Annotated in this window: 58 protein-coding genes (1 of these 58 only partly in view); 27 read left to right on the forward strand and 31 right to left on the reverse strand. The window is 48.0% G+C overall.

Translation table 11 applies throughout. The annotated features are described in order from the left end of the window. The 3 genes in view from Q5L94_RS09295 to gpmI are tightly spaced (at most 3 nt apart) and all read right to left on the reverse strand, a layout consistent with a single transcriptional unit that may run on beyond the window. Positions 1-21 carry the 5' portion of a divergent polysaccharide deacetylase family protein gene (locus Q5L94_RS09295; RefSeq protein ID WP_317498163.1) on the reverse strand. 735 nt of this gene lie to the left of the window's left edge, so only the first 21 of its 756 coding nucleotides appear in the window; it begins with the start codon at positions 19-21; the stop codon falls past the left edge of the window. Continuing rightward, positions 21-1166, reverse strand: a complete 1146-nt coding sequence (locus tag Q5L94_RS09300; protein WP_317498164.1) for a murein hydrolase activator EnvC family protein — start codon at positions 1164-1166, stop codon at positions 21-23. Before Q5L94_RS09300 ends, Q5L94_RS09295 begins: the two co-directional genes overlap by 1 nt. A 3-nt stretch (positions 1167-1169) precedes the next feature. Then, the gene (gene gpmI, locus Q5L94_RS09305) at positions 1170-2705 is read right to left on the reverse strand and encodes a 2,3-bisphosphoglycerate-independent phosphoglycerate mutase (RefSeq protein WP_317498165.1); all 1536 of its coding nucleotides are present in this window, start codon (positions 2703-2705) and stop codon (positions 1170-1172) included. Between the two features lie 165 nt (positions 2706-2870). On the opposite strand from gpmI, the gene Q5L94_RS09310 reads away from it, so the two are divergent. From Q5L94_RS09310 to gpsA, 3 genes are read left to right on the forward strand one after another with little or no spacing between them, the layout of a single operon-like run. Then, the gene (locus Q5L94_RS09310; RefSeq protein ID WP_110013027.1) at positions 2871-3302 is read left to right on the forward strand and encodes a rhodanese-like domain-containing protein; all 432 of its coding nucleotides are present in this window, start codon (positions 2871-2873) and stop codon (positions 3300-3302) included. A 42-nt stretch (positions 3303-3344) separates the two neighbouring features. Further along, positions 3345-3848: a protein-export chaperone SecB gene (secB, locus tag Q5L94_RS09315; RefSeq protein WP_317498166.1), complete on the forward strand. Its 504-nt coding sequence runs from the start codon at positions 3345-3347 to the stop codon at positions 3846-3848. A gap of 12 nt (positions 3849-3860) precedes the next feature. Next, complete coding sequence (gene gpsA, locus Q5L94_RS09320; RefSeq protein ID WP_317498167.1) at positions 3861-4862, forward strand: NAD(P)H-dependent glycerol-3-phosphate dehydrogenase; 1002 nt, start codon at positions 3861-3863, stop codon at positions 4860-4862. Positions 4863-4906: 44 nt separating this feature from the next. Here gpsA and slmA read toward each other — a convergent pair whose 3' ends face one another. From slmA to coaBC, 3 genes are read right to left on the reverse strand one after another with little or no spacing between them, the layout of a single operon-like run. After that, on the reverse strand, positions 4907-5497 hold the full coding sequence (gene slmA / locus Q5L94_RS09325) for a nucleoid occlusion factor SlmA (RefSeq protein ID WP_317498168.1): 591 nt from the start codon (positions 5495-5497) through the stop codon (positions 4907-4909). A 48-nt stretch (positions 5498-5545) separates the two neighbouring features. Next, entirely contained in the window at positions 5546-6001 is a 456-nt protein-coding gene (gene dut / locus Q5L94_RS09330) for a dUTP diphosphatase (protein WP_317498169.1), read from the reverse strand. A gap of 33 nt (positions 6002-6034) precedes the next feature. Further along, positions 6035-7255: a bifunctional phosphopantothenoylcysteine decarboxylase/phosphopantothenate--cysteine ligase CoaBC gene (gene coaBC, locus Q5L94_RS09335; protein WP_317498170.1), complete on the reverse strand. Its 1221-nt coding sequence runs from the start codon at positions 7253-7255 to the stop codon at positions 6035-6037. A gap of 110 nt (positions 7256-7365) precedes the next feature. On the opposite strand from coaBC, the gene radC reads away from it, so the two are divergent. From radC to rpmG, 3 genes are all read left to right on the forward strand, one after another. Further along, positions 7366-8040: a RadC family protein gene (gene radC, locus Q5L94_RS09340; RefSeq protein WP_317498171.1), complete on the forward strand. Its 675-nt coding sequence runs from the start codon at positions 7366-7368 to the stop codon at positions 8038-8040. Between the two features lie 182 nt (positions 8041-8222). Further along, positions 8223-8459 (forward strand): 50S ribosomal protein L28, encoded by a 237-nt coding sequence (gene rpmB, locus Q5L94_RS09345; RefSeq protein ID WP_126781196.1) that lies wholly within the window; start codon positions 8223-8225, stop codon positions 8457-8459. An 11-nt stretch (positions 8460-8470) separates the two neighbouring features. Then, positions 8471-8626: a 50S ribosomal protein L33 gene (rpmG, locus tag Q5L94_RS09350; RefSeq protein ID WP_006953863.1), complete on the forward strand. Its 156-nt coding sequence runs from the start codon at positions 8471-8473 to the stop codon at positions 8624-8626. Positions 8627-8688: 62 nt separating this feature from the next. Here the strand turns inward: rpmG and Q5L94_RS09355 are convergent, their stop codons facing one another. After that, positions 8689-9306 (reverse strand): 2OG-Fe(II) oxygenase, encoded by a 618-nt coding sequence (locus Q5L94_RS09355; protein ID WP_317498172.1) that lies wholly within the window; start codon positions 9304-9306, stop codon positions 8689-8691. Between the two features lie 118 nt (positions 9307-9424). On the opposite strand from Q5L94_RS09355, the gene Q5L94_RS09360 reads away from it, so the two are divergent. Both Q5L94_RS09360 and mutM read left to right on the forward strand, forming a co-directional pair. After that, complete coding sequence (locus Q5L94_RS09360) at positions 9425-9931, forward strand: hypothetical protein (protein ID WP_317498173.1); 507 nt, start codon at positions 9425-9427, stop codon at positions 9929-9931. A gap of 15 nt (positions 9932-9946) precedes the next feature. After that, complete coding sequence (gene mutM / locus Q5L94_RS09365) at positions 9947-10759, forward strand: bifunctional DNA-formamidopyrimidine glycosylase/DNA-(apurinic or apyrimidinic site) lyase (protein WP_317498174.1); 813 nt, start codon at positions 9947-9949, stop codon at positions 10757-10759. Positions 10760-10774: 15 nt separating this feature from the next. Here the strand turns inward: mutM and bioH are convergent, their stop codons facing one another. Then, complete coding sequence (gene bioH / locus Q5L94_RS09370) at positions 10775-11542, reverse strand: pimeloyl-ACP methyl ester esterase BioH (protein WP_317498175.1); 768 nt, start codon at positions 11540-11542, stop codon at positions 10775-10777. 36 nt (positions 11543-11578) lie between these two features. Between bioH and Q5L94_RS09375 the strand changes: the two genes are divergently transcribed. Both Q5L94_RS09375 and nfuA read left to right on the forward strand, forming a co-directional pair. Continuing rightward, positions 11579-12268 carry a ComF family protein gene (locus Q5L94_RS09375; protein WP_317498176.1) on the forward strand — a complete coding sequence of 230 codons (690 nt, stop codon included), beginning with the start codon at positions 11579-11581 and terminating at the stop codon, positions 12266-12268. 71 nt (positions 12269-12339) lie between these two features. After that, complete coding sequence (nfuA, locus tag Q5L94_RS09380; protein WP_317498177.1) at positions 12340-12918, forward strand: Fe-S biogenesis protein NfuA; 579 nt, start codon at positions 12340-12342, stop codon at positions 12916-12918. Positions 12919-12931: 13 nt separating this feature from the next. Here the strand turns inward: nfuA and Q5L94_RS09385 are convergent, their stop codons facing one another. Next, positions 12932-14242 carry an MATE family efflux transporter gene (locus tag Q5L94_RS09385; RefSeq protein WP_317498178.1) on the reverse strand — a complete coding sequence of 437 codons (1311 nt, stop codon included), beginning with the start codon at positions 14240-14242 and terminating at the stop codon, positions 12932-12934. A 57-nt stretch (positions 14243-14299) separates the two neighbouring features. Here Q5L94_RS09385 and Q5L94_RS09390 point away from each other — a divergent pair, with 57 nt between their 5' ends. After that, a complete protein-coding gene (locus tag Q5L94_RS09390) occupies positions 14300-15385 on the forward strand; it encodes a polysaccharide deacetylase family protein (RefSeq protein WP_317498179.1) in 1086 nt (361 codons plus the stop codon). Here the strand turns inward: Q5L94_RS09390 and Q5L94_RS09395 are convergent. From Q5L94_RS09395 to Q5L94_RS09415, 5 genes are read right to left on the reverse strand one after another with little or no spacing between them, the layout of a single operon-like run. Next, the gene (locus Q5L94_RS09395) at positions 15382-15996 is read right to left on the reverse strand and encodes an SCO family protein (protein ID WP_317498180.1); all 615 of its coding nucleotides are present in this window, start codon (positions 15994-15996) and stop codon (positions 15382-15384) included. The two genes, Q5L94_RS09390 and Q5L94_RS09395, sit on opposite strands and share 4 nt — an antisense overlap. 12 nt (positions 15997-16008) lie before the next feature. Further along, a complete protein-coding gene (gene cyoE, locus Q5L94_RS09400; RefSeq protein WP_317498181.1) occupies positions 16009-16905 on the reverse strand; it encodes a heme o synthase in 897 nt (298 codons plus the stop codon). Between the two features lie 13 nt (positions 16906-16918). Then, positions 16919-17908: a COX15/CtaA family protein gene (locus tag Q5L94_RS09405; RefSeq protein ID WP_317498182.1), complete on the reverse strand. Its 990-nt coding sequence runs from the start codon at positions 17906-17908 to the stop codon at positions 16919-16921. A gap of 9 nt (positions 17909-17917) precedes the next feature. Continuing rightward, positions 17918-18463, reverse strand: coding sequence for a hypothetical protein (locus Q5L94_RS09410; protein WP_317498183.1), 546 nt, complete (start codon positions 18461-18463; stop codon positions 17918-17920). Further along, positions 18460-19215, reverse strand: coding sequence for an SURF1 family protein (locus Q5L94_RS09415; RefSeq protein WP_317498184.1), 756 nt, complete (start codon positions 19213-19215; stop codon positions 18460-18462). Before Q5L94_RS09415 ends, Q5L94_RS09410 begins: the two co-directional genes overlap by 4 nt. Between Q5L94_RS09415 and Q5L94_RS09420 the strand changes: the two genes are divergently transcribed. Further along, positions 19193-19408 carry a DUF2909 domain-containing protein gene (locus Q5L94_RS09420; protein ID WP_253616902.1) on the forward strand — a complete coding sequence of 72 codons (216 nt, stop codon included), beginning with the start codon at positions 19193-19195 and terminating at the stop codon, positions 19406-19408. The genes Q5L94_RS09415 and Q5L94_RS09420 overlap by 23 nt on opposite strands. Positions 19409-19423: 15 nt before the next feature. On the opposite strand, the gene Q5L94_RS09425 is transcribed toward Q5L94_RS09420, so the two are convergent. The 6 genes from Q5L94_RS09425 to lexA all read right to left on the reverse strand — a co-directional run bounded on the left by Q5L94_RS09425 (position 19424) and on the right by lexA (position 24963). Then, complete coding sequence (locus tag Q5L94_RS09425; RefSeq protein WP_317498185.1) at positions 19424-20299, reverse strand: cytochrome c oxidase subunit 3; 876 nt, start codon at positions 20297-20299, stop codon at positions 19424-19426. A 12-nt stretch (positions 20300-20311) separates the two neighbouring features. After that, positions 20312-20881, reverse strand: coding sequence for a cytochrome c oxidase assembly protein (locus Q5L94_RS09430; protein ID WP_317498186.1), 570 nt, complete (start codon positions 20879-20881; stop codon positions 20312-20314). 6 nt (positions 20882-20887) lie between these two features. After that, complete coding sequence (gene ctaD / locus Q5L94_RS09435) at positions 20888-22474, reverse strand: cytochrome c oxidase subunit I (protein WP_317498187.1); 1587 nt, start codon at positions 22472-22474, stop codon at positions 20888-20890. Positions 22475-22484: 10 nt separating this feature from the next. Continuing rightward, entirely contained in the window at positions 22485-23606 is a 1122-nt protein-coding gene (coxB, locus tag Q5L94_RS09440; RefSeq protein WP_317498215.1) for a cytochrome c oxidase subunit II, read from the reverse strand. Positions 23607-23911: 305 nt separating this feature from the next. After that, entirely contained in the window at positions 23912-24349 is a 438-nt protein-coding gene (locus Q5L94_RS09445; RefSeq protein WP_317498188.1) for an SOS-response cell division inhibitor, read from the reverse strand. Next, positions 24346-24963 (reverse strand): transcriptional repressor LexA, encoded by a 618-nt coding sequence (gene lexA / locus Q5L94_RS09450; protein WP_317498189.1) that lies wholly within the window; start codon positions 24961-24963, stop codon positions 24346-24348. The genes Q5L94_RS09445 and lexA overlap by 4 nt, the downstream gene beginning before the upstream one ends. A 131-nt stretch (positions 24964-25094) precedes the next feature. On the opposite strand from lexA, the gene plsB reads away from it, so the two are divergent. Next, on the forward strand, positions 25095-27617 hold the full coding sequence (gene plsB, locus Q5L94_RS09455; RefSeq protein ID WP_317498190.1) for a glycerol-3-phosphate 1-O-acyltransferase PlsB: 2523 nt from the start codon (positions 25095-25097) through the stop codon (positions 27615-27617). On the opposite strand, the gene ubiA is transcribed toward plsB, so the two are convergent. Next, complete coding sequence (gene ubiA / locus Q5L94_RS09460) at positions 27605-28456, reverse strand: 4-hydroxybenzoate octaprenyltransferase (RefSeq protein ID WP_317498191.1); 852 nt, start codon at positions 28454-28456, stop codon at positions 27605-27607. The genes plsB and ubiA overlap by 13 nt on opposite strands. Before the next feature lies 1 nt (position 28457). Next, positions 28458-29039, reverse strand: coding sequence for a chorismate--pyruvate lyase family protein (locus Q5L94_RS09465; protein WP_317498192.1), 582 nt, complete (start codon positions 29037-29039; stop codon positions 28458-28460). A 78-nt stretch (positions 29040-29117) separates the two neighbouring features. On the opposite strand from Q5L94_RS09465, the gene Q5L94_RS09470 reads away from it, so the two are divergent. Further along, complete coding sequence (locus Q5L94_RS09470; protein WP_317498193.1) at positions 29118-29516, forward strand: flagellar basal body-associated protein FliL; 399 nt, start codon at positions 29118-29120, stop codon at positions 29514-29516. On the opposite strand, the gene Q5L94_RS09475 is transcribed toward Q5L94_RS09470, so the two are convergent. The 4 genes from Q5L94_RS09475 to Q5L94_RS09490 are packed head-to-tail and all read right to left on the reverse strand — an operon-like array spanning position 29510 to position 32910. After that, positions 29510-30334 (reverse strand): rhomboid family intramembrane serine protease, encoded by an 825-nt coding sequence (locus Q5L94_RS09475; RefSeq protein ID WP_317498194.1) that lies wholly within the window; start codon positions 30332-30334, stop codon positions 29510-29512. The two genes, Q5L94_RS09470 and Q5L94_RS09475, sit on opposite strands and share 7 nt — an antisense overlap. Positions 30335-30337: 3 nt before the next feature. After that, positions 30338-30676: a thiosulfate sulfurtransferase GlpE gene (glpE, locus tag Q5L94_RS09480; protein ID WP_317498195.1), complete on the reverse strand. Its 339-nt coding sequence runs from the start codon at positions 30674-30676 to the stop codon at positions 30338-30340. Positions 30677-30683: 7 nt separating this feature from the next. Then, positions 30684-31709 carry an L-threonine 3-dehydrogenase gene (tdh, locus tag Q5L94_RS09485; protein ID WP_317498196.1) on the reverse strand — a complete coding sequence of 342 codons (1026 nt, stop codon included), beginning with the start codon at positions 31707-31709 and terminating at the stop codon, positions 30684-30686. A 10-nt stretch (positions 31710-31719) separates the two neighbouring features. Next, complete coding sequence (locus tag Q5L94_RS09490) at positions 31720-32910, reverse strand: glycine C-acetyltransferase (RefSeq protein ID WP_317498197.1); 1191 nt, start codon at positions 32908-32910, stop codon at positions 31720-31722. Between the two features lie 177 nt (positions 32911-33087). Between Q5L94_RS09490 and coaD the strand changes: the two genes are divergently transcribed. Next, complete coding sequence (coaD, locus tag Q5L94_RS09495) at positions 33088-33588, forward strand: pantetheine-phosphate adenylyltransferase (protein ID WP_317498198.1); 501 nt, start codon at positions 33088-33090, stop codon at positions 33586-33588. 6 nt (positions 33589-33594) lie between these two features. Here the strand turns inward: coaD and Q5L94_RS09500 are convergent, their stop codons facing one another. Beyond that, on the reverse strand, positions 33595-34914 hold the full coding sequence (locus Q5L94_RS09500) for a sodium-dependent transporter (protein WP_317498199.1): 1320 nt from the start codon (positions 34912-34914) through the stop codon (positions 33595-33597). Positions 34915-35123: 209 nt separating this feature from the next. Between Q5L94_RS09500 and pckA the strand changes: the two genes are divergently transcribed. From pckA to Q5L94_RS09515, 3 genes are all read left to right on the forward strand, one after another. After that, positions 35124-36725, forward strand: a complete 1602-nt coding sequence (pckA, locus tag Q5L94_RS09505) for a phosphoenolpyruvate carboxykinase (ATP) (protein ID WP_317498200.1) — start codon at positions 35124-35126, stop codon at positions 36723-36725. A 99-nt stretch (positions 36726-36824) separates the two neighbouring features. Continuing rightward, entirely contained in the window at positions 36825-37757 is a 933-nt protein-coding gene (locus Q5L94_RS09510) for an ABC transporter ATP-binding protein (protein WP_317498201.1), read from the forward strand. Beyond that, complete coding sequence (locus Q5L94_RS09515; protein WP_317498202.1) at positions 37754-38959, forward strand: ABC transporter permease; 1206 nt, start codon at positions 37754-37756, stop codon at positions 38957-38959. The genes Q5L94_RS09510 and Q5L94_RS09515 overlap by 4 nt, the downstream gene beginning before the upstream one ends. Positions 38960-39028: 69 nt before the next feature. On the opposite strand, the gene Q5L94_RS09520 is transcribed toward Q5L94_RS09515, so the two are convergent. Continuing rightward, complete coding sequence (locus Q5L94_RS09520) at positions 39029-41047, reverse strand: S9 family peptidase (protein WP_317498203.1); 2019 nt, start codon at positions 41045-41047, stop codon at positions 39029-39031. 39 nt (positions 41048-41086) lie between these two features. Continuing rightward, entirely contained in the window at positions 41087-41707 is a 621-nt protein-coding gene (gene fabR / locus Q5L94_RS09525; RefSeq protein WP_317498204.1) for an HTH-type transcriptional repressor FabR, read from the reverse strand. A gap of 153 nt (positions 41708-41860) precedes the next feature. Between fabR and Q5L94_RS09530 the strand changes: the two genes are divergently transcribed. From Q5L94_RS09530 to Q5L94_RS09540, 3 genes are all read left to right on the forward strand, one after another. Beyond that, entirely contained in the window at positions 41861-43000 is a 1140-nt protein-coding gene (locus Q5L94_RS09530; RefSeq protein ID WP_317498205.1) for a fatty acid desaturase, read from the forward strand. Between the two features lie 114 nt (positions 43001-43114). Continuing rightward, positions 43115-43432 (forward strand): flagellar basal body rod C-terminal domain-containing protein, encoded by a 318-nt coding sequence (locus Q5L94_RS09535; RefSeq protein WP_011233541.1) that lies wholly within the window; start codon positions 43115-43117, stop codon positions 43430-43432. A gap of 69 nt (positions 43433-43501) precedes the next feature. Continuing rightward, positions 43502-44275 carry a putative metalloprotease CJM1_0395 family protein gene (locus Q5L94_RS09540; RefSeq protein ID WP_317498216.1) on the forward strand — a complete coding sequence of 258 codons (774 nt, stop codon included), beginning with the start codon at positions 43502-43504 and terminating at the stop codon, positions 44273-44275. Between the two features lie 11 nt (positions 44276-44286). Here Q5L94_RS09540 and Q5L94_RS09545 read toward each other — a convergent pair whose 3' ends face one another. After that, positions 44287-46617 (reverse strand): Tex family protein, encoded by a 2331-nt coding sequence (locus tag Q5L94_RS09545; protein WP_317498206.1) that lies wholly within the window; start codon positions 46615-46617, stop codon positions 44287-44289. A gap of 63 nt (positions 46618-46680) precedes the next feature. Beyond that, the gene (gene greB / locus Q5L94_RS09550) at positions 46681-47160 is read right to left on the reverse strand and encodes a transcription elongation factor GreB (protein WP_222236339.1); all 480 of its coding nucleotides are present in this window, start codon (positions 47158-47160) and stop codon (positions 46681-46683) included. A gap of 280 nt (positions 47161-47440) precedes the next feature. Between greB and Q5L94_RS09555 the strand changes: the two genes are divergently transcribed. From Q5L94_RS09555 to Q5L94_RS09580, 6 genes are all read left to right on the forward strand, one after another. Beyond that, entirely contained in the window at positions 47441-47968 is a 528-nt protein-coding gene (locus tag Q5L94_RS09555; RefSeq protein WP_317498207.1) for a hypothetical protein, read from the forward strand. Positions 47969-48051: 83 nt separating this feature from the next. Further along, complete coding sequence (locus Q5L94_RS09560) at positions 48052-48519, forward strand: DUF4234 domain-containing protein (RefSeq protein WP_317498208.1); 468 nt, start codon at positions 48052-48054, stop codon at positions 48517-48519. 82 nt (positions 48520-48601) lie between these two features. Next, complete coding sequence (locus Q5L94_RS09565) at positions 48602-48961, forward strand: hypothetical protein (protein WP_317498209.1); 360 nt, start codon at positions 48602-48604, stop codon at positions 48959-48961. Between the two features lie 645 nt (positions 48962-49606). Beyond that, positions 49607-50026, forward strand: a complete 420-nt coding sequence (locus tag Q5L94_RS09570; protein ID WP_317498210.1) for a diacylglycerol kinase family protein — start codon at positions 49607-49609, stop codon at positions 50024-50026. Then, positions 50007-50372, forward strand: coding sequence for a hypothetical protein (locus Q5L94_RS09575; RefSeq protein ID WP_317498211.1), 366 nt, complete (start codon positions 50007-50009; stop codon positions 50370-50372). The genes Q5L94_RS09570 and Q5L94_RS09575 overlap by 20 nt, the downstream gene beginning before the upstream one ends. Positions 50373-50434: 62 nt before the next feature. Then, positions 50435-50963, forward strand: a 529-nt coding sequence (locus Q5L94_RS09580) for a hypothetical protein (RefSeq protein ID WP_317498212.1), incomplete at its 3' end; no start/stop codon positions are given.

Raw genomic sequence — 50963 nt, forward strand, 5'->3', positions numbered from 1 at the left:
AGCTAGCACACATCTTAACATTAGCGTATCCAGTTACTTGGATTTTGTGGACGCCCCTGATGGCGAATTTCAAAGTAAAGTGCCGCGTTATTGCGTGAGCCAGACTGGCCCATCAGTGCAATTTCTTCGTCTTTACGCACTTTATCACCAACCGCTTTTGTTAATGTCTGGTTGTGACCATACAAGCTCATATAACTTTCACCGTGGTCAATAACGATGACTAAACCAAAGCCTCGCAGCCAGTCTGCATATACCACACGCCCGTTGGCAATAGAACGAACGGATTGCCCGTTTTGTCCTTCAATGAGTACACCTTTCCAGTTAACCGGGCCTTCGCGGCGTTGTCCGAATACACGCTTCACGTCTCCGTCACTTGGCCAGCGAAGTTGATTCTTGACTGCTTGCAGACCAACCAGGCGAACGTCCTTTTGCTGGGCCAGGGCGGTTTCAATGGCACTTAATACCTGCTCTAATTGCTCCCGGCTTTGCTCCAGCTGATTCACCCGGGACCGGTCTTTACGTTGCTGTTGTTGCAGCTCTGCTAACTTCTCTTCTTGTCGGTGTTGCTGCTGTTCCAGCTGTGCTCGTTGCTTTTCCTGTTCTTCCTGTAAGCTGGCTAGCTGGTTTTGTTGTTGTTTAAGCTGCTCTGTCAGTGTGGCAATTTCTTCCTGAGTGCGCCGAATAACCTCAATTTCTTCGACTCGGGCGGCATTCATGTATTGGTAGTAGCTCAGCATTCTTTCAAATTCGCCAGGGTCTTGTTGATTTAACAGCATTTTCAGAAAGTCGTGATTACCGTTCATATAAGCGGAAACCAGTTGATCTTCCAGTTGTGTCATCTGCTGTTTTTGTTTTTGCTTAAGCTCTTCGCGGCGTTGTTCTGAGTCAGCTATTTCTGTGTTAATTTCTTTAAGTTGGGTTTCGGTCTGACGTAAAGAACCGGCTATCTCAGAGGTTTCTATTTCCAGATCACGCAGTTGCCGTTCAGTTGAATTTAGTGCGCTGCTTCGCTCTTCTATAGCCTGCAAACGCTTAGCGAGTTCCTTTTTAACAGCTGCAATTTCGGCTTGAGTTGAGGCTTTATCGTCTTCGCTATAGTCCTGCGCTAAACCGGGGCTGATAACAACCAGCCCCAGCGCCATTGCCCAAAACAGCCTTATTGGCATAAGTTAATCCTGCTCTAAAGTCATTAACGAAGTACCGGTCATTTCGTCTGGTTGCTCCATGCCAATTAAGTGCAGTATGGTTGGGGCAACGTCAGATAAACGTCCATTTTGCGCTTTAGCCGGCCGGCCCACATAAATGAAAGGTACAAGTTCGTTAGTATGAGCGGTATGCGCCTGCCCGGTAGTGGCATCACTCATTTGCTCTGCGTTGCCATGGTCCGCCGTTATCAGACATTCACCACCAACGGCTTCTAATGCCGAAACCACTCGTCCGACACTGTGGTCAACGGCTTCACAAGCTTTAACGGCAGCATCAAAATTACCAGTATGACCAACCATGTCACCGTTCGGGTAGTTGCAAATCACTACGTCAAAGGCCTGAGACTCAATGGCTGCAACCAATTCATCGGTCAGTTGTTCTGAGCTCATTTCTGGTTGTAAATCGTAGGTTTTAACTTTAGGTGAAGGAATAAGAACACGCTTTTCGCCTTCAAATTCCTGCTCGCGTCCGCCGCTGAAAAAGAAAGTAACGTGTGCGTATTTTTCTGTCTCGGAAATGCGCAGCTGAGTTTTATCATGCTTAGCCAGCCATTCACCCAAAACATTATTCAAAGGCTCGGGTGGGAAGGCGCTGGGGGCTTCCAGGGTATCGGCATATTGGGTCAGCATAACGAATTCGCTGATGTCAGCGCGTGGCCCGCGGTCAAAACCACCAAAGTCATTATCGATGAAGGCTTGAGTCATTTCACGGGCGCGGTCAGCACGGAAATTCATAAAGAACACTGAATCGCCATTAGCAATTGGAGCAGGCTGGCCAATAACGACCGGTGTGACAAATTCATCGGTTTCACCGCGCTCATAGGCGTTATTTAATGCATCGGTAGCATTAGCCGACGTAACGCCGGAATGGCCGTGATAAACGGCTTTGTATGACTGCTCAATACGCTCCCAGCGCTTGTCTCTGTCCATGGCATAGAAGCGGCCACTTAAGGTAGCAAAACGACCTTTGCCCAAGCGTGCAAATAAAGCTTCAAAACGTTCAATGGAAGTCAGTGCCGATTTTGGTGGTGTGTCACGGCCATCCAGGAAAGCATGAAGGTAAACGTCTTCTGCGCCTTCTTCCACCGCCATTTCAATCATAGCAATAAGGTGGTCTTCATGGCTGTGAACACCACCGGCAGAGAGTAAGCCCATAATATGGACTGCGCCTTTAGCAGCTTTAGCTTTTTTCAGGGCGTCGCAAAGTACAGAGTTATTGTAAAAACTGCGATCAGAAATGGCCTTGCTAATGCGGGTAAAGTCCTGATAAACGATGCGGCCGGCGCCTAAATTAACGTGACCCACCTCGGAGTTGCCCATCTGGCCATCCGGTAAACCCACCGCATCGCCGGAGCCGTCTACCAGACAATGCGGGTACTTTTCCCATAAACGGTCCATAACCGGAGTATTCGCTTTGGCTATTGCATTATCGGGGGCATCTTCACGATAACCCCAGCCGTCCAGAATCAACAATACCAAAGGTTTAATCGTAGGAGTCATAATGGGCCTCATTGCTCGGTGTTTTCACTGATGAAATTAGTCAACATTCTACTCGATTTCCAGAGCTTACGCATCCACCCAAGATTTTTCTGGAAACTGCGATTTGTACAGGTATACTCTTGACCCGCAACTCTTTTCTGTTACCGACGAATACTGGTAGGTCTTATGCAAGAAATAATGGAATTTGTCAAAAGCAACCCGATGATGAGTGGTATCTGGGTTGTGCTGCTAGTCGCACTGATTGTGACCTCGATTCGCTCGGCTATGTCACCGACAAAAAACTTAGAACCGCAAGAGGCCACGGTATGGGTAAACCGCGGCGATGGCGTTTTTGTTGATATTCGTAGTCCGGATGAATTTAAGAAAGGGCACATTCACGGATCGGTGTCATTACCGATGGAAAAAATTAAACAAAAAGAACTTTCCTCTATTGAAAAGTTTAAAGAAGCCCCCATTGTGATAGTCTGTGCAACAGGAATGACGGCAAAATCGGCAGTTAGCCAGCTAACGGCTGAAGGGTTTACTCAAGTTGCTGTGCTGCAAGGTGGTATGAACACATGGCGCAGTGCCAAATTGCCGGTTTCGCAGAAAAAATAATAAAATTCGTCTAATACTTAAAAAAGAATAGGAAGTAAAATCATGGCTGAAGAACAGCAAGCAAACGGCGCCGCAGCTGAAAACCAACAGCAGCAAGTACAATTCGCTATCCAGCGTATCTACGCTAAAGACATTTCTTTTGAAACTCCAAGCTCTCCGGCTATTTTCCGTAAAGAATGGAAGCCTGACCTTAAATTAGACCTGAACGTTAAACACGAAAAAATTGAAGACGGTGTTTACGAAGTGGTACTGACTCTGACGGCAACCAACAAAGTTGAAGACGACGTTGCTTTCCTTTGTGAAGTACATCAGGCGGGTATTTTCACTATTGGTGAAGAAGTTCAGGAAGGCCAACTGGCGCATATGCTGGGTTCTTTCTGCCCGAACATTTTGTTCCCTTACGCTCGTGAGTGCGTTTCAAACCTTGTTAACCGTGCGACTTTCCCACAGTTGAACCTGGCTCCTGTTAACTTTGATGCGATTTTCCAGCGTCACATGCAACAGCAAGCTGAACAGGCTCAGGGTCAGCAAACTGCAGACGCGTAAGCAGATACAATAATGCAGACACCTCAGGTGACAGTATTAGGGGCGGGCTCTTACGGGACCGCCCTTGCTATTTGTTTTGCCCGTAAAGGCATTTCTACTACCTTGTGGGGGCGGGATGCCGATAAAGTTGCCGTTATGCAAACGGCTCATGAAAACGAAGAGTACCTGCCGGCGTGCCCGTTTCCCGAATCATTAAAGGTTACTGCCGACTTAGGCGAGGCCCTTAAAGACGTGAAAAACGTGGTGGTGGTGGTTCCCAGCCATTCGTTCTCATCTATGCTGAAGCAGGCAAAACCTTTGTTAGCGGAGCATGCCCGCGTTGCCTGGGCAACCAAAGGGTTAGAGCCGGACAGTGGGCGCCTTTTGTACGAAGTCGCAGAAGAAACTCTGGGCGACGAGCATCCGCTAGCGGTGTTATCTGGTCCTACTTTCGCTATTGAAATGGCCAAAGGGTTACCTACTGCCATTTCTATGTCGTCAACTGATCAGGCCTTTGTCGAAGAGCTTTCCGGGCTTCTGCATTGTGACCGCTCTTTCCGGGTTTATACCAACAACGACTTTATAGGTGTGCAGTTGGGTGGCGTGGTTAAAAATGTCATAGCTATTGGTGCTGGTATGGCCGACGGTATTGGCTTTGGTGCTAACGCCCGCACGGCACTTATTACCCGTGGGTTGGCTGAACTTACCCGGCTAGGTCTGAAGTTAGGCGCAAAAAGCGAAACCTTTACCGGTATGGCAGGTTTGGGCGATTTAATTCTGACCTGCACCGACAATCAGTCGCGTAATCGGCGTTTTGGCATGGCTTTAGGTCAGGGTAAAGGGGTAGATGAAGCACTGAAGAGTATCGGGCAGTCGGTCGAAGGCTACCGTAATACCCGTGAAGTGGTTGCTTTAGCCGCACGCAACGAAGTGGAAATGCCCATCTGTGAGCAGATATATGCGGTCCTCTATGAAGACAAAGAACCGCAACAGGCCGCCATCGACTTATTAAGCCGTGAGCGTAAAACAGAGTGATCTGTTTACAGTGATCTGTTTTACGCCTTTATTTACGCACGTACCTAGGAACTAACCAGCTGTTGCTCCATTACCTGCCATTGAGCCGAAAAATGCTCGGTCGGTAAACGCTTAAAGTTAGAGCGTACAAACTGACTGATTTTGCCATCGGCATAGCTTAGCAATAAGTTCGCCAATACCGCTTCGTCCACAATAAAGCGCTGCTGTTCGCGCATCGCTTTCTCGCGCAGTATCTGCTTAATTGAACTTTCTATACGGTTGAACAAATCTTCCATACGACCACGCAGACGGTCATGCTCACCCATTAATGCATCACCTGTCATAATACGGGTAATACCGGGGTTACGCTCGGCAAACGTTAGCAACAGCTGCAATATCGCGTGGCAACGGGAGAGAGTGTTTTTCTCCTCGTCCATAATCATATTAATACGGGTTAGCAGGGTGTCTTCAACAAACTCGATAAGCCCTTCAAACATCCGCGCTTTCGACGGAAAGTGACGATATAAAGCCGCCTCTGAAACGCCTAAATTAGCCGCCAGTTTTGCTGTAGTAATGCGCTGACCCGGGCTGGTTTCCAGCATTGCCGCTAAAGCCTGTAAAATTTCTTCACGACGGTTACGCTTTTGTTCTGCCATGACAGTAACTTTCCTTATTTGAGAGGCCAGAATGATTAGTTGCTGTAACTACGAACGACCAGAATGACCAAAACCACCTTCACCACGATCCGTCTCGTGGAACTCTTCAACAATCGACATTTGTGCCTGCACAACCGGCAAAATGACTAGTTGCGCAATACGGTCGCCGGGTTCAATGGTGTAAGCCTGACTGCTGCGGTTCCAGCATGACACTTTGAGCTCGCCCTGGTAGTCCGAGTCGATAAGACCGACCAGGTTACCCAGCACCAGACCGTGTTTATGGCCCAGTCCTGAGCGCGGTAAAATAGTGGCCGCATAATTTGAGTCGCCAATGTACATAGCAATACCGGTGCCTATTAATTGAGTTTGACCTGGTTCAATAGTTAATGGGTGATCCAGGCAGGCGCGCAGATCCATTCCGGCAGAGCCTTGGGTGGCGTATTCAGGAAGCGGAATAGACTGGCCAATACGGTCATCTAAAATCTTTACTTCGACTTGCGTCATGGAATTCTCACTTTCTTATTAATTAGCCCTGAATTAACGAGCTATAGTATTAAAATAACGTTTGGCTATCGCGTCGATAATTGCAATAGCCATATCATGCTTGCTCATTGTTGGAAGCGACTGCTCACTGTCCTTACTCAAAATAATGGCGTTATTGCTGTCGCTGTTAAAACCCAGCCCAACCTGGCTGACGTCGTTAGCGATTATCATTTGTAGTTGCTTTCGTTCCAGCTTGCGCAATGCGTTGGCTTTTAGGTTTTCAGTTTCGGCCGCAAACCCAACGGTAAAAGGCGGTTTTTCAGAGCTGGCTACCTGCTGCAGAATGTCCGGGTTTTGCACCAGTTTGAGTTGCGGTGGCTGGTTGTTTTGTTCTTTTTTGATTTTCTGCGAGGCAACCTCAGCAACGCGATAGTCCGACACGGCAGCACAGCCAATAAACACATCGCAGTTTGGCAGTTGCTGTTGTACCGCGTTGAGCATTTGTTCGGTAGTCTCTACGTCAACGCGTTGAACACCGGCGGGCGTTGGCAGTTGGGTTGGCCCCGATACTAAAATGACCTTAGCCCCTGCACGTGCAGCAGCTTCAGACAGGGCATAGCCCATTTTGCCGGAACTGTGGTTACTGATGTAACGCACGGGATCGATGGCTTCACGAGTCGGGCCTGCGGTAATTACAAAGGTTTTACCCTGCCAATCTTGTTTGGCTTCGGGGGCTTTTTTTATTAGCGCCTGCACAATTTCTGTAGGGTCACTCATGCGGCCGTAGCCGACATCACCACAGGCCTGTTCGCCACTTTCCGGGCCTATCATTTGCACACCACGGCTGAGTAGCGTTTCAATGTTTTCCAGCACCGCAGTAGCCGCCCACATTTGTTGGTTCATGGCCGGAGCAATGGCGAGCGGCGCTTTACTGGCTAAAACCAGGGTACTCAACAGGTCATCGGCAAAGCCGTGAGCAATACGGGCAATGGTGTTAGCCGAGGCCGGAGCAATAAGAACAAGATCCGCCCAGCGAGCCAGTTCAATATGGCCCATAGCGGCTTCTGCTGTGGGATCCAACAAGTCGTCGCTGACCGTAAAACCGGACACAGCTTGTAAGCTAAGTGGGGTTACAAAAGCTTTTGCACCGGCAGTCAGCACCACACGCACTTCTGCGCCCTGCTCACGCAAACGGCGCACCAGGTCAGGTGCTTTATAGGCGGCAATGCCACCGGTAATACCTAAAAGTATGTGTTTGTTCTGCAATGGTGCCATGCGAACCCCTCAGTGTTAAGTCGTGTAAAGATAACATGAGACCCCGTAACTGGGTAGATGGTCGTTATACTTCTCTCTTAAGAATTAAGGTAAGAATTAAGGAGAAAAGAATGAGCGTCAAGGAATGGCCCGTTTCGGAACGACCGAGAGAAAAACTGCAGACCCAGGGGGCAGAATACCTGAGCGACGCAGAGTTATTAGCCATTTTACTTGGTAGCGGCAGCGGAGGGCAGGACGTTGTCAGCTTCGCGCGTCGTCTGTTAAGTGACTTCGGCGGTGTAGGCGCCTTGCTAACAGCTACACCTGAGCAGCTATTGGCTTGCAACGGCATAGGCCCGGCTCGTGTGAATCAGCTGCGGGTTGTGTTGGAATTGTCACGACGCTATCTGAAATGGCAGCTGGAGCGTTCGGACGGCTTTACTGAACCCACTATGGTTAAAGACTATTTAACCTCACAACTGCGTCATCAGGGCCGCGAAATCTTTGCTATTTTACTGCTGGACAGCCAGCACCGGCTGTTACGTTACGAAGAACTGTTTCAGGGCACCATTAATGCCGCACCGGTGTATCCGCGTGAGGTAATAAAGCTGGTTATGCAGTATAATGCGGCGGCAGTTATCCTTGCACACAATCATCCATCGGGCGTTGCAGAACCCAGCCAGGCGGATCAGCGAGTTACCGAACGGGTCAAAAAAGCCTTGACTTTAATTGATGTGGCGCTATTGGATCATTTCGTGGTGGGCGCCGGCGATCCAATTTCTTTCGCAGAGCGTGGATTGTTGTAGTTTTGTACTGGCGGTTTGATTAAAAATCACGTAAAATCCGCACCGAACGATCGATAAGGATCAAATTTCCGTCGTATAAGCTTGATTAGAAGGGCAGTTTGCTGTATAAAATGCGCCCTCGGATTTATAGGCAAGGTCACGTTGGGCGACAGGCGAGCTTGCAGCAATTTTGGAGTAAAGACATGTCACAAGTATGCCAAATTACAGGTAAGCGTCCGGTAGTCGGTAACAACCGCTCGCACGCACGCAATGCGACTAAACGTCGCTTCCTGCCGAACCTACAATCGCACCGCTTTTGGGTAGAAAGCGAGAAGCGTTGGGTTAAGTTACGCATTTCTACTAAAGGTATGCGTATCATTGATAAAAACGGTATCGATACGGTATTAGCGGATCTCCGCGGCCGTGGTGTTAAGGTTTAAGGAACTAAATTATGCGCGATAAGATTCGTTTAGTATCATCTGCTGGTACAGGTTATTTTTATACCACAGACAAAAACAAACGCACCATGCCAGAAAAAATGGAGATCAAAAAATTCGATCCAGTGGTTCGTAAGCACGTGATCTTCAAAGAAGCTAAAATCAAGTAATTGGTTTAAAGCTTACAAAAAACCCAGCTTCGGCTGGGTTTTTTATTGGGTGACGTTTGAGCTTAGCGTGGAGGGTCCACAATGCCGGAAATGCTGGCATTAATACGGAACCAGCCGGTAATACTGAAGCGGTCACGCTCGGAACGTTGTACTTCATGCACAAAGCGGTCGCTTAAAAACACCACTAAACGCCCTTGTTTAGGCAGTACCGTTTCCAGCACCTGCCCTTTGTCGCCATAAATAACCAATTGCCCGCCGTCGGTTTCCTGCCATTCAGGGTTCAGGTAAAACACCGTTGTGAGCACTCGGTTGCTTCTGCCTTTAAACGCATCCAGGTGCTTCTTATAAAACGCGCCTTTAGGGTAATGCGCCAGGTGGCATTCGTAATCGAACAGGCCAAGAAAGAGCTCGCGGTTAAATTCGTGGCGTAACTCATCCATAATGCTTAGGTAGTCTTTATGATGCGGTTCTTCTGGAGTTAACCAATAAATGCGGTCGTTGCGAACCGAGGTATTGATGGTCTGGTTTTGCTGGCGGCCAATACCGGCCAGGTTCCAGTATTGCGCGGGTAATTGCCGTGCGTATTGATACAGAGCCTGCGAAGGCAGCGGCTGCAGGAAATCATCGATAATGCAGTAGCCGTGGTCAGCAACTTTGTCGATAATATCAGATAGAACCATAACGCAATAAAGCTCCGTATTTTGTTGTCGCGCGAGAATATAGGGTATTCTGTCTCCAGTAACAAGAAATACAGCACCAAGAGAATTATTTGAACCTTAGCACAAAGAGCGTAAGCCGATGAAAGTGAATGAGAAGCGAAAAATATTTGGACTGACCATGACCCGAAGAGCATGGAACAACGTTCTGGTTTACGTGATATTAATCATTATGGTGGTGTTTTGGTATGTCGCTCCGCCGGTTAAAGAAGAAGCGGATAACAGTATTGCGCAAGAGGCTGAATCGGGCGAGGTCATTGGCCTGATACCGAAAGACGGATATTTGAGAACAATACAAATTGACCAGCTGAAGTTAGCGTTAAATGATGGACAATGGCAATGCCAGGCCCCATGTCGTTTATCGGAAAAAGCGGCCGCCAGCGTTGCTGAAAACTGGTTGGCATTAACCATGGCGCCAACCGAACAGCCAGCTGAAAATTTAATAACGGACGTTTATTTTGGTTTTGTCGGGGGCGAAGAAGCGCGTATTGAGCTTTATGCAGAGCCCGAGCTGATGATCCGTATGCCAGCTCAGCAACAGAATTACCGTGTAATAGAATTTACTGCTAGTCAATTACTGGGCCATTAAGGAAGTTATCGATTTATGCCAGAGTTACCCGAAGTTGAAGTCAGCCGTTTAGGCATTTCTCCACACATTGAAGGCCGCACAATTAAGTCGGTTAAGGTTCACGATAAGCGCCTGCGCTGGCCGGTACCTGAAACTGTGCATCAGGTTGAGGGGCACGTGCTGCGTTCGGTCAGCCGCCGCTCAAAATATTTGCTCTTACAAACGGATAACGGCTGCCTGATATTGCACCTGGGTATGTCGGGTAAGCTGCGCGTGGTTCCAGCCGAAACAATGCACTACAAACATGACCATATTGATATAGAGTTCGATAACGGCCAAACCCTTCGCTTAAATGATCCGCGGCGTTTTGGTGCTTTGCTCTACAGTGACGGTGATGTGAGCGGGCATGAGCTGCTAAGCCAGCTTGGCCCAGAACCGTTAACCGACGCGTTTAATATCGACTATTTATTTGAACGCTCACGCGGGCGTTCGCAGTCGGTGAAAACCTTTCTTATGGATAATAAAGTGGTCGTGGGTGTTGGCAATATTTACGCGAACGAAGCTTTGTTTAAGGCGGGTATCAACCCGAAAAGAGCGGCCGGAAAAATCAGTAAAGTGCGCTACCAGAAACTGGTGCCGATAATAAAAGAAACACTGGCAAGCGCGATAGAACTGGGCGGCACTACCTTAAAAGATTTCACCCAGGTGGACGGTAACCCGGGCTATTTCGCGCAAAAACTTCAGGTTTACGGGCGTGGCGGTAAGCTTTGCATGGTGTGCAGTAACCGGTTGAAAGAAGTTCGTCTGGGTCAGCGCAGCACCGTGTACTGCACCCAGTGCCAGCGCTAATTTGGTTTTTAGCTATTAGTTCTTAACAACCTTCAGCAATTCACTGACAAAGCGTTCCGGCTCTGAAATAAACGGCGCGTGTGCGCTCTTGGTGAATACCACCGCTTTCGATTGCGGCGCCAGCGCAGAAATATCGTCGATAGCGCGCTCCGGAACCAGGCTGTCCAGGCGTCCGTAAAAACGGTTAAAAGGCACTTCAATGTCGGGCAGCTGCCGACGCAAATCTGCAGTTTGTAATATGGCCAAGGACTGTTTCAGCACACCCTGGTCTGGCATTGGCTTGGTAAATATCAGCTGTTTTACTTGCTTAACCTGTTCGCGCGCGTCCTCGCTGCCCATAGCCTGAATCGCTAAAAAACGTTCAATGGTCTTTTTAAAGTTGCTGTCCAGCTGCTGTTGAAACTGCTCCAGAATGGTCGGTTTAATCCCCGCCCAGCCGTTGCTTTCCACAAAGTGCGGTGAGGATGCAACGGTGGTTAGGGACTTAACCCGGTCAGAATGCGTCAGCGCAATTTGTGTCGCAATTAACCCGCCTAAAGACCACCCCAGCAAGTGAAAGCGTGGCGGCAGGGCTGGCATAATTTGTTCAATAAAACTTTCCAGTGAAACGTCATTTTCTGATGACCAGACAGAGTCACCAAAACCGGGCAGGTCGACGCAGTACAACTGAAAGTGCTCACTTAATGTCGGTACCACAGGCTGCCAAATATTTGCATTCATTCCCCAGCCATGGAGTACAACAATAGGGGTTCCTGTGCCACAGCACGTTACCGAAAGGCTCACTATACTACCTGTCTGAGTTATTAACTAAGGGGTGGTATGCTAGCGTTTTTACAGCGTTTCGCCAATGCTTTTGAACTGGGTACCTGCTGGAGTTGCGGTTATTCTAAGGTGGCCGCCGCAAGCCTTTGCTCTTATTGCGAAGAAGCACTGCCGCGTTGGTATCCGCGCTGCTGTCAGCACTTGTCCGATATTGAACAGTATTTAGTGGCGGAGCAGAAGCCGTGCCGCTACTGGCACGGCGCACTGCGCTGGGAGCCTCAGGTACAACAGCTTATTACTCAGTTTAAATTTCGCCATAAAGCCGAGCTGGCACCTTTACTGGCAAACCAGTTAGCGGCTCATTTACGTCTTTGCTACCGCGAACAGGTATTACCGGACTGCGTTGTTGCGGTGCCTATGACGCAACAAGCCTGGCGAAAAAGAGGTTTTCACCAGACTGCATTATTGGCGCGGCATGTGTCACTGGCTCTCGAGTTACCTTACATTGCGGGCGGGTTACGTAAAATACGAGCGGTGCCCATGCAGCATATGGCATCGAAGGCATTACGTTGGGAGAACAGTCGGGGCAGCCAATTCGCTTTACAGGATTTTAGCGGCTGTACGGTAGCGGTTGTGGACGACGTACTGAGTACTGGCGCCACTATGATGGCAGCAGCCGATGCGCTCTATAAAAAAGGAGCTAGAGCGGTGGATGCGTGGGCGGTTGTCTATAACCAGCACGACTAGAAACTGCAGGGCGTTTCGGTTACACTATACCCTAGTAATTTACTCAGGTATAAGCCGTGAGGTCAGTATTTATGATTCGTATTTCAGAAGCAGCGCAGTCCCACTTTCAGAAGCTATTAGCCGATCAGCCCGACGGCACATGTATTCGTGTGTTTGTGGTGAACCCGGGTATGGCGAATGCAGAGTGTGGTGTTTCTTATTGCCCACCGGATTCGGTCGAACCGGACGACGAGCGTCTGCCGTTTAATGGTTTTGACGCCGTAGTGGATTCAGGCAGTGCGCCTTTTTTAGAAGACGCCGCTATTGATTTTGAAGAGCAGGAAATGGGGTCTCAGTTAACCCTGAAAGCTCCGAATGCTAAAGCACGTAAAGTTGCCGACGACGCACCGCTAATAGAGCGGGTAGAATATGTGATTCAGGCGGAGATTAATCCTCAGCTTGCCAACCACGGTGGTCAGGTGATGGTGTCAGAAATTACTGATGACGGCGTTGCTATTCTGCAATTCGGCGGTGGCTGTAATGGTTGCAGTATGATTGACGTAACCCTGAAAAACGGCATTGAAAAAGAGTTGCTTGAGCGTTTCCCGGAAGAAGTAAAAGGCGTGCGTGATATCACTGATCATGAGCCCGGAGAACACTCTTACTATTAATCGTAGCTTTCAGTTAATAAGTTCCGGAAAAGTATTTAAGCCAAATTGCCTGGGTAATACCACGCATGAGTAAAAAGCCGCTGAGAGCTAACCACAAGCCGTGGTTCTCCAGCGGCAATCCCGCCCACCATAAAGGCAGAAAGCCAATTAAAGCGCTTAATATCATCGTATTACGCATTCCACGGCTGAACGACAAACCAATGAAAACACCGTCGAACCAATAGCTCCAGTGAGCGATAAGTGGCAACACTACTATCCATGGCAGGTAGTTTTCGGCAACCCGGATAATTTCAGGAATATCGGTAATAAGGCGAATAATTGCACTGCCGGCCAGGGCGAAAACTAACGCATAAACCACAGCAAAGAGTGACGACCAGAGCAAAGTAATTTTGCACCAATAACGGATTTTATCGTAACGCCTCTGACCTTTAGCTTCGCCGGCCAGCGCTTCTACAGAATAAGCAATGCCGTCAAGTCCCAGCGATATCAGCATAAGGAATTGCATTAATACGGCGTTAACCGCCACCATAGTGCTGCCATAGCGAGTGGCGTAGCCGGTCATGGTTGCCATACACAGTTGCAGTATCAGACTGCGTATAAAAATATTACCGTTAACGCCTAAAAACTGACGCAGCTGCTGAAACTTGAGCTGCCAGTGGCGTAAGTGCCAGCCCAGCGCGCGGGCGGTCCAGTAGAAGCCGACAATAGCGGTCACCCACTCAGCACTAAGCGAGGCCCAGGCGGCGCCTTTTACATTCAGTCCAAAGCCAAGAATGAGTATCACATCCATAACCACATTCACGGCGTTGGTAATTATCACCAGAAGCATGGCTTTGCGGCTGTTTTGGCGGCCTAATAATACCCCCAGAGCGACGAGCGTTATGAGAGAGGCGGGTGCCGACCATAAGCGTATTTCGATGTAATCACGGGCGTAGCCCTCGAGCTCGGCGGAAGGGGCGATAACCCACATGGCTAAGTCATTTATTAAAGGACTGCTAACCGCTATTAAGACACCTAAACCCAGCGCAATAATAATGCCGTTATTAAAGTGCTGGCGCTGAGCATGTATGTCATCGGCACCGTACGACTGAGCTATGTAACCGGTTGTGGCCATGCGCAGAAACACCGCCAGCAGATAAATGAAACTGACCACCATGGCACCAACGGCAACGGCGGATAAGTAGATAGCATCGGGTAAATGCCCTATGATGGCTGTATCGACCAAACCGAGAAGAGGCGCAGCAATATTGGAAATGATCATTGGCAGGGCAATCGCAAAAACGCGGCTGTGATCAGACAATGAAAATCCAAACAGCTTGTGCATAACTATCCTTAAGTAAACTCGGTTAATAACGGCTTTTATACTTTATCAGGAGTCAGTATGAATATGTTGAACAAAATGACGTTGAGTGCCGCATCAGCCTTATTGCTGGGCTGCTCACCCATAGCTCAGGCAGGCAGCGCCGACAGTGTGGTGGTATTGCAGTATCACCACGTCAGTGACTCAACTCCGGCGGTAACGTCAATTGACCCTGAAACGTTTCGTGAGCATCTGCAGTATCTGCAGGACAATAACTTTAACGTTATTGATATTACTGACGCTCGTGATGCCATTGAAAAAGGAGAAGAGCTTCCTGAGAAAGCGGTCGTTATAACCTTCGACGATGGCTACCAAAACGTCTATGAAAACGCTGTAGAGGTTCTGGAAGAGTTTGAAATGCCTTATACGGTGTTCGTTAACCCTGAACTTATGCGTAAGCACAGCGGTCATTACATGGGCTGGGAAGAGCTTAAAGAGATTCAGCAGAACGGGGCGACTATTGCTAACCACGGGCAGACGCACGCACACCTTATTCGCAAGCAAGAAGGTGAAAGCGATGAGGAGTGGCAGGAACGCATGCGTTACGACGTTATTACCGCACAAGAAGCCATTGATGAAAATTTAGGCGAACAGCAGAAGTACTTTGCCTACCCTTACGGAGAGTATAACAACGAGTTGCGGGCGTTACTGGATGAATGGGGCTTCCTGGCCTTTGCTCAGCACTCGGGCCCATGGTCTAAATGGAGTGAAGATACGATTATTACGCGTTTTCCTGCGTCGGGTATCTATGCGAATTTAAATACGTTGAAAGCCAAGTTGAATTCGAAAGCCATGCCTGTAAGTGCTTACCAACCGGAAGAGCCTTTAATCGCGAATGAAAATACGCGCCCAACGATTAGTGTGACACTGGAAGCGGGCGAAACACTAGAGGATATGCGTACCGATGCGTTGCAGTGCTTTGCTGGTGGTTCAGTCTTAAAGCCTGAATGGGAAAGCGATACTCAGTTTAGTGTGACGCTTGAAAAGGACATTAACATTGGGCGCTCACGCGTCAATTGCACGGCACCCAGCGCATCAGAGTCTCGTTACTATTGGTATTCCGTAGCGCTAATCCGTCCTGACGAAACAGGTAGCTGGCCTGACTAATCGGCAATAATGGCAAAATCTTTTGCCAGCTGCTCCATGTCGACTACCGGTATTTCTCCGCGTTGGTGGTCGGCATTAAATATCGCTTTGCGGTGACCGTGAGGATTAACCAGAATAATAGCGGCGCTGTGGTTCACCAGATAATTTTCCTCGCCTTCATCGGGAATAGAATACATTAAGCCTAAATCGCGGACGAAAGGGAACAGTTCTTTGTGCTCCGCGCGCACACCGACAAAATCGTCACCAAAATAGTTAACGTATTGAGTTAAACGTTCAATGTCATCGCGTTGAGGGTCAACTGAAATCATCCAGACTTTAACCGGATCGGAGGTTTCTTCCTGTAACGCCGGAAGCACACCTTTTAAGTCGGACATGGTGGTTGGACAGATATCGGGACAGAAGGTATAACCGGTAAAGAGCAAGGTCCATTGCCCTTTCAATGAATCGTTTTCAATAGCGCCGTCGGCTGTGCTGTTTAACTTAAACGATTTTAAGGCACGAGGGGGCTCGTATATTAAAGCCTCCGGCTTTTCTTCCGGCCAAAAATTGTAAACCGCGAATCCGGCTGCAAGGGCGACAAGCGCCGCCAGCAGCGTAACGATACGACTCATTTCTTACTCCAGTTATACGTAGTGATCGACCAGTAAAATCACAAACAGCAGCATGAGGTGCCAGATAGAGAAGGCAAACATGTTAAAGGCTGTTTTCTTGCTGGGCGCGTATTTCAACTTCCAGGCATAAGCCAGAAAAATAGCGTTAAGTACACTGACGCCGACCAGATAAATCATGCCTGTCATGCCAATTAAAAACGGCATAAGGCAAACCACGGTCAACAAAACGGTATACAGAAAAATACAGGTTTTGGTGAATTCAATACCGTGGGTTACCGGCAGCATTGGCACTTTGGCACGGGCATAATCTTTAGCGCGGTGCACCGCAAGTGCCCAGAAGTGGGGCGGAGTCCAGGTGAATATGATCATCACCAACAGCACCGCCGGCGCGTTAATTTCGTTGGTCACCGAGGTCCAGCCCAGTAACGGCGGTGCAGCTCCGGCTAAACCACCAATAACAATGTTCTGCGGCGTAGCGCGTTTTAAGAACATTGTATAAACCACAGCGTAACCCACCATACTGGCAAAGGTTAACCAGGCAGTTAATGGATTAACCCAGGCATACAGGGTAACAAAACCAATAGCACCAATGGATGCGGCAAAAACGGTGACTTTTGTCGGTGACAAATTTCCCTGAGGCAGCGGACGCCGAAGTGTACGCGCCATTTTCGCGTCAATATGGCGGTCAACCAAGTGGTTAATGGCTGCTGCTGCGGCAGACATGAGTCCAATACCTGTTAGCGCCGGCACCAGCACACTCAGCGATACCAATTCTTCCGTGGCCAGACACATGCCAACCACGGCGGTGAGTAACAGTAAAGCGACGACGCGGGGCTTGGTCAGTTCAAGGTAGTCCCGCCAATGAGCGTTGCGCGTTTTTGTTATAGTATTTGTGGCAACGGATTGCATAGTTTCAACTCCTCTACGCTTTTCTGGACAGGTTGTAATTCAACGCGACCAGCGACAGCAACAACAAAGCCCCTACGGCATTATGTGCCACTGCATTCCAAAGCGGTAATTGAAAGACTACGTTACTAATACCCAGCAGAATTTGCAAAGATAATAACAAGCCGATAACAATTAATGAGCGCCGGAAGAAATGCGACTTCGCTTTTCGCCAGCATTTAAAGAGTAGAGCACAAATTACTAAAAAAGTAATAATAGCGCCCACCCTGTGCATTACGTGCATGGTCATACGGTCGTTGTAGTCATGGGCACCGTATTGATAGGTGTCGGCCTCGGGTATGCTGAAGGCTCCGGCAAAGTCCAGTTGTGCCGTCCAGTTACCTTCGCAGAAAGGGAGTTCCGTGCAGGCTACGGCGGCATAGTTTGCAGCAACCCAACCACCTAAGGCTATTTGACCAATAACCACCAGTAGCGTAAAAAATGCCAAACCCCGATAGCGCCTTAATTCCGGGTCACCACCGGCGAGCCGGAATGATGACAGCCGCAGCGATAGCAGGTATAGCAGCGATATAACCGAAAAGCCGCCCAGCAAATGCCCCATAACTATCAGCGGTTGCAGGTTCATGGTGACTGTCCACATACCCAGAGCCGCCTGAAAAATCACTAACCCCAGAAGTAAAGTTGGCAACTTAACCGGAGTAGGGTAATGACTGTAACGACGGCTTTTAACCCAGGCAATAATGGCAATGGCCAGTATTAATAATCCCAGAGTGCCGGCAAAGTAGCGGTGCACCATTTCGTTCCAGGCTTTGGCGTGTTCCACAGGCGCATCCGGGAACCTGAGCTCCGCCTGCTGAATCTGCTCTGATTGCGAAGGAACGCCCAGAAAGCCGTAGCAGCCCGGCCAGTCCGGACAACCCAGGCCGGCTTCAGTGAGCCGGGTAAAAGCACCAAGAACAATAACGATAAAAGCAAAAAAGACACTAATTTTTACCAGTAAACGCATGTCATTTCCCTACCCAATTCTGGACAATTTAAGCAGCTTACGAAGATCCGCCAACACGTTTTTACCTTCAGCAATCATTTGCTTTTTGTCTTCATGAGTTGGGTAATACAGCATAACGTTGTGCATCGGGTCGATAATAAATACGGTATTTTCGGGCAGTTCGGAGAGTTGCGAAATCAGTTCTGGCGTCACTAATTGGGTAATATGCGGAGCGCTATGGTTAAAATCGGCCTGCAGACTCTCGTTTTGGTGTAGAACCACTGGTGTGAGGCGGTCAGTATCCTTACCAATAGCGACATCTACTTGATTCATAACGTACAAGGTATTCTCACAGGAGGTTTCACAGTTCTCCGGGGCGATATAACCCAGTTGCCAGCCCTCCGGTAGTTGGTCGGTCTTTTGTTCGAGCGTGATAGGCGGCTGCAGCAGGGTACCTTTGTTTGTGCCCGCCTCGTACCAATTCTGCGACAGAATTAACCAAGCCGCTAATAAAGGGACAATAAAGGCAACGAAAACAATAATCATGGAACGGCGAGAGCGATTCAGGGAGCTCATCGGGTCTCCTCTTTTTTTGGTTGTTTATTCAGTTTTATAACAGCGAATACAAAAATCACCAAGCACGCAATGGCCAGCGAAAACCACTGAAGCGCGTAGCCTTGATGTTTTTCGGGCGACATTACCTGGGGCTGCCAGTTACGTTGCCAGCCTATGGTGTCTGGTGATTTCAATAAAAAGGTGTAGTGAGTTAACGGAATATCGAGTTTTTGACTAATGGCATTAGGCTGAAACTCTTGTACTCGTATTCGGTTGTCAGCTAACTCGGTTTCATAGGTATTACTGACAAATTTATTATTCGAAGGGAAGTACAGATAACCCGTAAGGTTCTGTCTACCCTCGGCAATATCAATTTGGGGTAGTTCCTGTCGGGATGCCGGAGCCGGTAACCAGCCCATATTAACAGGAATATAATTGTCGGGGTTGGCGTCAGGACGGAACAACGCAATCACCTGGTAGCCGACAATGCCATCGGTCATTTTATTATCGAGAAAAAAGACCGGTTGTCTAACAAATTCGCCTCTCATCTTAACGAAAAGAAAGCGATCAGACTCAGAAGATATTGTTCCTAACTGAGACAGAGCAGCTGCGTCCCCTTTCAATTGTTGCTGTTCGTAATCGGAAAATAGCTTACGTTTTTCTTCTGCGCGATCTAATTGCCAAAAACCCAGCTTGACCAACACCGCAATTGCCAGCAGAGTAACTAACGTAGCGATAAGAGGAAAACGTATGTTGGTCTTTTTTAAAATCATTATTGTACTGCTGCTTGGTTATATGGTGGTGAATCTTTTCCGCGCATTATTCAGCATGCTGCGTAACGATCCGAATAAACCACCCATGTCCCATTACTTAGGGAAACGGGTGGGAGTGGCCGCCGTTATCCTTGTGATACTGATAGCGGCGACGGCTAGTGGCTTTTTACCTTTAAACCCACGCCCCTATTAAACGGGGCATTTTTTCTTACAGTATGTAAACCACGACGAACAGGCACAACCAAACGACATCGACAAAGTGCCAGTACCAACTTGTCGCCTGAAAAGCGAAGTGGTTATCTGGTGTAAAATGCCCTTTTAAAACCCGCAGGAACATGATGATAAGCATGACGGTTCCTAAGGTTACGTGCATACCGTGGAACCCAGTGAGCATATAAAAGGTATTACCGTAAATACCTGAATCTAAAGTTAAATTTAAATCCTGATAAGCATGTACATATTCGGCACCTTGCAGGTATAGGAAGATGCAACCCAGAATAATCGTAATGGCGAGCATTACGGTCAGCTGTTTACGTTTATTTTGTTCCAGACCCGTGTGGGCAAAGTGACAGGTAACTGAACTGACTAACAAGATAAGCGTGTTAATAGCTGGGAGACCATACCAGCCCATAGCCTGAGTTTCGGTACCACCTGGCGTTTTCACCAGCGGCCACTGCGCGACAAAATCCGGCCATAGAACCTCGTTGGTCATAGCATTGTTACTGTCTCCTCCTAACCATTGCACAGCAATAACGCGAGCATAGAAAAGGGCGCCGAAAAAAGCGGCGAAGAACATGACCTCGGAAAAAATAAACCAGCTCATGCCTTGTTTGTAGGATTCGCCGAGCTGGCTGCTGTATTTACCGCTCATGGACTCGTTAATCTGATCGCGGAACCAGCCAAAAAGCATGATGGCCATAACGATTAAGCCAAGGATCAATACAGTACTGCCATGACCGTCTTGCTCTTTACTCATGTCGATAACGGTGTGCCCTGCGCCCCAGGCTATTAAACCTAAGCCAATTGCTCCAACAATAGGCCAGGGACTGGAAGCAGGAACATAGTAACTTTGTTGTTCTGCCATAACGTCGATTCCTTATTCTGTTTTTAACAGCTGAACCATTTGCTCAGCCGACGTATTGGCTGTCATATCGTACAGCGTGTATGACAGGGTAAATGTCGTAATGTGATCGGGAATGTCCGGATCCAGATAAAATTGCATTGGCATTTCTGTTTCAGCGCCGGCGGCCAGCGGTTGCTGGTTGAAGCAAAAGCACTCTACTTTATTCAGGTAAAGAGAGGCCTCAGCTGGCGCAACAGACGGAATAGCCTGAGCGACCATGTTTGATGAAGTCGGGTTTTTTGCTAAGAAATTGACCACTTTAACTTCACCAGGATGAATCTTGATCTGTTTGATCGACGGTTCAAACTTCCACGGAATACCTTTAGCATTTCGTGTAATAAATTGAACATTAACCGTTCGTGATTCGTCCACTTCAACCTGTTGATAAACCGCCGCTTCGTTACTGGTACGGCCGTTAAAGCCGGTCACTTCACAAAAAACATCATAAAGTGGTACCAGTGCAAAGCCGAAGGCAAACATCCCGGCGACTGTCAGTAACAGTCGCTTAACCAGAATGCTGTTGTCGGGGCGCTGCTCAGACATGAGTCATCACTCCACTTTCGGTGGTTTTTCGAAGGTGTGATAAGGCGCTGGCGATGGAACTGTCCATTCCAGTCCTTCTGCGCCATCCCATGGTTTAGCTGCTGCTTTTTCACCGCCTCTTATACATTTGATAACAACCCAAAGGAAAAGCAGCTGCGACAAGCCGAAAGCAAAACCACCAATACTGGTTATTTGGTTTACGTCCGCAAATTGGGTCGCATAATCAGGAATACGCCGCGGCATGCCAGCCAAACCTGCAAAATGCATAGGAAAAAACAGCACATTTACAGAGATAAGTGATGTCCAGAAATGCGTTTTAGCCAGAGTACTGTCGTACATATGCCCGGTCCATTTAGGTAGCCAGTAATAAGCTGCTGCCATGATCGAGAAAATGGCACCTGTTACCAGAACATAGTGGAAGTGAGCAACCACAAAGTAGGTATCGTGATACTGAAAATCGGCAGGAATTATAGCCAGCATTAAACCGGAGAAGCCGCCGATGGTAAACAGAATCACAAATGCGAGCGCAAACAACATTGGAGTTTCAAACGTCATGGAACCGCGCCACATAGTAGCTACCCAGTTAAAGATTTTAACCCCGGTGGGAACGGCAATGAGCATGGTGCAGTACATAAAGAACAGCTCAGCAAATACAGGCATACCGGTGGTGAACATGTGGTGAGCCCACACCAGGAATGACAACAATGCTATCGCGGCCGTGGCATAGACCATGGAGGAGTAGCCGAACAATCGCTTTCGGGCAAAGGCCGGTATAATTGCAGAAATGATACCAAAGGATGGCAAAATCATGATGTAAACTTCCGGATGACCGAAGAACCAAAATATGTGTTGGTACATAACCGGGTCGCCACCCCCGGCAGCATCAAAGAAGCTAGTGCCGAAATATTTGTCCGTCAACAACATGGTGACAGCACCGGCCAGAACCGGCATTACCGCGATAAGCAGAAAAGCTGTAATGAACCATGTCCATGCGAACAGGGGCATTTTCATATAGTTCATGCCAGGAGCGCGCATGTTCATAATGGTCACAATGACGTTAATAGCGCCCATTATGGATGAAATACCCATGATGTGTACTGAGAATACGAACAATGCAGTTGAATCGGAGCTGTAAGTTGTGGAGAGCGGTGCGTAAGCTGTCCAGCCAAATGCCGGGCCTCCACCTTCCATAAACAAAGAGCCCAATAAAATCATGAAAGCAAAGGGTAGTATCCAGAAGCTCCAGTTATTCATCCGCGGCAGCGCCATATCCGGTGCCCCAATCATCATGGGTATCATCCAGTTAGCTAGCCCGGTAAAAGCAGGCATAACTGCGCCGAAAATCATAACCAGACCATGTACTGTGGTCATTTGATTAAAGAAATGTGGATCAACTAATTGCAGACCCGGTTGAAATAACTCGGCCCGAATCACCATTGCCATGGCGCCGCCCACAAAGAACATGGCCAGGCTTAACAGTAAGTACATTGACCCAATATCTTTATGGTTGGTAGTAAATAGCCAACGACCAATACCAGACGGCTTATGATCGTGGTGTGTGTCGTGATGTGTCTCTTCCACTGCAGTGCTCATCACCGTCTCCTTATTGATTCATGACTTCGTTAATATCGGCGGCCTGAATCAGGTCTCCGGTATCGTTACCCCAGGCATTACGCTCGTAGGTGATAACCGCAGCTAATTCGCGCATGGAAAGTTGACTTCCAAAGGCCTGCATGGCTGTTCCGTTCACGCCATTAACGACAATGTTTATGTGCTCATCTTTTGCCTCAGGATCTATCGAAACGCCCGATCCTGCTAGTGCCGGAAACGTTCCGTCGATGCCCTGACCGTTAGCTTGATGACAAGCAGAGCAGGTACTGTTGTAGACTTTTTCGCCAAGATCCATGAGTTCGTCTTTAGACATTTCCATGGCAAGCAACTCTTGTTCACGCTCACGCGCTTTGCGTTGCTCTTCTTCTTTCTCGGTAATCCATTTTTCGTATTCAGCAGGCTCTTTGGCTATAACAACGATAGGCATGAAGCCATGGTCTTTGCCACATAACTCAGCGCACTGGCCACGGTAAATACCGGGTTCGTCTACTTTGGTCCAGGTTTCATTAATAAAGCCCGGATTCGCATCTTTTTTAATGGAGAAGTCAGGAACCCACCAGCTGTGAATAACATCGTCTGAAGTGACCAGGAAGCGAACTTTTTTATTGGTTGGGATAACTAACGGGCGATCGACCTCTAATAAATAGTTTTCACCTTTCTCAAACTGATTGTTAATTTGCTCCTGTTGTGTGGCTAAACGACTGAAATATTCAACTTCGTTTTCAAAGTATTTGTAATGCCACTTCCATTGCGATCCGGTGACTTGCACCGTGACATCTGCATCCGATGTATCTTCCATAGCAATGAGTGTGGTTGTCGCCGGCACTGCCATACCTGCAAGAATCAGCAGCGGAACTATAGTCCAGGCAATCTCAACCTTGATGTTTTCGTGGAAATTGGAAGGGTTTGGGTTTTTCGACTTCCTGTGGCGGATTATCGAAATAAACATGAGACCAAATACAATTACGCCAATGACGCAGCAGATATAGAAAATCGTCATGTGGAGATCGTAAACCTGGTTACTAACTTCAGTGACACCTTGGGTCATATTGAGTTGCGACTTAGCAGCAGCCGGTAGACTCGTTAGCGCCAATAGTGCCCACAAAGGCTTCATTTTCACGTGGCTTCTCCTCTTATTCTTCAATGAGACAGCAAAGCGAGTTTTGCTCGTCTGAATTAGAAGAACAAAGAGGTAAGCAGAAAAAGGTACAGCTTCTCCCCAGAAATCGCTTTCTCTACTGACTCTTTGTTGTAGTTATCGTTATTATATTATTTTTATATTCGGGTACTGCATTTATTAACGAATTTACAACGAAAGATCCAGATCAAATCACACAAACGAACAAAAAATAATCGGATCTGTTAAAAAAAGGCTGCAAAAGCAGCCTTGGAGAAGAAAACACACTAACAAAGGTGGGGTTAGTGCAGGTGGGATGTCAGTGTGTTTTTATCAAACAGAAAATATTGTGTCTCGCTCAATTTACTGGCCATTTTCGCACGCTGCCAGGTACGACTGGAAACAGAGTCTAAATAACCAATAACCATACTACTGGTACCTGCCAGTAAAGCCTGTTCCAGTGCCCATTCACAGCGTTCGGCGGAGTGGCTGCGTAACCAGCGAATTTGAGATTCAGCTACGCCGCAGGCAATAAGTTGCTGAATGACGTTTTTGTCGCCCCCGATAACGGTTATCCACTGGCTGGGTTTTTGTCGCAAAGCCCGTTGTACAACAGGGGAGAGGCTATCGACGTCAAATGAATCCTGGCTGCTTTTCGCATCCATAGGAAAGGGCGAGACCGCAGTTTCGGCAGTCCACAGACCTGGATGATGTAATTTTTGCTGATATTGAGTTTTCATAAGGTCGCTCCGTTTCTGATCACACCTACCGCAAGTCCTTCAATGGCAAAAACTTGCTCCGCAAGATTGACAGTAATGGTAGAGAAATCTTTATTTTCAGGATGAAGCAAAATAGTTTTCCCGCGCTGTTCAAAACGCTTTACAGTGACTTCGTCTTCAACTCGTGCAACGACTATTTGTCCGTTACGGGCTTGTTCGGTTTTATGTACAGCGAGTAAGTCGCCGTCTAAAATTCCAATGTCTCTCATGCTCATACCGTTTACTTTTAGCAAGAAACTGGCGGCAGGATGAAACATTGATTCATCAACTTTGTAATGCCCTTCAACGTGTTGTTCAGCCAATAAAGGTTCGCCTGCTGCAACCTGGCCGATTAACGGCAGGCCATCGGCTATATCGTAGTCATCGCCGACAAGGCGAATACCGCGCGACATGCCGGGGAGTATTTCAATAACGCCTTTACGGGCAAGCGCTTTTAGGTGCTCCTCTGCGGAGTTCGCAGAGCGAAAACCCAGCTTATGGGCAATTTCGGCACGGGTCGGCGGCATGCCGGTTGCGTGCAGATTATCCTTAATAAGCTCAAGAATTTCAGATTGTCTTGGTGTTAACGGGCGCATAATGTACCTGTTTATTTGTACAGTGATACTGTGAGTATATACAGGCAAATTGATTTCGCAAGTAATTTCTTGAACGACATTTTTACACGAAGTTGGTATCCTGTGTTTCTGTTTAAAACAGAGGTCTCTATATGAAAGGAATAAGCCGCTTTTTCCCTATTTTAAAATACCCGTTACGCTGGTTAACGCGTTTTCAGGAAATTTGGGATGGCACTGAAGAAGAGCATTTAACAACGGTTGGCAAGCCAATTGTCTATGTAATGCGTTCAACCTCTAAAGCGGATCTATCCATTTTGCAACGGGCGGCGCAAAAGCGCGGCTTGCCTGACCCTGTCGACCCTCTTGTGGTGAATGGTAAAACCTATAACCGAATCATGTACCTGGAAGAACTGGCGAATGAGGTATCGGAACAAACCGTCTCTGAATTTCACCAACTACTTACCCTGCATAAAGACCAGCCTGAACTGGATGTTCACCTTATACCTGCGGGCGTATTCTGGGGCCGCCAGGCGGGAGAAGAGGCGCATGCCGGTAACACCATGACCGGTGACTTAGATAACCCGGGCCATTGGCGTAAATTCTGGCTGATAATTTTTTCTGGCCGACAAGTGTTGCTGCGCTTTTCACGTTCGGTGAGCCTGGGCACAATGGCGCGCGACCATGGCACCGATATGCGCATAGCGCACAAATTAGCGCGGGTAGCGCGAGTTCACTTCGTACGTATGCGCCATGCCGTTGCCGGTCCTAAACTGAGCCAGCGCAAAGAGCTGATGTCAGCACTTATTAATACCCCGGCGTTAAAAAAGGCGGTATCTGATGAAGCCAGAGGCAAAAAAATCAGTGAAGAAGCCGCCCGCAAGCGCGCTTTATCTTATATTGATGAAATCGCCGCCAACTATAACTCGACGCTTATCCGAGTGTTAGATCGTTTTATGACCTGGATGTGGAACCGGATTTACAACGGCATTCATGTAAAAGGCGGGGATACGATTCGACGACTGGCGCAACAAGGGCATGAAGTTATCTATGTCCCTTGCCATCGAAGCCACATGGACTATTTGCTGCTCAGCTATGTTATTTATAAAGAAGGCCTTGTACCGCCGCACATAGCGGCTGGCGTGAACCTTAACTTTTTTCCTGTCGGCGGAATTTTCCGCCGTGGCGGCGCGTTCTTTATTCGCCGCAGCTTCCGGGGTAACAAATTGTACTCCGCGGTTTTTCGTGAATACTTGTGCTGGTTGTTCCAAAAAGGCTACCCGGTGGAATACTTCAGTGAAGGCGGTCGCTCCAGAACTGGCCGCTTATTACCGCCTAAAACCGGTATGCTGGCAATGACCGTGCAGGGTATGTTGCGCGACCAGCAGCGTCCGGTATCGCTGGTACCAGTGTACCTTGGTTACGAGCATATTATGGAAGTGGCTACTTACCTGAAAGAGCTTAAGGGGAAAGACAAGGAAAAAGAGTCGGTTTTCCAAATTCTGAAAACCGTCGCTAAACTGCGCAACTTTGGTCAGGGTTTTGTGACTTTCGGTCAGCCGATTAATTTAAAACACCATCTGGATAAAGTGGCGCCTAACTGGCATGAATCGGTCACCCGAGGGGCGCAGGAACCGGAGCGTCCAGGCTGGTTAAACCCGGTGGTAGGTGGTTTAGCCGAGCAAGTTATGCAAGGCATTAACGATTCAGCGGCGGCAAACAGCGTTAATCTTACCGCATTGGCGTTACTGAGTTCAGAGCACCACGCACTGATGAAAGAGGAGTTGTTGGCTCAGTTGGAGGTTTATCTGGGCGTGCTGCGCGAGGTACCTTACAGCAATATGATGAGCGTGCCGGACGAGACACCGGAAGAGCTTTGGCAACAGGCACTGCGTACTGACAAATTTACGGTTGATAGCGACACCATGGGTGAAGTCGTGTCGCTCGAGCGTATGACAGCCATAGCAATGACATACTATCGGAATAATATACTTCACATGATGGTGGTTCCCGGTATTGTCGCGTCAATTATCATGGCGAAGAAAAACGTCAGCGTGGCCGAAATTGCGGCGCGGACACAGGCAATTTATCCGTCATTAAAAGCAGAGCTCTATTTGAGTCATAATGTTGAAGACTTGCCACTCTGGACGGAAGCTCTTGCAGAAGAGTTGGCGCGACAACAGCTAATTACTCTGGAAGATGGCGTTTGCACCATTGCGCAACGGGAAAGTGCGCAGTGGTATCGGCTACGGTTATTGGCCAACAGTGCCAGTGAAACCTTGCAGCGTTACTGTATTGTACTTGAGTTGCTGCAACAGGCGCAGCCTATCATGCGCGCGGATCTTGAAAAGCAATCTATTACTCTGGCCGAACGCTTGAGTTCCATTCACGGCATTGATGCGCCCGAATTTTATGATAAGAAAGTCATGTCGACGCTGATTGCCAGTTTAAAACAGCAAGGTCTGGTAGAAATTAATGACGACGGTCAGCAAATTGCTGCAGAGCCGGTGGGTGAGCTCAGCGACCAGGTCGATGAGCTCATTGACGGTCCGGTGCTACAAACCATCCGTCAGTCGGTTGAGCAGTTCGTTCAGCAGCTAAAAGAGCAGGCCGAACATGAACAAAAAGAAGCACTAAAAGAAGAGCAAAAACCGACTGAGAGTGATCAGAACCAGTAATGCACGGCTAAGCCAATAGCGAATACCATGCCAATATAATGGTTATGCAGAAAAGCCTGGAAGCACTTTCCGGGCTCCCTGTGCCGTATTAGCCAGTGCTGGTAAGCAAACAACAGAAAAACAGCCGCTAATGCCAGCCACACCCAAAGTTCAACGGTAATTAAATGCAATACCCAGCCCAATAAGCCTAGAGTAGCAAGTTGCAACAGGCCAATAGCCAGACGGTCGAAGCGACCAAACAAAATTGCTGTGCTCTGCAGGCCTATCTTTAAGTCGTCTTCGCGGTCTGCCATGGCATATTCGGTATCGTAGGCGACCGTCCAGAGAATATTGGCAAGAAATAGTAAGCCAGCAATAAACCATTGGTCAGATTCCAGTGCGGTAAAGGCCATGAGAATACCGAAACTAAAGGCGATGCCCAGTACAATTTGTGGCAAATGCGTCCAGCGTTTACAAAACGGGTAAAGCGCAGCTACGCCAGCTGCGAAAAAGCTGAGCATGACTGTTTCAGTGTTCAGCTGCATAACCAACCCGAAGGCAATGGCTAAGAGAGCAATGAAGCCTATCATTGCTTCAGTTGCCGATATTTTTCCCGCCGGAATGGGACGTTGTCGGGTGCGGCGTACGTGGCCGTCATAATTGCGGTCGGCAAAGTCGTTAATAACGCAGCCGGCAGAGCGCATGACAAAAGTACCGAGCAGAAATATCACAACGATACGTAGGGGCGGCTCGCCGGCGCCGGCTATCATGAGTGCCCAGATTGTCGGCCAGGCAAGCAGATAGGTACCAATAGGTCTGTCCGCACGCATTAACTGCCAAAAAGCGACTAACTTTTGCATACTAACTCCTGTTATTCGGCGAAGAGTAAAGTGGCGACGGCTGCAGAAATATTTCACTGACTAACAATTGCTCACCACCCGTGGAAAATATTCTGCGTCTGCCCAGCAGCCTATGGTTTTGCCCAAACCACTGCTGATTAAGCAGGGCAACCGGGTGCGGCAACGCAACTTCTGCGACTTCTATTTGCCCGCAGTGTAAGTCGCTACGGGCGAATAAAGACTCGCCCAACGACTGATTCCCCAGCTGTTCTAAATTCAGTGTATTGGTGTTTTCGGCGCTGGGTGAAAATAGGCTGCGCGCAAAAACCCAAGGCTTTTCATTACAGTATAGTAGAACTTCACGGATAACGACTTGGTCTTTACCCTTTAGCCTTTGTTTTTCTTCAGTGTTAGGGTAAAGCAATTTCTGGCCTAGTAATTTAACAGAAAAGTGCTGATTTATTTGCTTCAGACGCTCTGTAAGCGAACCTTCGTAAAGCAACCAGTCGGCTTGCTTTGGGGTTAATTCAAGTTGTTCGGGCGGTGTCCATTGCAGCGCTTTGCTAACTGGAAAAGCCGGGGTAGCATAAAACTCTGTTGTCATTTGTGTTGGCGTTATTAAGCTCTGTCGCTATGATAGCAGAGAGAACTTAATTGAACAGCAATCGGGCCGGGTAGGGCTATGAAACTTCTGATAACAGTATTTGCCAGTATTTTTCTTTGGTTCAGCAGTGTAACAGTGGCGTCAGCAGACGACGTTTCGTACTACGGCTTTGAGCCTGATATCACCACAAATTACCTGAAAGAGGGTAATGATTACCGGTTGGGTTTTATTCGGGTTGCTATTGAAGTGATGGTGCCGGATCCCAGTTACGTTAGTGTGGTAGAGCACCATGCGCCTTTACTGCGTAATGCCTTTGTGTCAATTTTAGGTACCGCGACTGAACGTCAGGTGCGAACCATGACGGGACGCGACCAACTTCGTTTAAAATGTATAGAAAGAGCAAAAGAGCTGATGCGGCAGGAAACCGGTAATCCGGTTATCCGCGATGTTCTTTTTACTAAGTACATTTATCAGTGAAGCTGCCGCATTTTAGGGTTTAACCAACGCACCAAAAAGCCTGCGAAACAGCCGGAAAGCAGTCCGGCCAGATGGGCTTCGTTAGCAACATTGACCCACAGCATGTCGGTGTAGCCAATTACTAACCACAGCAGCATAAAAATAATGAGCCCCGGTGGCAGGTACAGCGGCGTGGGGCGATTAAAGCTGTATATCCAGCAGAAGCCAAGCAGGCCATAGACCACCCCAGACAGCCCGCCAAAGTTAGGGCCATTGAACAGGTACTGAATAACGTTTGCAGTAATACCGCAAAATAACAGCAGAGCCAGTAACCAGGATATCCCCAGAGAACGTTCAATACGGCCGCCCAGATACCACCACCAGAAAATGTTAAAGACCAGGTGAAGCAGTGTAAAGTGCATCAGTACCGGGGTAATAAAGCGCCAGGGCTGATCGTAGGGAAGCGCTGAAAAATATTGGCTTATCCTCAATGTTTCCAGCACGGCTTCGGGATAAATTTGCACCATCCCAAACACCAGCAACGCCAACACAGCGACAATTCGGGTTAGCCACCCGCTTTGCTGTAACAAACTAAAAGACAGTGATGATGAGCCTCGTTCTGAAGCTTGCTGTTCTTTTATTGGTTCAGCGGCTAGCTCCGGGTTATCTTTAAACTGTTGAATGAATGTCTTAGCAGCGGCTTCATAGCTGCTTTGGTGTAACCACAGTTCCAATTGCTCACCGCGTTCGGTAACGCTGACTGGCATGCCTTGCTGACGTAAATACTGATACAGCTTGTGCATCCAGTCTGAGTCGCGGCTGCTGAGCAATCGTCGCATGGTTTAATCCCTTTCGGTTTCTTTATGAGAAGTGTGTTCAGGAAAAGACATGGACCAGGCCGTATAGCCGCCGTCCATGCTGTGCACATCAGTAAAACCGTTGCCTGCTATGTAGCCAGCGGCACCTTGACTGCTAATGCCATGGTAGCAAACCACTATCACTTTTTGGTTTTTATCAACCGAACCGAGGAACTGCGGCAGATTGCTGTTATCCAGGTGTTGAGAGCCTGGGATGTGTCCCGCGGCAAAGGACTGCGGGTCACGGATATCAACAAAAACCGCATCGCCATTTTGCCAATGCTCAACGGCGATGGGTAAGTCCATTAGCTGATAATTGCTCATTTAAGCGTTAATCCCAGTTCAGTATGACTTTGCCGGATTGGCCTGAAATCATGGTTTCAAAGCCTTTTTCATAGTCATCAATAGGCATTTCGTGCGTTAAAATAGGTGAAATATCCAGCCCGGACTGCAGCAAACTGGCCATTTTGTACCAGGTTTCAAACATCTCGCGGCCGTAAATGCCTTTAATAACCAAGCCTTTAAAAATAACCTGATTCCAGTCTATAGCGATGTTTTCAGGCGGAATGCCCAGCATGGCAATTTTGCCGCCATGGTTCATGGTTTCCAGCATTTGTGAAAACGCAGACGGAACACCGGACATTTCCAGACCCACATCAAAGCCTTCTTTCATGCCCAACTCGTTCATAACGTCAGAGAGCTTTTCCTTGCTAACGTCCACTGCGCGGGTTACACCCATTTTACGAGCTAAGTCCAAGCGGTATTCGTTTACGTCGGTAATAACCACGTGGCGTGCGCCAACGTGACGGGCAACGGCGGCGGCCATTATGCCAATAGGACCCGCACCGGTAATCAGCACGTCTTCACCCACCAGGTCAAAAGCCAGTGCGGTGTGAACCGCATTACCAAACGGGTCAAATACGGCGGCCATTTCGTCAGTGACGTCATCTGGCAGTTTGAAAGCGTTTTCAGCTGGCAGTGCTAAGTATTCTGCAAAAGCACCCGGACGATTCACACCCACGCCATAGGTGTTGCGGCACAAGTGACGACGGCCGGCACGGCAGTTACGACAGTGACCACAGGTAATGTGGCCTTCGCCGGAAACGCGGTCGCCAATTTCAAAGCCGCGAACACCGTCGCCCATAGCGGCAACTTCCCCCACGTATTCGTGACCCACCACCATAGGCACAGGAATGGTTTTTTGCGACCAGTCGTCCCATTTGTAAATGTGAACATCGGTACCGCAAATGGCGGTTTTCTTAATTTTAATCAGCAAATCGTTGTAGCCGCATTCAGGCTTCTCAACGTCCGTCATCCAAATGCCGGGTTTTGCGTGCAGTTTTGATAAAGCTTTCATTATTTACTCCTTAAATCACACCCAGCTCTTTACCTATACGAGTAAAGGCTTCAATGGTGCGATCCAGTTGTTCACGTGTGTGTGCCGCAGACATTTGCGTGCGGATACGAGCTTTGCCTTTAGGAACGACAGGGAAGGAAAAGCCGATCACATAAATATCTTCTTCTAACAGGCGGTCTGACATTTCTGAAGCCAGTTTGGCGTCGCCTACCATGACGGGAATAATAGCGTGGTCTGCGCCGCTCAACGTAAAGCCGGCTTGAGTCATTTGCTCACGGAAGTAGCAGGCATTTCCCCACAGCTGAGCGCGCAGCTCATGGCCTTCGGCCAGCATATCGAGTACACGAATCGAAGCCTGCACAATGGCCGGTGCAACTGAATTAGAGAACAGGTAAGGGCGTGAGCGCTGGCGTAACCAGTCAATCACTTCTTTCTTACCTGACGTGTAACCACCCGATGCACCGCCCAAAGCTTTACCTAAGGTGCCCGTGATGATATCAACACGACCCATCACATCGCAGTACTCATGCGTACCTTTACCATTTTCACCTAAGAAGCCAGTGGCGTGGCAGTCGTCCATCATAACCAGCGCGCCGTATTGGTCGGCCAGGTCGCAAATACCTTTTAAGTTCGCAATAACGCCGTCCATAGAAAAGACGCCGTCGGTAGCAATTAATTTGTGACGCGCGCCGTCTGCGTCTGCCTGTTTAAGCTGAGCTTCTAAATCTTCCAGGTTGTTGTTTTTGTAGCGGTAGCGCTTGGACTTACTCAGGCGAATGCCATCAATAATGCTGGCGTGGTTGAGCTCGTCACTTATGATGGCGTCCTCCGGACCCATCAGGGTTTCGAATAAGCCACCGTTCGCATCAAAACATGAGGAATACAAAATGGTGTCTTCTGTGCCTAAAAATTCGCTTAGCTTTTGTTCCAGTGTTTTGTGAATGTCCTGAGTACCACAAATAAAACGGACAGAGGCAGTACCGAAACCGTGTTCGTCCAGGCCCTGTTTCGCGGCTTTAATTAAGTCCGGGTGGTTTGCCAGACCCAGGTAGTTGTTAGCGCAGAAGTTGAGTACCTTGCGGTCGTTAACCGTAATTTCAGAGCTTTGGTCCGAACTGATAATACGTTCTTTCTTGTACAGGCCATCGGCTTTGGTTTCGGCCAGTTGATCGGCCAGTTGCTGATAAAAGGCTGAGCTCATTGTTTACTCCACTATTTGAAAACGTAAGTTACCGTCTAGTTTACTGATGTTAGTCGCAACTCGCATCCTTAATTTGAATATCGGGCTTTTGTTTAGTGTGCACTTGCGTGTACTCTTTAGGCCAAATAAAAAGCGTGCAAATAAAGTGCTTGCACAAATAACGGTTTAGGAGACTCTATGCACCGTCGAGCAATTTATCCGGGAACCTTTGATCCCATTACAAATGGCCACGCCGACTTAATTGAACGGGCCGCGAGCTTGTTTAGTGAAATTGTAGTAGGTATAGCAGAAAGCCCCAGTAAAAAGCCGCTGTTTAGTCTGGAAGAGCGGGTTTTACTGGCGCAACAAGTGACTGAAAACCTCGATAATGTCACTGTCGTTGGCTTCTCCGGACTGTTGGTCAACTTTGCCAAAGAGTACGAAGCAACAGTGCTTATTCGCGGATTACGTGCGGTGTCTGATTTTGAATACGAATTTCAGCTAGCCAACATGAACCGACGCTTGGCGCCGAATCTGGAAAGCGTGTTTCTGACGCCAGCAGAGGAAAACTCGTTTATTTCTTCTTCTCTGGTAAAAGAGGTAGCGCTGCATGGCGGCGACGTTTCCGGCTTTACTGACGCCCGGGTGGCGTCAGCACTGGAACAGAAGTTTTCCGGTAAGCGTCCGGGCAAAAGTTAACCCGGCTTAGCTAAAGGCTACGTGGTAAAACACGATGCTCATCAGTACCGGACATAAATAACGGATATGCCAGCGTAACAAGGTTAAACCGACACTGCCCGCAGCAATCGCTTTCAGGTGATTGCTGCGGTGCCATAACCAGCCCACCACCAGCAAATAGAATAAGCCTGACAGCGGCAGCTGGAACTGTGTGACTGCCGTAACAACCCAGCCAAACAGCGGTTCAAAGAACAGTATTAGTAGCAGCGAAAACACTGCAATAACGCTCAGTGAGAGAGCTGTTGCCACTGGCCGTTTCAGTTTGCGCTCTTCTATGCAGTAAGACACCGGTACTTCGGCCTGAGCAATGGTCGAGGTGAGAGCAGCAATACTCAGCAACATGAAAAATGCAAACGCCACAAAGGGCCCGGCAATGCCCATACTATTGAATAGCTCTGGCAGTACCGCAAAAATGAGTTGGCCTTCACCAATGAGTTTAGAGCCGTCGCCGACATCAACGCCCAGGTGAATGCCCGCGTACAGAGCCGGAATAATTAACAGCCCCGCCAGGAAAGCGATAAAAGTGTCCAGTGCGGCTACGGACAAGCTTAAACGACCTAAGTTAGCACCCGGTTTCAGGTAGGAACCGTATATCATCATGCCGCCCAAACCAATAGAGAGCGAGAAGAACGCTTGCCCCATAGCGGCCACTAAAATGCTGGTGTCAGTTATTAAGTTGAAGTCGGGAACAAGGTATTTTTTCAGGCCTTCGTCGGCTCCGGGTAGGGTCAGCATGTAGGCAATTAGCGCCACCAGTAAAACGACTAAGGTAGGCATAAGACGCTTTGACCAGCGTTCTATACCTTTTTCTACACCCTGAAAAACTACATAAGCTGTTGCCAGCAAAAATACGGCAGTGAAAATCAAGTCGCGGGTTAGTGAGCTGTTCAGCAAAAATTCTGCAGCAACTTCAATACCAAAGCCGCGAGCCAGAAAGCCTAAAGCATGAACTAACATCCAGCCGGCAACCACATGATAAAAGCTGAGCATTAAGCAGGAGCCCAGTACATTCAGGTAACCCATTAAACGGCCAATAGGGCGCGCGCGGCCTTCAGACAGTTGTGTTAAAGAGCGAACGGGGTTCGCCTGCGCACTATGGCCTATCAGCATTTCGCTGTACAAAGCGGGTATAGCAAGTATAAAGATTACGCAAAGATACACCAGCAGAAAGGCACCGCCGCCGTGGTTCGCAACCTGAGTCGGAAAGCCCCAAATATTTCCCAGGCCAACTGCAGAGCCCGCTGCCGCTAATATAAAGCCAATTCGGCTGTGAAAGGAGTCACGCATAAATGATCAGAAACCCGCTGCTGCTTACAAAAGTCAGGCGGGCATTCTAACGAACTGGCAAAATTTTGCCCTATCTTTTTTTACACAATCAGGTTAATATTCGCGCCCTGAAAATGAGCCAGTAACCAAGCTGTAAAACAGGATGCTTTACGTTGTGTTACTGCTGTTAACGTTAACAATCTAGACCGTAATCTCAGGAGCCTTACGTCATGCCTAATCTGGATCTGAGCCGCTACGGCATCACAGATGTCGAAGAAATTGTCCATAACCCGTCCTACGACCTGCTATTCGAAGAGGAAACTCGCACCGACCTGCAAGGTTATGAAAAGGGAACGGTAACGGACCTGGGTGCGGTTGCTGTCGATACCGGAATTTTCACCGGACGTTCCCCTAAAGACAAATACATTGTCCGCGATGACACAACTCGCGATACCGTCTGGTGGGCTGATCAAGGCAAGAACGACAACAAACCACTGTCGACCGAAACCTGGAACGAACTGAAAGGTTTGGTTACCGAGCAGCTTTCGAAAAAGCGTTTGTTTGTGGTTGATACCTATTGCGGCGCTAACGAAGACACTCGTCTTGCAGTTCGCTTCATTACCGAGGTGGCATGGCAGGCGCATTTCGTAAAAAATATGTTCATTCGCCCAAGCGAAGAAGAGCTGGAAAACTTTGAGCCAGACTTCGTTGTTATGAATGGTGCTAAGTGCATTAATCCTAAGTGGCAGGAACAGGAACTGAATTCAGAAAACTTTGTGGCGTTCAACTTAACTGAAAAAATTCAGTTAATTGGCGGTACATGGTACGGCGGCGAAATGAAAAAAGGGATGTTCTCAATGATGAACTACTTCCTGCCGCTTAAAGGCATTGCTTCTATGCACTGCTCTGCCAACGTAGGCAAAGAAGGCGACGTGGCTATTTTCTTCGGTTTGTCAGGTACCGGTAAAACTACCCTGTCAACGGACCCGAAACGCGCACTCATTGGTGACGACGAACACGGTTGGGATGACGACGGCGTATTCAACTTTGAAGGTGGCTGCTATGCCAAAACCATCAACTTGTCGAAAGAAGCCGAACCCGACATTTACAACGCGATTCGCCGCGATGCTTTATTAGAAAACGTTGCTGTCGATGACAACGGAGTCGTTGATTTTGACGACAATTCGAAAACTGAAAACACTCGCGTGTCTTACCCGATTCATCACATAGAAAACATTGTGAAGCCGGTTTCTAAAGCTGGTCACGCGAAAAAAGTGATTTTCTTGACCGCGGATGCTTTCGGTGTATTGCCTCCGGTTTCTAAGTTAACTAAAGAGCAGGCGCAGTATCATTTCTTGTCCGGCTTTACTGCTAAATTAGCCGGTACTGAGCGCGGTGTTACTGAGCCTACGCCAACTTTCTCCAGCTGTTTTGGCGCGGCGTTCTTAAGCCTGCACCCAACGCAGTACGCGGAAGTTTTGGTTAAGCGCATGGAAGCGGCTGGCGCAGAAGCGTACCTGGTTAATACCGGTTGGAACGGCACTGGCAAACGCATTTCTATTAAAGCGACGCGCGCTATTATTGACGCTATTTTAGATGGTTCAATTGAGGACGCTGAGTTTGTAGAGCTGCCTCACTTTAACTTAGCTATGCCAACTGAGCTGGCTGGCGTTGAAGACAGTAGCATTCTTGACCCGCGCAAAACTTACGAAGATGACGGTGAGTGGGACGTTCGCGCGAAAGACTTAGCAGAACGTTTTGTCGCAAACTTTGAGAAATTTACTGACACCGATAACGGTAAAGCTTTGGTTGCCGCAGGCCCTCAGCTGTAAATTCATAGTTTGAAACAAATTAAAGGGCTCGTAACACTTGTTACGGGCCCTTTGTCTTTCTAAGATAGGCGCTTCTTAAGCAAATAACAGAAAAATAACATGCGCCTTTCAGTTAATAATGTCACTAAGCGTTACCGCACCGTAACGGCGGTAGACGCTATCTCCCTCGATATTCAACCCGGCAAGATACAAGCTTTGCTTGGCCCCAACGGTGCCGGGAAGTCGTCTCTGGTTCGTATGTTGGTTGGCCTGACTCAGCCCGACGAAGGTGAAATCCACGTTGAAAACAACGGCGAGAGTGTTGAGCTGACCTATCACGACTTTGCCTATCTGCCTGAAGACCGTGGTTTATATCAGGATCGAACCATACTGGATAACCTGAATTATATTGCCAGTTTGCGCGGGTTGAAGCTTAGCGATATCCGCAGCGATATGGATAACTGGCTGGAGCGGTTCGAACTGACGGATCGCAAAGATGAGCCCTTGCGTCAGATGTCTAAGGGAAACCAGCAAAAAGTACAACTTATTGCCACGCTGCTGCATGACCCGCAACTGGTGATTCTGGACGAACCTTTTTCGGGTTTAGACCCGGTAAACCAGGAGCACGTGCTGACGGTATTAAACGAGTTGCGCGAGCGGGGCAAAACTGTGGTGTTAAGTGCGCACCAAATGGAGCTGGTTGAGCGTTTAGCCGATACTATGTTGCTTATGAACAAAGGACGCGCGGTGGCTCAGGGCAGCTTACAGGAAATACGCGATACCTTGCTGCCCAAACCGATTTATCGGGTAACAACCAACGCTCAGCTTGCTTTAGATAGCTGGCAGGGCGTGGAGCAAATAGAGTCCATGCGTAAAGTGAGTGAAGAACAAGTGGAAATAACCTTTCGCGCCGACGCCGGTATAGATGAGTTATGGCCACAATTGGCACAGCAGGCGTCTATTAAGGCTTTTGCGCCAATTCAGCCGGGGCTGCATGACTTGTACTTAAATACCATTCGTAATCAGAACGCTACCGGGGAGGCGCAGTCATGAAGCAGACAAGCCCAGGTTATCTAAAACAATTAAAAGCTATTTCATGGTGGGAGTTTAAGCGTTTCTTTAAGTGGAAACAGGAACTGTTTTCCATTGTGTTATTGGTGGGGATTTTTGCAGTGAGTGCCGGATGGGGTGCCATTACTCAAATTTTTTCCGAGGAATACGAAGGCGCAATTTTCTACGAGCAAGGACAGCCGCAGGGGTTCGAGTTTGATGCTCCAAAAGCTCTGAATATTCGCAGCGCCGGTACCATGGAAGTGGAAAACTGGAAAACTCAGTTACCGGAAGAGCTGGATACGCTGATTGTTATTACTCCGGAACTAACCGCTAAGGTCTGGGTGAAAAAATCGCAAACCTGGCAGCAGGAATTGCGCACTGAGTTGCAGGAACAACTGCAGGATCTGCGCATTCAACAGTTACCACTGGCACCGGAAGAAAAAGCGGTAATTGATGAAAAGCCGGAAATTGCATTTTCTATTGAAGAAAGTGAAGACGCCTCTATAGATGATACCAGTGATGGTTCCGCCGGAATGCTGTTGGCGGTGATTATGGTTGGGGTCTTTACTGGTTTTGGCTTAATGATGATGTCCATCACCGCCGAGAAGCAACAGCGAGTAACCGAGCAGTTGCTGACCATTGTGACACCCACTCAATGGATGGATGGTAAAATTATTGGTATTACCTTACACAGCCTTAAGGCGATGCTCTTTATTGGCTTAATGATTTTGGGTGTCAGCCTGGTCGTTGCTGCGTTTTCCGATAAGAGTGGCTCCGGGCTGGACTGGGGAATTGGTACTGCCCTGTTGAGTCTTATCTTTGTTTTATTGGGCACGGTCTTAATTAACGCGTTATTAGCGGGCTTTTCGGCAACCATTGATGACCCGAATCACTCTTCTCGCAGTACGGTAATGCTGGTGCCTTTACTGCCGGTATTTTTAGGGTTTAGCGTAATTGGAGCGCCAGACTCAACTTTAGCCACGGTTATGAGTATTCTGCCGGTTAGCTCCTTTGCGATGATGCCTGCACGCTTACTGCAAACTGATGTTGCGGTGTGGGAATGGCTGCTGAGCTTAGCGCTGCTGCTTGTTTTTGTTTACTGGATGAGAAATGTTGCGGGGCGCTTGTTCGCTATGGGCATTCAGTATTACGGAAAAGAACCGGGCTGGAAGGAAATATGGCGGGCCGTTTCGGGTAAATAACAAAATTGCAGAGACAAAAAAGCCGGGAACTTCAAATGAAGTATCCCGGCTTTTTATTAGGAGCCAGCTTTATTTAAGCTGTTCAGCGTGCGGTAGTTCAAACGAGGGTTTTTCCTCAGCTTTTTCTACCAGGAAGGTATCCATCCAGCGCATGAAGCGCATGCTGTAATCCAGCTGTGCCGCCGCTTTGCGGTTACCATGGCCTTCGCTGGGGTATAACACGAGGCGAACTGGTACCTTGCCGTGAGTTTTCAGGTAGCGGTAAAGCTCCATAGATTGTGAAGGGTGTACACGGGTGTCTTCTTTACCATGCATAATAAGAATTGGCGTACGGGCCTTTTCTGCGTGGTAAATTGGGCTGCGTTCTAAGTACCATTCCCACTTGTCCCACGGATAGCTACGGGCATGCACGGCGTGCATTTCTTTGGCAATGTCGGTAGTACCAAACTTAGACAAGTTGTCGCTGATACCCACAAACATAACACTGGCCGCAAAGTGCTCGGTCTGTGCTGTTGCGCCCCAGGCCGACGCGTAACCGCCGTATGAACCGCCGGTAATACCCACGCTCGACTCATCGGCTAAACCAATCTCGACCAGATGTTTTTTCGCATCCACAATGTCGTCGAACTCTTTACCCGCGTAGTCATTCTGACCCAGCTTAGAGAACTCGACACCACGACCAGTACTGCCACGGTAGTTCGGGAAGAATAGGGCATAACCCTTCGCTGCGGCATGCTTAACCGGTGATGCATAGCGATCTAACCAGCCATTGCTGTAATGCGACTCAGGACCACCGTGAATCACCATCATTAACGGATAGGTTTTACCTTCTTCGTAGTTGGTTGGGTAAACCACAATACCTTCCAGCTTCAGCCCGTCGCGTGCTTCGTAGGTCATGGTTTCCTGACGAGGCATATCGATCTCAGCCAGCCACGGGTTAGAGTCGGTTAAACGTTCCAGACGACCGTTGCTGTATTTGAACGCTTCGCTCGGGTGGCTTGGACGATGCCCCGTTAAAACAAATTCCGATTTACCGGCTTCACCGTCCAGACTGGTGAAAACGGCTTCACCCAAATCTAGCAGGCTGCGGCTTTCTAAAAACTTAAGTGTTAATGCCTGCACTTCGGTTTCGGTACCGCGGTGACCTAACCAGATAATCTCTTCATCGGTACGCCAGCTAAAGTCTTTTATAGAGCCATTGTAGTCAGGCAATACGTTGCGATGTTCTTGTTCACGAGTGTCGTAAACGAACAGAGAACCCGCTGAAGGGTCGTTGTAGTCCGCTGCGCGGATCATAGCTAAATAACGACCGTCCGGTGAAAATTCCGCACGACCAAGCTTGCCTTCACTTTCAAAAGAAGTGACCACTTCGCCATCCAGGCTAATAAGCTGGTACTGGCTGCTCATGTAGTTGTCATCAATGAGTGAAGTTGGTGCGGTACGAACCAGTAACTGCTCGTTATTCGGGTGGAAGCTAACCGAAAGCGCGTGCTGGTCGTCGGCGGTAACCGCTTTGGCTTCTGCGTCTTCTTCACCCAATGAAACATGGTAAACCTGGGTATAGGTTAAGTCTTCTTCGTAGACTTCGGCTTTAAAGCCTTTTTTTGACAGTTTTTTCTTGTCGCTGTCTTTCGCACCTGAAGACAAAAAGACCAGCTGCTCGCCGTCATCGCTCAACGCGTAGCCGCCAATATTACCGTCAAATTCAAAAACCGATTGAACGCCGCCGCCGTGCACGGGCATGCGATATAATTCCTGGTACTCATCGCCTTCTTCTTTAGCGGTAAAGTAAAGGTACTCGCTCTGCGGCCCAAAACTGACCTGGCTGAACTTCTTATCTTTACTTAGGTATGAAGTTTCCTGACCGTCAGCATTAATAAGTACTAACTCACTGTAGCTGGAACCGTCATCGTCTTCGTACGGAGTACGGGGCGTTGAGCGGATAACCGCAGTGAATTGACCATCCGGCGACAATTGAGCCGAACGAATGGCTTTGGTGGTTACGGTTTCCATTAGCGTCATCTCACGGGCATCAATATCTGCTGCCCAGATTGCTAATGCCATACCGCCTACAGCACGTAAAAGCATAATGTTCTCCAGTTTCTTGTTCTGATTAAGGTTACTTTTTTAGGACTCTCGTTTTAGTAATCGGCGAGTCGCTTCGGCGCCTCTGGCAACTAAGCGAACTTGCAGAATCGTTTTCTCGGTAATAATTTCTCGTTCTTCTTCATCTACGTCAAAGCAGTCTGCTCCGGCGCTGAACACGATTTTAGCAATAGTGTCCGACTGTAACTCGGCCAAGTCGCGGCTAAACGATTGTTCGTTAACCAAATAGTCTTCCAGCTCGGCCTTAAAATGGTCTATTTCGCGCACTACCGCTAAGCGGAAGCTGCGTGAACGACCGGAGCGTTCCTGAAGCAATAGCCTGAAGGTGGCAGTATTGTTCGCCACAAATTGCATAAAAGTTTCTATAGATACCCGAATAATAGAGCCGCCGGATTCAATGCGCTGACGCGCCTGGCGTAACAGTTGGCGTAGAGCCAGGCCGCATTCGTCGACCAAAGTGAGTCCTAACTCATCCATGTCGCGAAAATGTCGGTAAAATGACGTGGGAGCAATACCGGCTTCGCGCGCAACCTCACGCAGGCTCAAACTGGAGAAACCGTTTTCGGCGCTTAATTGGTTCATTGCCGCGTTAATTAACGCCTGTCGGGTTTTCTCTTTTTGCTTTGCGCGAATTCCGGCCATAGTCGTATAGTCATCTTTGCGGGTATATTAAGAATGATAACACAGCTTTTTACACTTTTACCGCTTGTAATTTGAACACAAAACACGTACATTCAGCGTACAGGTGTACGCTATTAGGCGCCTGCCTTTATTTGAATGTTTTAGGTTATATGCATGCAAAAAATTTCTGAAAAGCCCCCCATTATCTGGTTAAACACTCTGGTGTTCGCTATTACCTTTATTGTCGCCATTGTTGGTGTACCTTTATACGCTTACAGCGTTGGCATTGGTGCCGCGTTTTGGTGGGTTATGTTTGGCACGGCGTGTTTCGCCGGCTTATCTATTACAGCGGGCTATCATCGCCTTTGGGCGCATCGTACATACGATGCTAACCCCGTAATTCGTTTTATTTTTGCCATTGGCGGTGCGGTTGCGCTGCAGAACAGTGCGCTTCACTGGTCTTCTGACCACCGTGAACATCATAAGCACGTTGATGACAACGACAAAGACCCGTATTCCGCTAAGCGCGGTTTCTGGTACTCGCATATTGGCTGGATGATCCGTGAATATCAGGCAAGCCGTTATACCGACTACGATAACGTTAAAGACCTGCAGAAAGACCCAATTGTAATGTGGCAGCATAAGTATTACCTGCCGCTAACCTTGTTTGTTAACTTTGGCTGGCCAATTGCGGCCGGTTTCATGCTCGGCGATGTGTGGGCAGGGTTATTGGTTATTGGCGTGTTACGTCTGGTGCTAAACCACCACACCACGTTCTTTATTAACTCGCTGGCGCATATTTGGGGTAAGCAGCCTTATACCGACAAAAACACTGCGCGTGACAATAGCGTGCTGGCGTTTCTGACGTTTGGTGAGGGCTATCATAATTACCACCACATTTTTGCTGCTGATTATCGTAACGGTATTCGCTGGTGGCAGTTCGACCCAACTAAATGGCTTATCGTAGCAAGTAAATGGCTGGGTCTGGCGAAAAACTTGAAGCGCAGCTCACCGTATCAGGTAGAACGGGCGAAACTGCAAATGCAGTTAAAACGTGCTCAGCAAAAAGCTCAGGCAGCACCCGATTCGCTGTTTGAAAAAGCTCAGGAACACTACGACCAAATGGGGCAGCATTTGAAGGCTTACTATCAGGCTCGTAAAAAGCTTCTGGACACCAAAGCTAAAGCCCTAAAAGAGCATGTAAACCTCGATCTTGATGCGCTGAAGCGTCAGGTTGATGAAATGAAGGCTTCGCTGGAAACGCAAAAACGCTCCTGGAAAGCGCTATTAAACCAAATTCAGCAGCACGCATAAGTATCGATTAAAATTGCGACGAATGGCATTTGTCAGTACTTGAAAATGTTTAAAATATGACCGATACTGATAAGTAGATTCGAAGTAACGCGTTTTAGCGCGTGGGAGGAAACGATGGAAATTGGTGCAGCAATGAACTCAGGCCTGCAGGGTATGCAACGTGCAAACCAGCAGGTATCACAAGCGAGTCAGGAAATTGCGTCTGCTTCAACGTCGGGTCGTAATGATGTTCAGCAGCAAAGTAATGCCGTTGCCAATGGGGCTCAGGCCGCAACTGAAACTGCGTCTGAAACCAGCCAAAGCGTTACGGCTGCCAACACAACTGACTCTCTGGTTTCACTGAACCAAGGGCAGACCAACTTTGAGTCAAACACCCGTACGGTAGAAACTGCCGACGAGATGTTGGGCACAATGATTGATACCAGCGCTTAATGTTCTAGTATGAATATCTCACCAGCGTTACCGCCCATTCCTGTAACGTCGGCACCACCTGCGGAGTCGATGAACAGGGATAATTTAGAGCGGCCGCTGGTGAATGAACCTGCCAAATCAGAGCAATCCGGTAATAAAGCCGATACCCAGACCGACAGAAAACCTGATGCGAAAGCTGATGGAAAGTCTGACAGCAAAAAAGCCACCGACAAAGCCAGCAAAGATGTTACTGACAATGCTGAAAAGAATCAGCAGAAGCTCAGCGAAGAAGAAGTTGAAAAAGTCGATGAGCTAAAAAGCCGTGACCAGGAAGTGCGTGTACACGAACAAGCCCACGCGGCAGTTGGTGGTCAGTATGCTGGTTCTCCTTCCTATGAGTACGAACGTGGCCCTGACGGTAAGTCTTATGCGGTGGGCGGCGAAGTTCAAATAGACGTTAGCCCGGTTAATGGTGACCCTCAAGCGACCATTCAGAAAATGCAGGTAGTGCGCCGCGCCGCTATGGCACCCGCGCAACCTTCTGCAGCTGACCGTGCTATTGCTGCTGAAGCCACTAACAAAGCTACGCAGGCCAGGGCCGAATTAGCTCAAATGCAGGTTGAAGCAAGCGAAAGCGGTGAAGAAGGCGGGAAACAGAACCTCGATATTAGTATTAACGCGCCGTTTAATAAAAGCTTAGAGGGCGAGGGTAAAAACGAGGGTCAAACCGCGTCATCAGGCACTTTAACCGCTACCGAAGAAGGCAGAAAAACTTTATCATCATCTGAGCGTGGTGAAATGATTTCCTCGTTTTACGATAAGCGCGTTCGTCCTTCCGTGGACTCATTCAGCGCTACCGCTTAACTCCTTTCTGTTTAATCTTTCTTCGCTTTTGCAAAGGCGTCTGCTAATGCACTGCCCATTGCTGAGTTTTGTGGCTGTGGCGCACGACCACCATTACCTGAAGGCTTTTTCTTCGGCCCGCTTCCTGTTTTTGCTTTAGGCTTGTCGCTGCCCGCTGTATTGGCTGGGGCTTCATCGCTTAAACGCATGGTTAAGCCAATACGTTTACGCTCAATGTCTACTTCCAGCACCTTAACCTTCACGATATCGCCAGCTTTAACCACTTCGCGCGGGTCGCTGACAAACTTGTCCGCCAGTGCTGAAATGTGAACCAGACCGTCCTGATGCACGCCCACATCAATAAAGGCACCAAAGTTAGCCACGTTAGTCACTACACCCTCTAAAAGCATGCCGGGCTTCAGATCGCTGACTTTCTCAACGCCTTCTTTAAATTCTGCCATTTTGAACTCAGGACGCGGATCGCGGCCGGGTTTTTCCAGCTCCGCCAAAATGTCGGTCACTGTCGGCAGACCAAAACGCTCGTCGGTGTAGTTTTTAGCGTTCAGGTTTTTAATCAGTTGCTGGTTACCAATAAGCTCTTGTACCGGAATTGAATTAGTTTTGGCAATGCGTTCAACCACAGTATAAGCCTCGGGGTGAACCGAAGAGGCGTCCAGTGGTTGCTCGCCGTTACTAATGCGTAAGAAGCCTGCTGCCTGTTCAAAGGCTTTTGGTCCCATGCGGGAAACATCCAGCAATTGTTTGCGGTTACGGAATGCACCGTGCGCATCGCGGTGCTCAACCAAGTTCTTCGCCAAAGTTTTCGATAAACCGGATACGCGCTGCAGCAAAGCGGCAGACGCCATGTTGGCGTCCACACCGACAGCGTTTACACAGTCTTCAACCACTGCATCCAGGCTATGCGCCAGTTGCGACTGGCTAACGTCGTGCTGGTACTGGCCCACACCAATAGACTTGGGTTCAATTTTAACCAACTCGGCCAGCGGATCTTGCAGGCGGCGGGCAATAGAGACCGCGCCACGGAGTGACACGTCCATGTCCGGGAATTCCTGCGCAGCCAGTTCAGAGGCCGAGTAAACCGACGCACCGGCTTCGTTCACAATGACTTTAGTGGCTTTAATGTCGCTGTGCTGCTTGAGCATATCGCCGACCATTTTGTCGGTCTCGCGCGAGTGGGTGCCGTTGCCAATGCTGATAAGTTCTACCTTGTACTGCTTGCACAAAGTAGCCAGCGTACGCATGGCTTTGTCCATTTGGTTCTGCGGCTGGAACGGGAATACCGTGTTAGTGGCAACTGCTTTACCGGTTTCATCCACCACGGCAACCTTAACGCCGGTGCGAACGCCCGGGTCTAAGCCCATAGTGGTTTTAGCACCGGCAGGTGCCGCCATCAGCAAATCTTTTAAGTTACTGGCAAATACCTGAATCGCGGCTTCTTCGGCACGCTCGCGCACGCGAGCCATGAGCTCGGTTTCCATGTGCAGTGATAACTTCACCCGCCAGGTCCATTGAATAACCTGACGCAACCAGTCGTCGGCAGCGCGGCCTTTATGCTCAAAGTTCAGGAAGTCGGCAATAATCACTTCGCAATGTGAGCCGGCGGTCTTATCTTCACTGCCCGGATCAGCGTCCATCGACAACTGCAAAAAGCCTTCGTTACGGCCGCGCAGCAATGCCAGCGTGCGGTGTGACGGAATGGTCTTAAACAGCTCAGAAAATTCAAAATAGTCGCGGAATTTCGCGCCTTCTTTTTCCTTACCCGCAGCAACGGTGCTGGTTAAGTGTGCGTTCTGCCATAAGTGCGAACGTAAGCGCTTTAGTAACTCCGCCTGCTCGGCAAAGCGCTCCATTAAAATGGCGCGAGCGCCGTCGAGTGCCGCTTTCGCATCGGCAAAGCCTTTGTCGGCGTCAATATATTCGGCTGCAACCTGTTCCGGGTTTTGTGTTGGGTCTCTCCACAGCAAGTCTGCCAGCGGCTCAAGCCCTGCTTCAATGGCAATTTGGCCTTTGGTGCGGCGTTTCGGTTTGTAGGGCAGGTATAAATCTTCCAGCTCGGTTTTCGAGTCAGCCGTTTTAATGCTCTGAGCCAGTTCTTCGGTTAACTTGCCTTGCTCGTCAATCGACTTGAGTATTACCTGGCGGCGGTCGTCCAGCTCGCGCAGGTAGTTCAGGCGCTGATGCAGCTGACGCAATTGCGTGTCGTCCAGGCCGCCGGTCACTTCCTTACGGTAGCGCGCAATAAAGGGCACCGTTGAGCCTTCATCCAGCAACTGGATAACAGACGAAATCTGGCGTTCATCAACCTTCAGTTCATTAGCAAGTAATTGCGGTATCTGGCTCATAGTACATCTCTTAGTTTTGAAACTTTACGACAAATAATGGGGACGAATACTATCACGAATTGGCTACGCGGGCTGTTGGTAACTTATCTTATTAATGAACCAGGTCTTAGTACCCTGTGGCGTGTTAACCTCCGCCTCGTCGTCTACCTGCTTTTTCAGCAGGGCACGCGCCATGGGTGAATCAATAGACACCGCGTCTTTGCGATCATAAATTTCATCCGGCCCAACAATTTGAAAGGCGCGAACGTTCTCGTCCTCGTCCTCAATTTCCACCCAGGCACCAAAAAACACTTTCCCGTCCTGTTGTGGCGAATAATACACCACCTTCACCTGCTCCAGGCGTTTGGTTAAATAGCGAATACGGCCATCAATTTTGCGCAGCTTTTGTTTGTTGTATTTGTAGTCCGCGTTCTCAGACCGGTCACCGAGGCTCGCCGCCCACGACACCTTCTCCACGGTTTCGCGACGTTCCACCCGCCAAAGGTGTTCAAGTTCCTGTTGCAACTTTTCATAACCGCCAAGGGTAATTAAATTGGTTTTCATACGCTGATTCGTTATTGCCTGCGTTGAATGATATGTGGGGATTTTACTGGGTTCTTGTTTAAAGGGAAATGGGGGAGGGGGAATGATAGTTTGGTAAGGGTGTTTAAATTTTTGGGTATACGATATAACGGATCGGTTTTTGTTGTTTTATATATCTAAGTCGTTTAATGTAAAACCTAATGATATTAATGGATTAAACGTTGTGCTGGCGCATATTAAAAATATCAGACGCAGTTATGCCAGCTACTTAATAAAATCACTAGGATGTGGAGATTGAAAAATGAAGAAGGCATTATTTGTTGTACCTATTATTTTGTTTTTAGCGGGTTGCGGAAGTGAGGTTGAGCAAATTAAAAGCGGTACAATGGATTTTAATAAAACGATAACGCTAGGCCAGGCTCTTGATAATTGGAAAAGTTGCGAAAAACGAGACTGGGAACAGTTTGAAACGGACAATGGCATTAAAGTTGTTCAATTTTCATGTCAACACAAGATATCTAAATTTTTGAATAAAACAATAAGTCAGCTGGCGCAAGAAGAGCAAGATCAAACAGATCATTTAGATATATCTTCAAATGTTCAAACCTTCCAGTTCACAATAAATCAAGATGATACCTTCCAAATTGACAACGTCCAAGTAAGAACAACATGGGCGGATGGGACATTTTTTGAAGATTCGCAAGAACCTTTAGAACAACTGAAAACTGCTTATGCTAATGAGTTGAATTTCGACCCAAAGAAGTTGGACGAAAGTGGGGCTGCTCAAATATCCCATCTTTTTTCCCTTATTAAGACGAGAGCCAATTAATAGTAAGGCTATGCTGGTAAATTTGTGATTGCATAGTTTTAATAACTCTAAAAATAAACACAACTACAATGAAAGAGGATGTCATGTCGACAATAACTGAACTAAAAGACACGATTAATACCAAGACTATTAACTTAGTCTTACTGACCCTTGCTACAGGGGGAATTTACCCAATTTTGTGGATGTACAAAAACTCCCCAATATTGGAGTCGATGACAAAAAAACGAATTTCAGATAATGTTTTTATTATATGGCTTGCCGTATGTGTCGGTCTCGGTGGTGCACTCACTGGTACTGGCGAAGAAGTACTTGATGTAATTGCTGGCCTCTTAACTATTGCATCGTGGGTTTTGTATATTGTCTGGTCTTTTAAAGCCAAAGCTGCTCTGCAGGAATATGCATTAAATGAACACAAGATTGACTTGCGAATGAATGCCTTTTATACGTTTATTTTTACGATTTACTACATAAACTACTGTATCAACGATTTACCAGAAGCTAAGCGTAAACAAGAGATACTTTCTGGACAACCCTCTCCTTCTGAAAGTTAATAAAGCTGTCAGCGAGACGAAAAAACGGCTTATTTTGCGCTTTGGAGTCTCGCTGGCATTATTTGTACTCAGGAGAGTATCTATGAATAAAATCGCCTGTTTGGTGTTTATTTTACTTTTTCCAGTGTGGGGATATGCTTCAGATCTTATTCATCCGTTGGATTTTAATGGCACGGAGTCGGAAAAGAGCAAAGTAATAGCGCAGATAAAAGCAAATGTGAAGAGAACTTATACTGAAATAGGAATGGGAGATCCGTTAACACTCAGGATGATGGAAAAAGAGGAGCTTGCATCGTTCAAAAATCTTACGAAAGTAAAGGATAGACGCTTACTCGATTCGGTCATCCGTCAGTACTGTGATATTGGGATGTGCAATTACAACACGATACTTATGATGTACAACGAACAGAGCCGAGCTTCGAAGGAAGAATTAAGTTGGTGAACACTTGTTGGTAGCAGTGTTAGGCTCATTTGGGTATTATGCGTCCCCTTATTCTGGCAACGTTCCTGGTTTTGATGTAACAGCGGTGCATTCCGAATCTCTTAAATCCTTCCCCGTTCAGGTCAAAACAAGCACTAAAGGGGCGCTTGTTCAATCTACCATCGACAGGTGGTGTGACCATCATATCTCAGACGATAACACTCATTCCTTAGGCTCCCTAAAAGAGTTGAAACACCCTGATCTAATATGGATTCTGGTACGGTTAAACGACGATGACGTAAACGGTGCTCGGTCTTTTATCTGCCCGGAATCGGACATTCAGCAAAAAAAGGTTGCTCGCTATTATTAAGGTCATCTTTGGCTGACTCGAAGCTATATTTGAGTTATGCATGATTGAACCATCTAAGCTTTTTCTTCAAGTCTATCCGGTAACGTAAATATTCTGTCAGCGCTTTGAAGCCTTTGAACAAACCGCTTATATTTAAAATAGCGCTTAATAGGAAGGGATAATGCATTGCAGTATGCGTTGTTAATTGTCAATCCACAGAGTCGGGACGGCTAGTCTGAGTTATTAACAGAAGCCACCGGATTGCTCAGAAACTCAGGCATTGAGTGGAGGTTTGCGTCACTGAAAGTGCCTCTGAAATGGCTTGCTGCATTGCAAATTACCGTCAAAATGATGGGCTCGTGATTGTTGCCGGTGGCGATGGAACCATCAGCTCGGCGTTGGAGTCAGTCTATAAAAGCAAGCAAATCTTAGCCATTTTACCCATGGGAACAGCTAACGACTTGGCGCGTTCGCTGGGCATTCCACAGGACGTTTTTGCAGCAGCTCAGGCTATTGTTGATAACAAGCGAGAACGCGTAAATCTGGCAAATGTGAACAGTAACTACTTTGTGAATATCGCTCATATCGGTTTAGGTGTAGAGGTAACCCGTGAGCTGACGTCAGAAATGAAGGAGTATTTTGGTGTACTTGCTTATCTGGGCGCGCTTACCAGTGTGATGAAGCGCAATAAGAGTTTTAGAGTTACTATAAAAGCTGATGGTTGGAGGAGTCTGTAAGGCAATTCACCTAGCGGTACGTAATGGCCGTTACCACGGTGGTGGAAATATTGTTGATGACGACTCCACGTTGCTGGATGGCCAACTGAACTTATTTTGTTTGAAACCAATAAGGTGGTGGCGGTCGTTATTGCTGGAGGTAAACTTTCGTAGAGGTAATTTGCGAACGGCAGAGCGGGTTGTCTGTAAAAAAGCCCGCAAAATTAGCATTAAAACTTTTAGAGCTAAGCGGGTTGAGGCCGAAGGCGAGTTTAAAACTTATACTCCGGCCGAGTTTGAAGTGATACCGCAAGCTATTGAAGTTATTGTTGGCGATATCGCGCTGCCAAATAAAAGTAAGGATTAGTAGTTGTTAAATTTTAATAAAATTAATGAATAGTTGGTCGTATGGAAGTTAAGGTAGAAAGTGTGATGCGTATCATTGACTCGGTGGGAGAGTCGGCAATCGCACGTAAAAAATTGCTTGATTCTGCATATAAAAATGCAGTCGGTGATAATGTTGAGACTCCTTTGAAATGGTATCGGACTAGAAAAAATTCTGACCTTAAAGATGCTTTAACCCTAGAGGGAATTAAAAGAGGTTTTAGTGTTAGAGCAGAAAAGGTTATGGGTGCTCTTCCCGAATACTGTGAGGTAAAAGATCAAAATAATTTTAATCGGTTTGATCTGAGTTGGGAAAAGGTCAGAGGGTCGAGAGATTTTTCTCTGGCTGTTGAGATCGAAATGGATATTAATGTTAACAGTATAATCAGGGACTTTTCAAAGCTTAAAAGGAATAAAAGTGATTGCTTAAAGGTTATGATTTGTCAGGCTAGGAATGAATTCGAATTAGAGCAAATTAAAGAGTCAGCTGAAGCAGCGAGAGTGTTCAATATTCTGTGTCAGCCAAGTTTTCATAAATCTATGTGGCCATCCAGTCGACCTTCAAAGTGGATGG

The sequence above is a fragment of the Idiomarina sp. Sol25 genome, assembly GCF_033052775.1.
Classification (GTDB): Bacteria; Pseudomonadota; Gammaproteobacteria; order Enterobacterales; family Alteromonadaceae; genus Idiomarina.

Bases quoted from the DNA above. Each gene is read 5' to 3' on its own strand.
- Q5L94_RS09395 (WP_317498180.1), bottom strand. From the start codon at position 15,996: ATGAGTCGTATCGTTACGCTGCTGGCGGCGCTTGTCGCCCTTGCAGCC.
- Q5L94_RS09420 (WP_253616902.1), top strand. From the start codon at position 19,193: ATGTTGGTCTTTTTTAAAATCATTATTGTACTGCTGCTTGGTTATATG.
- Q5L94_RS09535 (WP_011233541.1), top strand. From the start codon at position 43,115: ATGGAAATTGGTGCAGCAATGAACTCAGGCCTGCAGGGTATGCAACGT.
- Q5L94_RS09410 (WP_317498183.1), bottom strand. From the start codon at position 18,463: ATGAGCTCCCTGAATCGCTCTCGCCGTTCCATGATTATTGTTTTCGTT.
- Q5L94_RS09540 (WP_317498216.1), top strand. From the start codon at position 43,502: ATGAACAGGGATAATTTAGAGCGGCCGCTGGTGAATGAACCTGCCAAA.
- Q5L94_RS09465 (WP_317498192.1), bottom strand. From the start codon at position 29,039: ATGACAACAGAGTTTTATGCTACCCCGGCTTTTCCAGTTAGCAAAGCG.
- Q5L94_RS09545 (WP_317498206.1), bottom strand. From the start codon at position 46,617: ATGAGCCAGATACCGCAATTACTTGCTAATGAACTGAAGGTTGATGAA.
- tdh (WP_317498196.1), bottom strand. From the start codon at position 31,709: ATGAAAGCTTTATCAAAACTGCACGCAAAACCCGGCATTTGGATGACG.
- pckA (WP_317498200.1), top strand. From the start codon at position 35,124: ATGCCTAATCTGGATCTGAGCCGCTACGGCATCACAGATGTCGAAGAA.
- Q5L94_RS09385 (WP_317498178.1), bottom strand. From the start codon at position 14,242: ATGCACAAGCTGTTTGGATTTTCATTGTCTGATCACAGCCGCGTTTTT.
- Q5L94_RS09360 (WP_317498173.1), top strand. From the start codon at position 9,425: ATGAAAGTGAATGAGAAGCGAAAAATATTTGGACTGACCATGACCCGA.
- Q5L94_RS09555 (WP_317498207.1), top strand. From the start codon at position 47,441: ATGAAGAAGGCATTATTTGTTGTACCTATTATTTTGTTTTTAGCGGGT.
- Q5L94_RS09425 (WP_317498185.1), bottom strand. From the start codon at position 20,299: ATGGCAGAACAACAAAGTTACTATGTTCCTGCTTCCAGTCCCTGGCCT.
- coaD (WP_317498198.1), top strand. From the start codon at position 33,088: ATGCACCGTCGAGCAATTTATCCGGGAACCTTTGATCCCATTACAAAT.
- Q5L94_RS09470 (WP_317498193.1), top strand. From the start codon at position 29,118: ATGAAACTTCTGATAACAGTATTTGCCAGTATTTTTCTTTGGTTCAGC.
- Q5L94_RS09445 (WP_317498188.1), bottom strand. From the start codon at position 24,349: ATGAAAACTCAATATCAGCAAAAATTACATCATCCAGGTCTGTGGACT.
- Q5L94_RS09355 (WP_317498172.1), bottom strand. From the start codon at position 9,306: ATGGTTCTATCTGATATTATCGACAAAGTTGCTGACCACGGCTACTGC.
- Q5L94_RS09575 (WP_317498211.1), top strand. From the start codon at position 50,007: ATGGTTGGAGGAGTCTGTAAGGCAATTCACCTAGCGGTACGTAATGGC.
- nfuA (WP_317498177.1), top strand. From the start codon at position 12,340: ATGATTCGTATTTCAGAAGCAGCGCAGTCCCACTTTCAGAAGCTATTA.
- Q5L94_RS09515 (WP_317498202.1), top strand. From the start codon at position 37,754: ATGAAGCAGACAAGCCCAGGTTATCTAAAACAATTAAAAGCTATTTCA.
- slmA (WP_317498168.1), bottom strand. From the start codon at position 5,497: ATGGCAGAACAAAAGCGTAACCGTCGTGAAGAAATTTTACAGGCTTTA.
- Q5L94_RS09490 (WP_317498197.1), bottom strand. From the start codon at position 32,910: ATGAGCTCAGCCTTTTATCAGCAACTGGCCGATCAACTGGCCGAAACC.
- Q5L94_RS09405 (WP_317498182.1), bottom strand. From the start codon at position 17,908: ATGCGTTTACTGGTAAAAATTAGTGTCTTTTTTGCTTTTATCGTTATT.
- fabR (WP_317498204.1), bottom strand. From the start codon at position 41,707: ATGGCCGGAATTCGCGCAAAGCAAAAAGAGAAAACCCGACAGGCGTTA.
- dut (WP_317498169.1), bottom strand. From the start codon at position 6,001: ATGACGCAAGTCGAAGTAAAGATTTTAGATGACCGTATTGGCCAGTCT.
- rpmG (WP_006953863.1), top strand. From the start codon at position 8,471: ATGCGCGATAAGATTCGTTTAGTATCATCTGCTGGTACAGGTTATTTT.
- greB (WP_222236339.1), bottom strand. From the start codon at position 47,160: ATGAAAACCAATTTAATTACCCTTGGCGGTTATGAAAAGTTGCAACAG.
- Q5L94_RS09530 (WP_317498205.1), top strand. From the start codon at position 41,861: ATGCAAAAAATTTCTGAAAAGCCCCCCATTATCTGGTTAAACACTCTG.
- Q5L94_RS09475 (WP_317498194.1), bottom strand. From the start codon at position 30,334: ATGCGACGATTGCTCAGCAGCCGCGACTCAGACTGGATGCACAAGCTG.
- glpE (WP_317498195.1), bottom strand. From the start codon at position 30,676: ATGAGCAATTATCAGCTAATGGACTTACCCATCGCCGTTGAGCATTGG.
- Q5L94_RS09510 (WP_317498201.1), top strand. From the start codon at position 36,825: ATGCGCCTTTCAGTTAATAATGTCACTAAGCGTTACCGCACCGTAACG.
- lexA (WP_317498189.1), bottom strand. From the start codon at position 24,963: ATGCGCCCGTTAACACCAAGACAATCTGAAATTCTTGAGCTTATTAAG.
- Q5L94_RS09310 (WP_110013027.1), top strand. From the start codon at position 2,871: ATGCAAGAAATAATGGAATTTGTCAAAAGCAACCCGATGATGAGTGGT.
- Q5L94_RS09500 (WP_317498199.1), bottom strand. From the start codon at position 34,914: ATGCGTGACTCCTTTCACAGCCGAATTGGCTTTATATTAGCGGCAGCG.
- Q5L94_RS09570 (WP_317498210.1), top strand. From the start codon at position 49,607: ATGGCTTGCTGCATTGCAAATTACCGTCAAAATGATGGGCTCGTGATT.
- Q5L94_RS09390 (WP_317498179.1), top strand. From the start codon at position 14,300: ATGAATATGTTGAACAAAATGACGTTGAGTGCCGCATCAGCCTTATTG.
- plsB (WP_317498190.1), top strand. From the start codon at position 25,095: ATGAAAGGAATAAGCCGCTTTTTCCCTATTTTAAAATACCCGTTACGC.
- secB (WP_317498166.1), top strand. From the start codon at position 3,345: ATGGCTGAAGAACAGCAAGCAAACGGCGCCGCAGCTGAAAACCAACAG.
- rpmB (WP_126781196.1), top strand. From the start codon at position 8,223: ATGTCACAAGTATGCCAAATTACAGGTAAGCGTCCGGTAGTCGGTAAC.
- coaBC (WP_317498170.1), bottom strand. From the start codon at position 7,255: ATGGCACCATTGCAGAACAAACACATACTTTTAGGTATTACCGGTGGC.
- cyoE (WP_317498181.1), bottom strand. From the start codon at position 16,905: ATGCAATCCGTTGCCACAAATACTATAACAAAAACGCGCAACGCTCAT.
- Q5L94_RS09300 (WP_317498164.1), bottom strand. From the start codon at position 1,166: ATGCCAATAAGGCTGTTTTGGGCAATGGCGCTGGGGCTGGTTGTTATC.
- ubiA (WP_317498191.1), bottom strand. From the start codon at position 28,456: ATGCAAAAGTTAGTCGCTTTTTGGCAGTTAATGCGTGCGGACAGACCT.
- Q5L94_RS09520 (WP_317498203.1), bottom strand. From the start codon at position 41,047: ATGCTTTTACGTGCTGTAGGCGGTATGGCATTAGCAATCTGGGCAGCA.
- Q5L94_RS09430 (WP_317498186.1), bottom strand. From the start codon at position 20,881: ATGTCTGAGCAGCGCCCCGACAACAGCATTCTGGTTAAGCGACTGTTA.
- coxB (WP_317498215.1), bottom strand. From the start codon at position 23,606: ATGAAGCCTTTGTGGGCACTATTGGCGCTAACGAGTCTACCGGCTGCT.
- mutM (WP_317498174.1), top strand. From the start codon at position 9,947: ATGCCAGAGTTACCCGAAGTTGAAGTCAGCCGTTTAGGCATTTCTCCA.
- gpsA (WP_317498167.1), top strand. From the start codon at position 3,861: ATGCAGACACCTCAGGTGACAGTATTAGGGGCGGGCTCTTACGGGACC.
- Q5L94_RS09415 (WP_317498184.1), bottom strand. From the start codon at position 19,215: ATGATTTTAAAAAAGACCAACATACGTTTTCCTCTTATCGCTACGTTA.
- Q5L94_RS09560 (WP_317498208.1), top strand. From the start codon at position 48,052: ATGTCGACAATAACTGAACTAAAAGACACGATTAATACCAAGACTATT.
- gpmI (WP_317498165.1), bottom strand. From the start codon at position 2,705: ATGACTCCTACGATTAAACCTTTGGTATTGTTGATTCTGGACGGCTGG.
- Q5L94_RS09375 (WP_317498176.1), top strand. From the start codon at position 11,579: ATGCTAGCGTTTTTACAGCGTTTCGCCAATGCTTTTGAACTGGGTACC.
- ctaD (WP_317498187.1), bottom strand. From the start codon at position 22,474: ATGAGCACTGCAGTGGAAGAGACACATCACGACACACACCACGATCAT.
- radC (WP_317498171.1), top strand. From the start codon at position 7,366: ATGAGCGTCAAGGAATGGCCCGTTTCGGAACGACCGAGAGAAAAACTG.
- Q5L94_RS09565 (WP_317498209.1), top strand. From the start codon at position 48,602: ATGAATAAAATCGCCTGTTTGGTGTTTATTTTACTTTTTCCAGTGTGG.